At 67.4% G+C, this 57,671-nt stretch carries 47 protein-coding genes (2 of these 47 running past the window's edge); 23 read left to right on the top strand and 24 right to left on the bottom strand.

Annotated elements, in window-relative coordinates:
• Window positions 1-676 carry the 3' portion of a dihydrolipoamide acetyltransferase family protein gene (locus ACOABP_RS27065; RefSeq protein ID WP_474228812.1) on the top strand. Its footprint begins 458 nt before the window's first position, so 676 of the gene's 1,134 nt are visible here — the last part of the coding sequence; the start codon falls outside the window, past its left edge; the stop codon is at window positions 674-676.
• A 152-nt stretch (window positions 677-828) separates the two neighbouring features.
• Window positions 829-1,485, top strand: coding sequence for a peroxiredoxin (locus ACOABP_RS27060; protein ID WP_474228811.1), 657 nt, complete (start codon window positions 829-831; stop codon window positions 1,483-1,485).
• A gap of 387 nt (window positions 1,486-1,872) precedes the next feature.
• Here the strand turns inward: ACOABP_RS27060 and ACOABP_RS27055 are convergent, their stop codons facing one another.
• On the bottom strand, window positions 1,873-2,835 hold the full coding sequence (locus tag ACOABP_RS27055; protein ID WP_066741359.1) for a chemotaxis protein: 963 nt from the start codon (window positions 2,833-2,835) through the stop codon (window positions 1,873-1,875).
• A gap of 478 nt (window positions 2,836-3,313) precedes the next feature.
• Between ACOABP_RS27055 and ACOABP_RS27050 the strand changes: the two genes are divergently transcribed.
• Window positions 3,314-4,696 (top strand): NCS2 family permease, encoded by a 1,383-nt coding sequence (locus tag ACOABP_RS27050; protein ID WP_474228809.1) that lies wholly within the window; start codon window positions 3,314-3,316, stop codon window positions 4,694-4,696.
• A 144-nt stretch (window positions 4,697-4,840) separates the two neighbouring features.
• Here ACOABP_RS27050 and ACOABP_RS27045 read toward each other — a convergent pair whose 3' ends face one another.
• Window positions 4,841-5,305 carry a hypothetical protein gene (locus tag ACOABP_RS27045; protein WP_474228808.1) on the bottom strand — a complete coding sequence of 155 codons (465 nt, stop codon included), beginning with the start codon at window positions 5,303-5,305 and terminating at the stop codon, window positions 4,841-4,843.
• Window positions 5,306-5,419: 114 nt separating this feature from the next.
• On the opposite strand from ACOABP_RS27045, the gene ACOABP_RS27040 reads away from it, so the two are divergent.
• A complete protein-coding gene (locus tag ACOABP_RS27040) occupies window positions 5,420-5,737 on the top strand; it encodes an H-NS histone family protein (RefSeq protein WP_474228807.1) in 318 nt (105 codons plus the stop codon).
• A 28-nt stretch (window positions 5,738-5,765) separates the two neighbouring features.
• On the opposite strand, the gene ACOABP_RS27035 is transcribed toward ACOABP_RS27040, so the two are convergent.
• Window positions 5,766-6,353, bottom strand: a complete 588-nt coding sequence (locus ACOABP_RS27035; protein WP_474228806.1) for a hypothetical protein — start codon at window positions 6,351-6,353, stop codon at window positions 5,766-5,768.
• Between the two features lie 259 nt (window positions 6,354-6,612).
• On the bottom strand, window positions 6,613-7,542 hold the full coding sequence (locus ACOABP_RS27030) for a LysR family transcriptional regulator (protein ID WP_474228805.1): 930 nt from the start codon (window positions 7,540-7,542) through the stop codon (window positions 6,613-6,615).
• Window positions 7,543-7,672: 130 nt separating this feature from the next.
• Here ACOABP_RS27030 and ACOABP_RS27025 point away from each other — a divergent pair, with 130 nt between their 5' ends.
• Both ACOABP_RS27025 and ahbB read left to right on the top strand, forming a co-directional pair.
• Window positions 7,673-8,905, top strand: coding sequence for an MFS transporter (locus ACOABP_RS27025; protein WP_474228803.1), 1,233 nt, complete (start codon window positions 7,673-7,675; stop codon window positions 8,903-8,905).
• A 157-nt stretch (window positions 8,906-9,062) separates the two neighbouring features.
• Complete coding sequence (ahbB, locus tag ACOABP_RS27020) at window positions 9,063-10,061, top strand: siroheme decarboxylase subunit beta (protein ID WP_474230574.1); 999 nt, start codon at window positions 9,063-9,065, stop codon at window positions 10,059-10,061.
• 6 nt (window positions 10,062-10,067) lie between these two features.
• On the opposite strand, the gene ubiT is transcribed toward ahbB, so the two are convergent.
• From ubiT to ACOABP_RS27000, 4 genes are all read right to left on the bottom strand, one after another.
• Window positions 10,068-10,520: a ubiquinone anaerobic biosynthesis accessory factor UbiT gene (gene ubiT, locus ACOABP_RS27015; RefSeq protein ID WP_474228801.1), complete on the bottom strand. Its 453-nt coding sequence runs from the start codon at window positions 10,518-10,520 to the stop codon at window positions 10,068-10,070.
• Window positions 10,517-11,443, bottom strand: coding sequence for a U32 family peptidase (locus tag ACOABP_RS27010; protein ID WP_474228799.1), 927 nt, complete (start codon window positions 11,441-11,443; stop codon window positions 10,517-10,519). Before ACOABP_RS27010 ends, ubiT begins: the two co-directional genes overlap by 4 nt.
• 69 nt (window positions 11,444-11,512) lie before the next feature.
• The gene (gene ubiU / locus ACOABP_RS27005; protein ID WP_474228798.1) at window positions 11,513-12,541 is read right to left on the bottom strand and encodes a ubiquinone anaerobic biosynthesis protein UbiU; all 1,029 of its coding nucleotides are present in this window, start codon (window positions 12,539-12,541) and stop codon (window positions 11,513-11,515) included.
• 86 nt (window positions 12,542-12,627) lie between these two features.
• The gene (locus tag ACOABP_RS27000) at window positions 12,628-13,476 is read right to left on the bottom strand and encodes an IclR family transcriptional regulator (protein ID WP_474228797.1); all 849 of its coding nucleotides are present in this window, start codon (window positions 13,474-13,476) and stop codon (window positions 12,628-12,630) included.
• A 212-nt stretch (window positions 13,477-13,688) separates the two neighbouring features.
• On the opposite strand from ACOABP_RS27000, the gene ACOABP_RS26995 reads away from it, so the two are divergent.
• From ACOABP_RS26995 to ACOABP_RS26980, 4 genes are all read left to right on the top strand, one after another.
• The gene (locus ACOABP_RS26995; RefSeq protein ID WP_474228796.1) at window positions 13,689-15,137 is read left to right on the top strand and encodes an NAD-dependent succinate-semialdehyde dehydrogenase; all 1,449 of its coding nucleotides are present in this window, start codon (window positions 13,689-13,691) and stop codon (window positions 15,135-15,137) included.
• An 81-nt stretch (window positions 15,138-15,218) separates the two neighbouring features.
• Window positions 15,219-16,376: an iron-containing alcohol dehydrogenase gene (locus ACOABP_RS26990; RefSeq protein ID WP_474228795.1), complete on the top strand. Its 1,158-nt coding sequence runs from the start codon at window positions 15,219-15,221 to the stop codon at window positions 16,374-16,376.
• A gap of 186 nt (window positions 16,377-16,562) precedes the next feature.
• Window positions 16,563-16,721 (top strand): DUF3309 family protein, encoded by a 159-nt coding sequence (locus tag ACOABP_RS26985; protein ID WP_082926650.1) that lies wholly within the window; start codon window positions 16,563-16,565, stop codon window positions 16,719-16,721.
• A gap of 54 nt (window positions 16,722-16,775) precedes the next feature.
• Window positions 16,776-16,964, top strand: a complete 189-nt coding sequence (locus ACOABP_RS26980) for a DUF3008 family protein (protein ID WP_474228794.1) — start codon at window positions 16,776-16,778, stop codon at window positions 16,962-16,964.
• A gap of 147 nt (window positions 16,965-17,111) precedes the next feature.
• Here ACOABP_RS26980 and ACOABP_RS26975 read toward each other — a convergent pair whose 3' ends face one another.
• The 3 genes from ACOABP_RS26975 to ACOABP_RS26965 are packed head-to-tail and all read right to left on the bottom strand — an operon-like array spanning window position 17,112 to window position 19,119.
• A complete protein-coding gene (locus ACOABP_RS26975; protein ID WP_474228793.1) occupies window positions 17,112-17,738 on the bottom strand; it encodes a ParB-like protein in 627 nt (208 codons plus the stop codon).
• A 17-nt stretch (window positions 17,739-17,755) separates the two neighbouring features.
• Window positions 17,756-18,244 (bottom strand): hypothetical protein, encoded by a 489-nt coding sequence (locus ACOABP_RS26970; protein ID WP_474228791.1) that lies wholly within the window; start codon window positions 18,242-18,244, stop codon window positions 17,756-17,758.
• A gap of 17 nt (window positions 18,245-18,261) precedes the next feature.
• A complete protein-coding gene (locus ACOABP_RS26965) occupies window positions 18,262-19,119 on the bottom strand; it encodes an SDR family oxidoreductase (RefSeq protein ID WP_474228789.1) in 858 nt (285 codons plus the stop codon).
• Window positions 19,120-19,352: 233 nt separating this feature from the next.
• On the opposite strand from ACOABP_RS26965, the gene ACOABP_RS26960 reads away from it, so the two are divergent.
• Entirely contained in the window at window positions 19,353-20,003 is a 651-nt protein-coding gene (locus tag ACOABP_RS26960; protein WP_474228787.1) for a ParB-like protein, read from the top strand.
• Window positions 20,004-20,009: 6 nt separating this feature from the next.
• Here the strand turns inward: ACOABP_RS26960 and ACOABP_RS26955 are convergent, their stop codons facing one another.
• From ACOABP_RS26955 to ACOABP_RS26935, 5 genes are all read right to left on the bottom strand, one after another.
• Window positions 20,010-20,579: a hypothetical protein gene (locus tag ACOABP_RS26955; protein ID WP_474228785.1), complete on the bottom strand. Its 570-nt coding sequence runs from the start codon at window positions 20,577-20,579 to the stop codon at window positions 20,010-20,012.
• A gap of 106 nt (window positions 20,580-20,685) precedes the next feature.
• Complete coding sequence (locus ACOABP_RS26950; RefSeq protein WP_474230573.1) at window positions 20,686-21,771, bottom strand: DNA topoisomerase IB; 1,086 nt, start codon at window positions 21,769-21,771, stop codon at window positions 20,686-20,688.
• 275 nt (window positions 21,772-22,046) lie between these two features.
• A complete protein-coding gene (locus tag ACOABP_RS26945; protein ID WP_474228784.1) occupies window positions 22,047-22,982 on the bottom strand; it encodes an alpha/beta hydrolase family protein in 936 nt (311 codons plus the stop codon).
• Window positions 22,969-24,162: a DUF3182 family protein gene (locus tag ACOABP_RS26940; protein WP_474228782.1), complete on the bottom strand. Its 1,194-nt coding sequence runs from the start codon at window positions 24,160-24,162 to the stop codon at window positions 22,969-22,971. The genes ACOABP_RS26945 and ACOABP_RS26940 overlap by 14 nt, the downstream gene beginning before the upstream one ends.
• Before the next feature lie 72 nt (window positions 24,163-24,234).
• On the bottom strand, window positions 24,235-24,744 hold the full coding sequence (locus ACOABP_RS26935; RefSeq protein ID WP_474228780.1) for a low affinity iron permease family protein: 510 nt from the start codon (window positions 24,742-24,744) through the stop codon (window positions 24,235-24,237).
• A gap of 225 nt (window positions 24,745-24,969) precedes the next feature.
• Here ACOABP_RS26935 and ACOABP_RS26930 point away from each other — a divergent pair, with 225 nt between their 5' ends.
• On the top strand, window positions 24,970-25,326 hold the full coding sequence (locus tag ACOABP_RS26930; protein ID WP_474228779.1) for a BON domain-containing protein: 357 nt from the start codon (window positions 24,970-24,972) through the stop codon (window positions 25,324-25,326).
• Window positions 25,327-25,399: 73 nt separating this feature from the next.
• Here the strand turns inward: ACOABP_RS26930 and ACOABP_RS26925 are convergent, their stop codons facing one another.
• The 5 genes from ACOABP_RS26925 to ACOABP_RS26905 all read right to left on the bottom strand — a co-directional run bounded on the left by ACOABP_RS26925 (window position 25,400) and on the right by ACOABP_RS26905 (window position 29,503).
• Window positions 25,400-25,864 (bottom strand): PRC-barrel domain-containing protein, encoded by a 465-nt coding sequence (locus ACOABP_RS26925; RefSeq protein ID WP_474228778.1) that lies wholly within the window; start codon window positions 25,862-25,864, stop codon window positions 25,400-25,402.
• A 79-nt stretch (window positions 25,865-25,943) separates the two neighbouring features.
• The gene (locus ACOABP_RS26920; RefSeq protein ID WP_474228777.1) at window positions 25,944-26,513 is read right to left on the bottom strand and encodes a hypothetical protein; all 570 of its coding nucleotides are present in this window, start codon (window positions 26,511-26,513) and stop codon (window positions 25,944-25,946) included.
• 81 nt (window positions 26,514-26,594) lie between these two features.
• Window positions 26,595-26,942, bottom strand: coding sequence for a hypothetical protein (locus ACOABP_RS26915; protein ID WP_474228775.1), 348 nt, complete (start codon window positions 26,940-26,942; stop codon window positions 26,595-26,597).
• Between the two features lie 200 nt (window positions 26,943-27,142).
• Window positions 27,143-27,970 carry a sensor histidine kinase gene (locus ACOABP_RS26910; protein ID WP_474228774.1) on the bottom strand — a complete coding sequence of 276 codons (828 nt, stop codon included), beginning with the start codon at window positions 27,968-27,970 and terminating at the stop codon, window positions 27,143-27,145.
• Window positions 27,971-28,102: 132 nt separating this feature from the next.
• Window positions 28,103-29,503, bottom strand: a complete 1,401-nt coding sequence (locus tag ACOABP_RS26905) for a sigma-54-dependent transcriptional regulator (RefSeq protein ID WP_474228772.1) — start codon at window positions 29,501-29,503, stop codon at window positions 28,103-28,105.
• Window positions 29,504-29,815: 312 nt separating this feature from the next.
• Between ACOABP_RS26905 and ACOABP_RS26900 the strand changes: the two genes are divergently transcribed.
• The 6 genes from ACOABP_RS26900 to malQ all read left to right on the top strand — a co-directional run bounded on the left by ACOABP_RS26900 (window position 29,816) and on the right by malQ (window position 44,635).
• Window positions 29,816-30,832, top strand: a complete 1,017-nt coding sequence (locus ACOABP_RS26900) for a sigma-54 interaction domain-containing protein (protein ID WP_474228771.1) — start codon at window positions 29,816-29,818, stop codon at window positions 30,830-30,832.
• A 337-nt stretch (window positions 30,833-31,169) separates the two neighbouring features.
• Window positions 31,170-34,481, top strand: coding sequence for an alpha-1,4-glucan--maltose-1-phosphate maltosyltransferase (locus tag ACOABP_RS26895; RefSeq protein WP_474228770.1), 3,312 nt, complete (start codon window positions 31,170-31,172; stop codon window positions 34,479-34,481).
• Window positions 34,478-37,879, top strand: coding sequence for a maltose alpha-D-glucosyltransferase (treS, locus tag ACOABP_RS26890; RefSeq protein ID WP_474228769.1), 3,402 nt, complete (start codon window positions 34,478-34,480; stop codon window positions 37,877-37,879). The genes ACOABP_RS26895 and treS overlap by 4 nt, the downstream gene beginning before the upstream one ends.
• On the top strand, window positions 37,872-40,139 hold the full coding sequence (glgB, locus tag ACOABP_RS26885; RefSeq protein WP_474230572.1) for a 1,4-alpha-glucan branching protein GlgB: 2,268 nt from the start codon (window positions 37,872-37,874) through the stop codon (window positions 40,137-40,139). The genes treS and glgB overlap by 8 nt, the downstream gene beginning before the upstream one ends.
• 75 nt (window positions 40,140-40,214) lie before the next feature.
• The gene (gene glgX, locus ACOABP_RS26880; protein WP_474228768.1) at window positions 40,215-42,362 is read left to right on the top strand and encodes a glycogen debranching protein GlgX; all 2,148 of its coding nucleotides are present in this window, start codon (window positions 40,215-40,217) and stop codon (window positions 42,360-42,362) included.
• Window positions 42,359-44,635 (top strand): 4-alpha-glucanotransferase, encoded by a 2,277-nt coding sequence (gene malQ, locus ACOABP_RS26875; RefSeq protein WP_474228766.1) that lies wholly within the window; start codon window positions 42,359-42,361, stop codon window positions 44,633-44,635. Before glgX ends, malQ begins: the two co-directional genes overlap by 4 nt.
• 4 nt (window positions 44,636-44,639) lie before the next feature.
• Here the strand turns inward: malQ and ACOABP_RS26870 are convergent, their stop codons facing one another.
• Both ACOABP_RS26870 and ACOABP_RS26865 read right to left on the bottom strand, forming a co-directional pair.
• A complete protein-coding gene (locus ACOABP_RS26870; RefSeq protein WP_474228765.1) occupies window positions 44,640-46,550 on the bottom strand; it encodes a hybrid sensor histidine kinase/response regulator in 1,911 nt (636 codons plus the stop codon).
• A gap of 183 nt (window positions 46,551-46,733) precedes the next feature.
• Entirely contained in the window at window positions 46,734-46,895 is a 162-nt protein-coding gene (locus ACOABP_RS26865; RefSeq protein WP_474228763.1) for a hypothetical protein, read from the bottom strand.
• 264 nt (window positions 46,896-47,159) lie between these two features.
• Between ACOABP_RS26865 and ACOABP_RS26860 the strand changes: the two genes are divergently transcribed.
• The 4 genes from ACOABP_RS26860 to treY all read left to right on the top strand — a co-directional run bounded on the left by ACOABP_RS26860 (window position 47,160) and on the right by treY (window position 56,274).
• A complete protein-coding gene (locus tag ACOABP_RS26860) occupies window positions 47,160-49,670 on the top strand; it encodes a glycogen/starch/alpha-glucan phosphorylase (protein ID WP_474230570.1) in 2,511 nt (836 codons plus the stop codon).
• 304 nt (window positions 49,671-49,974) lie between these two features.
• Window positions 49,975-51,588 (top strand): glycogen synthase GlgA, encoded by a 1,614-nt coding sequence (glgA, locus tag ACOABP_RS26855; RefSeq protein ID WP_474228761.1) that lies wholly within the window; start codon window positions 49,975-49,977, stop codon window positions 51,586-51,588.
• Window positions 51,589-51,650: 62 nt separating this feature from the next.
• Window positions 51,651-53,606: a malto-oligosyltrehalose trehalohydrolase gene (gene treZ / locus ACOABP_RS26850; protein ID WP_474230568.1), complete on the top strand. Its 1,956-nt coding sequence runs from the start codon at window positions 51,651-51,653 to the stop codon at window positions 53,604-53,606.
• A 7-nt stretch (window positions 53,607-53,613) separates the two neighbouring features.
• Entirely contained in the window at window positions 53,614-56,274 is a 2,661-nt protein-coding gene (treY, locus tag ACOABP_RS26845; protein ID WP_474228760.1) for a malto-oligosyltrehalose synthase, read from the top strand.
• A 15-nt stretch (window positions 56,275-56,289) separates the two neighbouring features.
• On the opposite strand, the gene surE is transcribed toward treY, so the two are convergent.
• On the bottom strand, window positions 56,290-57,078 hold the full coding sequence (gene surE, locus ACOABP_RS26840; protein WP_474228759.1) for a 5'/3'-nucleotidase SurE: 789 nt from the start codon (window positions 57,076-57,078) through the stop codon (window positions 56,290-56,292).
• A gap of 227 nt (window positions 57,079-57,305) precedes the next feature.
• On the opposite strand from surE, the gene ACOABP_RS26835 reads away from it, so the two are divergent.
• A protein-coding gene (locus ACOABP_RS26835) for an MFS transporter (RefSeq protein WP_474228758.1) crosses the window boundary here: on the top strand, window positions 57,306-57,671 show its 5' portion. Its footprint extends 822 nt past the window's final position; 366 of the gene's 1,188 nt are visible here — the first part of the coding sequence; the start codon lies at window positions 57,306-57,308; its stop codon lies beyond the right edge, outside the window.

Raw genomic sequence — 57,671 nt, 5'->3', positions numbered from 1 at the left:
CGCCACGACGCTGGCCGAGATCGGCCCCGCCGAAGTGGTGCGCGGCGTGCGGCGTGCCATGGCCCAGAACATGGCGCGGGCGCAAAGCGAGGTTGCGGCGGCCACGGTCATGGACGACGCCGACCTGCACGCCTGGCAAACCGTGGGCAGCACGGCCAGCGGGCATGACATCACGATCCGCCTGGTGCGGGCACTGGTGGCCGGGGTGCGGGCCGAGCCCGCGCTGAATGCCTGGTACGAAGGCCGCACCGGCCGGCGCCACCTGCTCGAACGCATCGATGTGGGCATTGCTGCGGACCTGCCCGAAGGGCTGTTCGTGCCGGTGCTGCGCAACGTGGGCAAGCGCGATGCCGCCGATTTGCGCAACGGGCTGGACCGCATGCGGGCCGACATCAAGGCGCGCACCATCGCCCCGGAGGAAATGCGCGGCAATACCATCACGCTGTCTAACTTCGGCATGATTGCCGGCCGCTATGCCGCACCGATCGTGGTGCCGCCCACGGTAGCCATCCTGGGCGCCGGCCGCATCCGTGACGAAGTGGTGGCCGCCGGCGGCCAGCCCGCCGTGCATCGCGTGATGCCGCTGTCGCTGACGTTCGACCACCGCGTGGTCACTGGCGGCGAGGCGGCGCGCTTCCTGCGGGCGGTCATCGTCGACCTTGAGCGTCCGGACTAGGGAGTGACGCACGCGATACCGGGCACCTTCCGCCATCGGCAGGAGCGCATTCGTCACCGGCTGTTCCTATACTGGATAGCCCCGGCGCGACGGCCACCGCGCGTGCCGGACCTCCCATCCATCACTGCATTCCACCCTGAAGGAGCCAGACCATGGCCATCCGCATTGGCGAGACCGCCCCGGATTTCACCGCAGAGACCACCGAGGGCAAGATCAACTTCCACGAATGGATCGGCGACAGCTGGGCCATCCTGTTCTCGCATCCGAAGGATTTCACGCCGGTCTGCACCACCGAACTGGGCTACATGGCCAAGCTGAAGCCCGAGTTCGACAAGCGCAATACCAAGATCATCGGCCTGTCGATCGACCCCGTGGGCGACCATTCGCGCTGGGCCAAGGACATCGAGGAAACGCAGGGCACCGCCGTGAACTACCCGATGATCGGCGACCACGACCTGGCGGTAGCCAAGCTCTACGACATGATCCACCCCGAGGCCAGCGGCAGCGGCCCGCGCACCGCCGTGGACAACGCCACGATCCGCTCGGTGTTCTGGATCGGCCCTGACAAGAAGATCAAGGCCATGCTGGTCTATCCCATGAGCGCCGGCCGCAATTTCGACGAGGTACTGCGCCTGCTCGATTCGCTGCAGCTCAACGCCAGGCACGCGGTGGCCACGCCCGTGAACTGGAAACCCGGCGACGACGTGATTATCCCCACCTCGGTTTCCGATGAAGATGCCAAGAAAAAATATCCGGACGGATTCAAGACGCTGAAGCCGTATCTGCGTACGGTGGCGCAACCGAAGTAAATCACGCCGACTAACTCATCCGGATGAGTACCCGGTGCGGTATACCTGTTTGAGTTAGTCCATCTGGCCTGTGGAACTATCCACAGGTTGCGTGGATAATCGCCCTCTTGACAGCCCGCAAACCCGCGCCAGCATTGAGGGGAGCTGGACTGCCTTTTTTTTGGGCAAACGTCGTTGCGGGGGATTTATTGCCTTCGGCGGCGATTTATGCAGGGCGCCGCAGGACATGAAGAAGAGGCTCCCCTCTCCTACTTGAGAGAGAGCGGTTGGGGCAGAAGGGATGGCCGCTCAAGATGCGGCCTGTTGCAATTCGAATTGCTGCGCCCGCTTCCCCGGCCCCTCTCCCGTTTCGCGGGAGAGGGGAGAATCAAGCATGCGCCGGCGTGCTTACGGATGCCGCGCCAGCACGCCGCGGATCGTATCGGCCAGGTCCTTTGCCAGGAACTTCGACACGTAGGCGTCTGCGCCCACCTTGCGGACGTGTTCCTCGCTGGCCTCGCCCGACAGCGACGAGTGGATGATCACGGGCAGCGACTTCAGCCGTGCATCGGCCTTGATCTTGCGCGTCAGCGTGAAGCCGTCCATCTCGGGCATTTCCAGGTCGGTCAGCACCAGCGCCACTTCGTCGCGGATCGGCCGGCCCTGGCTGGCCGTCAGTTCGGCGATCTGTCCCAGCATCTCCCAGGCTTCCTGCCCGGTCTTGGTCATCACCACCTGCACGCCCATCGCCTTCAGGCCATTTTCGATCAGGCCGCGCGCCAGCGCCGAGTCGTCGGCACACAGGATCTTGCTGCCCGGACGCAGGTTCAGTTGCGGGCCCACCGTGGCGGGGTCGACGTCCGGCTGGCGGGTCGGCAGTACGTCGCGCAGGATCTGCTCGACATCCAGCACCTGCACCAGGCGCGGGTTGTCGCCGCCGACATCGAGCTTGGCGATGCTGGTCACCAGCCCGCCCTTGACGCTGTTCTCGGCCGAGATCACCTGGCTCCAGTCCAGTCGTACGATCTCCTCGACGGCCTCGACCGCAAAGCCCTGGGTCGAACGTGCATACTCGGTCACCAGCATGATGTTCAGGCCCGACTTCGGCGAGCATTCCAGCAGGCGCGGCAGGTCGATGACCGGAATCACCTGGCCGCGGATATCGGCCATGCCCAGGATCGATGGCTCGGCCCCCACCACCGTGGTGACCGGCGGCATGACCAGGATTTCCCGGACCTTGAAAACGTTGATGCCGAACAGTTCGGACTGTCCGCTATGCGTCGCATCGCCAAGTCGGAACAACAGCAACTCGAACTGGTTGTTGTTGGTCAGGTTGGTGCGCTCGTCGATGTCTCTCATCGCGCTGGTCATGCTCTGGCTCCGCTTCGGCTCGGTATGTGTGGATATGGGTGTTGCCATGGGGCTATCGGCGCCCCTGCCGTGACCTTTAGCCCGACATGCGCCACCGGCGCCCGTTGTGACGCATTGGTGGCCTCCGTGGCTGCACTTTTGGGCCGATACAGTGTGCCGGCAGGCCATTGAGGGAAATCCCTGAGCCGTTCCAGGCACCGGCCAGCCGTGGTTATTCGGTCGCCGGCATGTTCCGCATGTCGCACCAATGATGAACATGGCGGATGGCTCGCCTACCTTTGAGCCTCGCCGGATCCCGCCCGTCAGAGGCAGCGGACCGGCACCCGGCCAGAGTGGCCGGACACCGAGGAACGAGACACCCGCACCCCTTGCCGATGCCAACGGGAACTCCGCCCTCGCACACCCGGAACCACGTGAGACAAGGCTGACGCCCGATCCGTACGCGGACGCGCGCAGCGCCCCAGCAAGGAGACAGACCATGATCGAACAGCCGTATCCGTCCGTAACGGACGTGGACGCTGCGCCGCCGCAGGCCAGCGGCAAGCTCGACCAGTATTTCGAGATCAGTTCACGCGGCAGCACGCAGCGCCGCGAGGTGCTGGCTGGCGTCACCACCTTCATGGCGATGGTCTATGCCGTGTTTGTCGTGCCCGGCATGCTGGGCAAGGCCGGCTTCGACACCAGCGCCGTGTTCGTGGCCGTCTGCCTGACCACGGCATTCGGCTCGCTGCTGATGGGTCTGTGGGCCAAGCTGCCGATTGCCATCGGCTGTGCCATTTCGCTGACGGCCTTCATGGCCTTCGGCCTGGTGCTGGGCCAGAAGCTGTCGCCCGCGGTGGCGCTTGGCGCGGTATTCCTGATGGGCGTGGTGTTCACGGCCATCTCGGTTACCGGCGTGCGCTCGTGGATCCTGCGCAACCTGCCCGCTGGCGTGGCACACGGCGCGGGCATCGGCATCGGCCTGTTCCTGCTGCTGATCGCATCCAATGACGTGGGCCTGGTGGTGAAGAACCCTGGCCCCGGACTGCCGGTAGCGCTGGGCCACATCACGGCGTTCCCGGTGATGATGTCCGTGCTGGGCCTGGCCGCGATCTTCGGCCTGGAGCGCCGCCGCGTGCCGGGCGGCATCCTGCTGGTGATCGTCGCGATCTCCGCACTGGGCCTGTTGTTCGACCCGGCCGTGAAGTACACCGGCGTGTTCGCGCTGCCGTCGCTGTCCGCACCGGGCCACGCGTCGCTGATCGGCGCCATGGACATTCGCGGCGCGCTGTCGGCCGCCGTGCTGCCCAGCGTGCTGGCACTGGTGATGACCGCGGTCTTCGACGCCACCGGCACGATCCGCGCCGTGGCCGGCCAGGCCAACCAGCTAGACGCCACGGGTCGCATTCACAACGGTGGCCGCGCACTGACCGCCGACTCGGTCAGTTCGATCTTCTCGGCATTCTTTGGCGGCGCACCGGCTGCGGCGTATATCGAATCCACCGTTGGCGTCGCCGCTGGCGCACGCACCGGCCTGGCTGCCGTGACCGTCGGCCTGCTGTTCCTGGCTGTGATGTTCTTCTCGCCGCTGGCCGGACTGGTGCCGTCGTATGCCACGGCGCCCGCGCTGATGTACGTGGGCCTGCTGATGCTGTCCAGCGTGTCGCGCCTGCACATGGATGACATGGTCGACTCGCTGTCCGGCCTGGTCTGCGCCGTGTTCATCGTGCTGACCTGCAATATCGTCACCGGCATCATGCTCGGCTTCTGCACGCTGGTTATCGGCCGCATCGTCGCGGGCGAATGGCGCAAGCTCAATGTCGGCACGGTGGCCATTGCAGTGGCGCTGGCCGCTTTCTATGCAGGAGGCTGGGCCATCTGACAGAAGGCCACGCGCCGATTACCCGATAGCATGCCGTCGACGGTCGATTGCCATCGATTGCCACGACGGCAGCAACGAAGTCTCCTCCACCTGGGATAACCGGTGGATTTCCTGGCCCCCGGGACTTTCCCCCGGGGGCTTTTTTTAATGGCGCGGCGCGCGTGCCATGCCTGTCCCATCGGCGCGCAAATCCAGGCTGCGGTTAATCGGCCTGCATTTCGGGAATCGAGTTTTGCTTTCCTGTTGTCGGCCCCACTTGGTCAGGCCCATTTGGCAGAAAGGTCCCGATTCCGGCTCCCGAAAGCATGACAAAAATATCAATGCTGACAACAATGAAAGTTGCCGGCCGCGCCACGCACGAATTCGGAACGGTTGCCACAGTCTTCGCCAGGTAAAAATCGCCTTCGATTTTTCAAGACGGCATATCGGCGGATTTACGAATATCCGGCGCCACAAGGTTGCTTCCGATTGCCGATTCTGGTTAGGATGCGGACCTGCGCCACTGGCAAAACACCGAGCCGGTGCCAAAGCAATCAGGAACAATCCGATAAAAAGCGGGATGGCATGCTGACATGGCGCCAACCCGGTCACGATTTTGTCGCGCTTCACGTTTGAATTCGCGTTTGAATCGTGCTTTTTCGGATAATTCTTGTAATATTTTTGTTATGCGGATCGCATTGCAGCCGTACGCAACGCGCCGCCAATCTGAACGGGGATCCAGAAATGCCAACTTACAAGCAACTGCTGGCTGAAAAAGAAGCACTGGAAGCAAAGCTCAGCGAAGTGCGCGCCAATGAGGTGGCCAGCGTGGTCGAGCAGATTCGCCAACTGATGGCCGATTATGATCTGACCGTCGAAGATATCGCCCCGAAACGCCGTCGCGGTCGTCCGGCCGGTAGTGGCGCGGCACGCAAGCCGGCGGCGGCGGCACTGCCGCCCAAGTATCGCGACCCGAAGACCGGCAAGACCTGGTCGGGCCGCGGCCGCGCACCGGCATGGCTGGGCAAGCGCCCCGAGCGCTTCCTGATCGAACAGGCCTGATCCCGGATCGATTCGCGGGGCGCGCCGCCTAGCGCGTCCCCGTTCCTGCCCCGACCCCTGCCTTTGATACTCCCCCTGCTCCGGCGTCGCACAGGTATTCCGGCCTCAGCGCCCTGAACCCCTGCTGCGTGGGCTCCTGCACCACCGTTGCACCCCCTTCCGCATCCGGCTGCAGCCGCAGCACGCGCGCCGTGCATTGCGTCGCGGCGTCGTCGCGCATATACCGGATTTCATATTGCCCGCTGGCCTGCGGGACGAACGACACCCCTGCCGCACAGCGCGCATCGTCGGCCGGCGGCGCGGCGTACGACGTCACCGCGACATAGATTCGCTTGCCCGGCAGGACCTTGCGCTCGCGCGTGCGCGACGGCGGCTCCGGCGGAATGCCGACCATGTCCAGCGTCGAGTCGCGCCCCATCGATGCCAGCTGCTTGCCCATGCCGGCCAGCACCTGCGGACGCGGCGACGGACACTTCGCCGGGTCCAGCACGTTGAACGTCGTCCGGTCGTCGGTGCTGGTCATCAGGCGTACGCTGGCATAGGGCACGCCTGACGGAACGCGGTAATATGACACGCAGCCCCCCAGCGGCAAGGCCAGGGCGACGGCAACAGGCACGGCGGCAAGCGGAATCCTGCACATAGCGGACGCGAAGCTGACAGTTAACCGAGGTTGGTGCCAGAGCATAGCCTTTCAACGGCCGCGCGGACGTGGGCTGGACCACGCTGGGGATATCCACAGTTTCTGTGGATATCCTGCCATTCCAACCCGCCGAGGCCCAGTCTGTGCGGCATCGCACCGGACTGCCCAAGAATTAGGCAACCGCCCCGCCGCACAAACCGCTCCCTGACACACGGCCGCAACAAAGGACTCTAGGTCAGGTTCGCGCCGAACCCAAGTCCGGCATGCCGGGCGGCGCCACGCTCCAGTGCTCGGCCAGGAAATCCACGAACGCCCGCACACGCGGCGGCACCAGCCGGCGCTGCGGCATCACCGCGTAGATGCCCGTGACGGCAATGGGATGGTCGGGCAGTACCTGCACCAGCCGGCCCGCCCGCAGGTCATCGCAGACATGCCAGGTGGAATGCATGGCGATCCCGAATCCCGCCAGCGCCGCATCGGCCAGCAGCTCGCCGGTATTGGCCTCGACCCTGCCGCGCACCCGGACCGCGATCTCGCCGCCCTTGCCATCGTCGAAACGCCAGACATCCGACCGCCCCTGCGCACCGACCAGGACCAGGCACTGATGCCGGGCCAGGTCCTGCGGGGTCGTGGGCCAGCCGTGCTCGCGCAGGTAGCCGGGCGACGCGCATAGCAGACGCTGGTTGTCCGCCAGCTTGCGGGCCACCAGCGTGGAATCCTCGAGCGATCCGATGCGGATGGCGAGGTCGAAGCCGCTGCTGACCAGATCGAGCACGTGGTCGGTCAGGTGGACGCTGACGTTGACCCCGGGATAGCGGCGCAGGAATTCCGTCAGCAGCGGCGATACGTACTGGCGCCCGAACGACGCCGAGGTGGTCACGCGCAGCGTGCCCGTGATGCCGGACCCGGACTGCCGCAACGAGCCCGACAGCGCCTCCAGGTCTTCCACCAGCGCCCGCCCCTGCTCGGCCAGCACTGCGCCTTCCGGCGTAGCGTGCAGGCGGCGCGTGGTGCGATGCAGCAACCGGACCCCCAGATCGCGCTCCAGCCGCTGCAGGCGCTGGCTGGCCACCGCCACCGAGATGTCCAGGCTGCGCGCTGCCGCGCTGATCGACCCTTGGTCCAGCACCCGCAGAAATAGTCCGATGTCTGCAATGCGATCCATGATTCTCAACAAAGTCTTGAAACTGATTATGGATATTGCCCGTTTTTCAGAAGATGGAAAAGGCCGACACTGCGGCCTTTCCCGCCATCCAACCGTCGGCCATGAGCCGGCTCCCACTGGAGAAATTGCCATGGCTGCGCCCCCTTCCACCCCCAACGCCGGCCCGCGCACGCGGATGCCCGCGGCCCTGTATGCCCTGACCGCCGGATCCTTCGGCATCGGTTGCGCGGAATTCGTCATCATGGGTCTGCTGCTGCAGGTGTCGGCCGACCTTGGCGTGACCATCGCCTCGGCCGGCATGCTGGTGTCGGGCTATGCGCTTGGCGTCTTTGCCGGCGCGCCCGTGCTGACGCTGCTGACCCGCCGCATGCCCCGCAAGGCGGTACTGATGGCGCTGATGATCATCTACACCGTCGGCAATGCCGCCTGCGCGCTGGCGCCCGACTACACCACGCTGATGATTGCCCGCGTGGTGACGTCGCTCACGCACGGCACGTTCTTTGGCGTCGGCGCCGTGGTCGCCACGGGCCTGGTGCCGGCCAACCGTCGTGCTTCGGCCATTTCGGTGATGTTCTCGGGGCTGACGCTGGCGACGCTGCTCGGCATGCCGGCCGGTGCGTGGCTGGGCCTGCAGTTCGGCTGGCGTTCGACGTTCTGGGCCATGACGGCAATCGGGCTGGTGTCGCTGACGGTGATCGCGCTGCTGGTGAAGACCAGCCGTGACGACACCGCACCCGTGCGGCTGGTCGACGAACTGAAGACCATCGGCCGCCCGCAGGTCCTGCTGGGACTGCTGATGACCGTGCTGCAGGCGCTTGGCACTTTCGCCGTCATCACCTATATCCAGCCGCTGCTGACGCGCGTCACGGGCTTTGCCGAAAGCGCGGTATCGCCGATTCTGCTGCTGTTTGGCGGCGGCATGATCATCGGCAATATCCTCGGCGGACGCATGGCCGACCGCCGGCCCACCGGCGCCCTGCTTGGCGCGCTGCTGGCGCTGACGGTGGTGCTGGCGAGCATGACGCTGTCGGTGCACAACCATACGGCAGTCGTGGTCTTTGTCGGCGTGCTGGGCATCGCGGCCTTCTCGACGGTGTCGCCGCTGCAGTTGCGCGTGCTGCGCCACGCCCAGGGCGCGGGCCAGAACCTGGCGTCGAGCTTCAACATCGCGGCCTTCAATCTGGGCAACGGACTCGGCGCATGGCTGGGTGGCACGGTGGTGGACCACGGGCCCGGCCTGCAGGCCCTGCCATGGATCGCGGCCATCGCCCCGTTGGCGGCGCTGGGCATCGCCCTGCTGGCCGTGCGCATGGAGCGCAGCGCATCGGGCAAACCCGGGGCGTACCATCTCGATCCGGCTTGATAACCGTCAACAAGGTCGCGACCGAACTTCACGATCATGCCCGCATGCTGCGGGCGTGCTCCGGTTCGTCGCAATACATGGCGCCTGCGCATCGACCCTGTGCACCCCTTTCGCACAGTTCCGATAGCAAAACACCCCGCTCGCCATGTACGACGCCATGTTCGACGAAAACGACCTCTACAACCGCATCCAGGACGACTTCCCGCTTCACATGCGGCCCTACCAGGCCGCTGGCGAAGCCTTCGATCTTTCGGAGCACGCCCTGCTCAGCCTGCTGGCCCGCGACGTCGGCAACGGGCGCATCAGCCGCATCGGCGCCGTCTTTGCGCCCAACACCATCGGCGCCAGCACCGTGGCCGCGTTGTCGATACCGCTGGCACGCATCGACCGCGTGGTCGAGCGCATCAACGGTGATCCCGATATCAGCCAGAGCCATGCACGCGAGGGCCATCGCTACAACCTCTGGTTCGTGGCCGGCGCGCGAGACCGTCCCACGCTCGACGGCGTGCTGGCCCGCCTTGCCAACGATATCGGCCAGCGGCCCATCGACCTGCCCCTGGAACGCGAATACCGCACCGACCTGGGCCTGCCGCTGGGCGTGACCCGCAGCGCGCGCCGCGCACCGCTGCAGCCGTTACAGGTGTTGAATACCCCGGTACGGCCCGATCTCGATGAAGCAGACTGGCGGCTGGCCGCCGCGCTGGAGTCCGGCCTGACGCTGACACCGCAGCCGTATCACGCGCTGGCGCGGCGTACCGGACTGGCACTGTCGGAAACGCTGGCACGGCTGGCAAGATGGCGCAGCGCGGGCGTGATCCGCCGCTTTGGCGCCATCCTGCGGCATCGCCCCTTTGGCTATACCCACAATGTGATGTGTGTCTGGAACGTGCCCGATGCACGTGTGGATGCGGTCGGCCTGCGGCTCGCCCATGTGCCGCAGGTCACCATGTGTTTCCGGCGCACGCGCCGGCTACCCGCGTGGCAGTACAACCTGTTTGCGATGATCCACGCCCGCAGCGCCAATGAACTGCACAACACGCTGGCGCGCTTCGACTCCGTGGGCGGGCTGGCCGACGCGCCGTGCGCGGTGCTGCAGGCCAACCAGTGCTACAAGCAGCGCGGCACCCGCTTCGGGGGCGCCATGCCCGAGTTCTGATTCGGTTCAGGCGCCGCGCGGCTCGGGGAACAGCAGCGACAGCCGCTGCGCGAGTGCGCCCAGCCACTCGGGCCGCGGCGCTGCATCGAGCCAATACTTGACTTCAAGCCCCAGCGCCGTGTCGCCGCGAATCGACAGACGGCGCTGGAAAAACAGCGTATCGGTGTCGGCATCGCCGCTGATCAGCCGCAGATAGCTCAGCGCCGCCGCGTGCAGCGTCAGGTCGGTTTCCCGGCCATCGAACGGGCCCGGCAGGAAGCGGCCATTGGCACACTGGAAGCGCACCTCCAGCCCCACATCGTCAACCGTCAGCGAAAACGTGCGGCCATCCAGCGCGGCCGGCGGCTCCATCCAGCCTGCGCGACGCATGGCCTCCAGTGCCACGACCAGCGGTGCGGCGCGCATCGGCGCGGGCATATGCCGATGCACGCGCGTCATCATCGATTTCAGTATCGTCATGCGGCAGCCCCTTCCTGCGACAGCCAGTGAATGCCCGGCTTGCCGCTCCAGTAACCATTGCTCGGTGCCGCACCAGCCGGCATCACGGCACCTGGCGAAGCCGCGCGTTCTCCGCGTCGGATCGCATCGAGATGGGCAATCACTTCGAACGTACCCGTGGCATGCGGACTGATACGGGCGTATTCGATGCCGGCCGCGGCCATCTGCGGCACCTGCGCGCACAGATCAAGGCAGGTGGCCGACTGCGTCTGGATGCCGTTGAGCGTAAAGAAGTCCTGGCCTTCGCCGGTCGTGGCCACAAGGCCGTCGGGATACTCGATGCAGCGGAATTCGCAGGCGTCCTTGCGCAGCCGGTGATGCCGCGCCGTAAAGCAGCGCGCCGAAAACGCCAGCGGCATGCGCCCCCAGACCATCGCCTCCAGCGCCAGCCCCGCCGGGCGGGCCGCAGCCAGTGCCGCCATCGTCGTGCCATCCATCTCCACCGGCACCACGCAGCCCTGCGCGCCCAGTCCGGCCAGCCAGGCCAGCGTGTCGGCGTGATAGACATTCAGGTGCGGGCCACCGATAAAGGGGCGCCCGGCCATGCCATGCACGGCGCCCAGGTCGTTGGCCTCCACGAGAAAGTCCTCCTGTGCGCAGACCCGGCGCATCACCGCGATATCGCTGTCCGACTCGACCAGCACCGGCGTGGACAGCACCACCTGCTTGCCGGCATCGCGCAGCATCTGCGCCACCTCGATCCAGTCGGCCAGGCGCATCTCGTGCCGGCGTGTGCAGACGGCCTCGCCCAGATAGACGCGCTCGACCGCCGTATCGGCGATCGATGCATAGAACTCCAGCACCGTCGCGCGCGGCCAGTAGTACAACAGCGGACCGAGCGCGATGCGGATCGGCCCGGGATTCAGTGAGGTAGTTGTTGCCATGTTGGAACTGGAATTGGGCAGGTATTCGGTGAGAGCGGAAAGGCGGTGCCAGTCCGCCGGAACAAGGGATTACCGCCAGGGACGGTCGTAGGCGCCCTGCGTCACCTGGTCGCCCTCGGCATGGCGGCCGAGCGTGGCCTGCCAGTCCTGGCGCGGGACAAACCGTTTAGGGTCGCGGCAGGCGTCGTCGATGGCGGCGCGCAGCACGCCCACCACGTCGGCCACATAGCGCGGGCTGCGCTGGCGCCCTTCGATCTTGATGGCCGCGATGCCGATATCGATCAACGACGGCAGCAGCGACACCGCATTGAGGCTGGTGGGCTCCTCCAGCACGTAGCCGCGTTCGTCCTCCACCGTGAACCGGCCCTTGCACAGCGTGGGATAGCCGGCCGGCTCGCCCGGGGCATAGCTGTCGATCAGGATGCCCGACAGCCGCGCGTGCATCGTGCCCTCCTGCTCGTCCCAACGCACGGCATGGGCCGGCGAGCAGACGCCCTTGTTATTGGGCGAATCGCCCGTGGCGTACGACGACAGCAGGCAGCGGCCCTCGGCCATCACACACAGGCTGCCAAAACCGAAGACCTCCAGTTCGACGTCGGTCTGTTTGGCCAGCCGCGCGATCTGGGGCACGGACAGCACCCGGGGCAGCACCACGCGGCGGATGCCGAACTGTTCGCGCATCAGTTCGATGGCGTCGGCATGCGTGGCGGAACCCTGTACGGAAAGATGGATGCGCAGCGACGGGTGCCGCCTGGCGGCGTAGGCGATCAACCCGGCATCGGCCATGATCACCGCGTCGGCACCCAGGGCGGCAGCGGCATCCACGGCGTGGTGCCAGCGCTCGACATGGCCCATCTGGGCAAACGTGTTGATGGCAAACAGCACCTCGGCGCCGCGCGCGTGCGCTTCGGCCACGCCGGTGCGGATATCGTCCTCGCTGAAGTTCAGGCCACCAAAGTTGCGTGCGTTGGTGGCATCGCGCAGGCCCAGGTAGACCGCGTCGGCGCCATGCTGGAGCGCCATGCGCAGCGCCGCCAGCGATCCGGCCGGCGCTACCAGTTGGGGGCGGCGAACGGGGTTCGCCGTAGATTGTGTCATCGCGTGATGATCCGGGAAGGGGAACTCCCGGATGCTAGCGATTCAACGAGAATGGGCCTTTGACCCTACGCAAACGTTGAGAGGGATCAACGCGCCGCCGACGCAATCTGCGTTGCCGATGCCGGCGCGCCCAGCCTGGCCGACAGCCGGTCGGCCAGCGCGCGTACCTGCTGGCCGATGCGCTCGCCAGTGGCGGCGTCGATCTCGCTGGTCAGGTAGCTGACTGCAATGGCACCGGTCGCACGGGCCGACTGGGCATCGAACACAGGCGCGCCGAAGCAGGTCATGCCTTCGCGCATCTGGCCGTTGTCGACCGAATAGCCCACCGCGCGCACCTGCTGCAATTCGTCGGTCAGCGCCGCTGCCGAAGCCACGCTCGCGCGCGTGAGCGGCGGCGGCAGGCCATCGGCAAACAGCCGCTGCACATCGGCCGCAGCCATCGTGCTGAGCATGGCCTTGCCCGTGGCCGTGTAGGGCGCCGGCAGGCGCATGCCGATACGGAAGGTCACGCCCAGCGGACGGTCGCCGTTCTGGCAGGCCAGATAGACCACTTCGTCACCTTCGAGCATCGACAACGTGACCGTGGCGTCGTGGAACGCGTCGGTCTCGTCCCACAGCGCGCGAAATTCCTCGGTGATCTGTGTCTGGGCCAGGAATGCGCTGGCCCAGGTCATGACGTGCGGCCCGAGCGCCATCGCCCCGCCGGGCGTCCGCTTGACCAGCTGCAGCTGGACAAGCGTGTCGCACATGCCATGCAGCGAACTCTTGGGTGCCCCGGTCAGCCGGGTCAGGTCGGCCAGCGTCAGCGGATCGGGCGACGCGGCGATGGCATCCAGCACCTGCACGGCCCGCACCACGGCGGGCGACGTGGGCCGGTTCCCGGCACTGCCGGGGGCGTCGGGGTCGGCAGAAGTGGCGTAGGCGGATTTCGGCATGGGCAGTTTTCAACTGTGACGGGCGAGGCAAACGGCGCGAACCTGAGCCGTACGGCCCACCGCCAGCGGAACACCGGCCACTACTGGCGGTCTCCCCGGCATGGGCGTATGATCTGAACATCGTTCGACATACGGAATATAGTTCAATCTATTGAACACAAGCAAGCCCTTTGATGGGTGCGCCTGTATTCGTGACTTCGGGGAAATTTGCCATGCAACTCAAGGATGCTTCACTGTTTCGCCAACAGGCTTATGTGGATGGCCAATGGTTGTCCGCCGATTCGGGCGCCACGTTCGACGTGACCGACCCGGCCACGGGCGAGGTTATCGCCAGGGTGGCCGACCTGGGCGCGGCCGAGACCGAGCGTGCGGTAGCCGCCGCCGAAGTGGCCCAGAAAAGCTGGGCCGCACTGACCGGCAAGGCGCGCGCCAATATCCTGCGCCGCTGGTTTGACCTGATGGTGGCCAATACCGACGATCTGGCCTATCTGATGACCCGCGAGCAAGGCAAGCCGCTGGCCGAAGCCAAGGGCGAGATCGCCTACGCGGCCAGCTTTATCGAATGGTTCGCCGAGGAAGCCAAGCGCGTGGACGGCGAGGTGCTAGCCACCCCCGCCGCCGACAAGCGCCTGGTCACGCTGCGCCAGCCGGTGGGCGTCTGCGCCGCCATCACGCCCTGGAACTTCCCGGCCGCGATGATTACCCGCAAGGTGGCGCCGGCACTGGCCGCCGGCTGCGCCATCGTCATCAAGCCCGCCGAACTGACGCCGTTGTCCGCGTTCGCCCTGGCCGAACTGGCCCACCGTGCCGGCGTGCCGGCCGGCGTGCTGCAGGTGGTGACAGGCGACGCCAGGACCATTGGCGCCGTGCTGACGGGCAGCCCCATCGTGCGCAAGCTGTCGTTCACGGGATCGACCGAAGTGGGCCGCATCCTGATGGCGCAGTCGGCGCCCACGGTGAAGCGCCTGTCGCTGGAACTGGGCGGCAACGCGCCATTCATCGTCTTTGACGACGCCGACGTGGATGCCGCCGTGGAAGGCGCCATCGCGGCCAAGTACCGCAATGGCGGACAGACCTGCGTCTGCGCCAACCGCTTCTATATCCAGGACGGCATCTACGATGCCTTCGCCGCCAAGTTCGCCGAACGCACCAGCCAGCTGCGCGTGGGCAATGGCCTGGAAGATGGCGTCGTGATCGGGCCACTGATCGAGGACGCGGCCATCGACAAGGTGGTGTCGCTGATGGACGACGCCACATCGAAGGGTGCCCGCGTACTGACCGGCGGCGGCAGGCACAAGCTGGGCGGCACGTTCTACACGCCTACCGTGATCACGGGCGCCACGGCCGAGATGCGCGTGGCGCGCGAGGAAATCTTCGGGCCGGTGGCCCCGTTGTTCCGCTTCAAGACCGACGAAGAGGCCGTGGCCGCCGCCAACGACACCGAATTCGGCCTGGCCGCCTATCTCTACACCCGCGATATCGCCCGCGCGTGGCGTACCGGCGAGGCGCTGGAATACGGCATGGTCGGCCTCAACACCGGCCTGATCTCGAACGAGGTGGCGCCGTTCGGCGGCATCAAGCAATCTGGCGTGGGCCGCGAAGGCTCGCGCCATGGCATCGAGGAATACCTCGAGATCAAGTATCTTTGCCTGCAGATGTAGGATTGCTTCTGGCTTGACGCCCCCTCTCCCCCGCGCGGGAGAGGGCGGAACACCTGACAAGACACATATACCGGAGACACCATGAACCCGTTCCGCTTCCAGACCGTGCCGACGGTCATCGTCGAATCCGGCGCGGCGCGCCGCCTGGGCGTGCTGCTGCGCGAAGCGTTTCCGCAGGCGCGGCGCCTGTGCGTCGTCACCGATGGCTTCCTGGCAAAGAGCGGGCTGCTGGCACCGGCGCTGGAAGACCTGGGCAAGCACGACTGGCAGGTGACCGTGATCGACGATGTCGTGGCCGATCCGCCCGAGCATATCGTGCTGGAAGCCACCGAACGCGCCCGCCAGGCCGATGCCGAAGTCGTGCTGGGCCTGGGCGGCGGATCGTCGATGGATGTTGCCAAGCTGATCGCCGTGCTGCTGCCGGCCACGCAGTCCATCAAGGACATGTACGGCGTGAAGAAGGTCACCGGCACGCGCCTGCCGCTGGTGCAGATGCCCACCACGGCGGGCACCGGCTCCGAAGTCACGGCCGTATCGATCGTGACCACGGGCGAGACCACCAAGATGGGCGTGGTGGCGCCGCAGCTGTTTGCCGACCTGGCCATCCTCGACGCGGAACTGACACTGGGCCTGCCGCGTGGCGCCACGGCCGCAACCGGTATCGATGCGATGGTCCATGCCATCGAGGCCTACACCAGCGCGCATCTGAAGAACCCGGTGTCCGACATGCTGGCCGTGCGGGCGCTGCAACTGCTGTCGCAGAACCTGATGCGCGCGTGCGACAACGGCCACGACCTGGCCGCACGCGAGGCCATGCTGCTCGGCGCGATGTTCGCGGGCCAGTCGTTCGCCAACTCGCCGGTGGCCGCGGTGCACGCGCTGGCCTATCCGATTGGCGGCATTTTCCACGTAGCGCACGGCCTGTCCAACGCGCTGGTGCTGCCGCACGTGATGAAGTTCAACGCGCCGGCCGCCTGCAAGCGGTACGCCGAGCTGTGTGACGTGGTGCTGCCCGGCACCACCGGCAGCGACGAGACCAAGACCGCCGCGCTGATCGCGCATATCGAGGGCCTGGTCGAAGCCACCGGCATTCCGCGCACGCTGCGCGACGTGGGCGTCAAGGAGCCGGACCTGAGCCGGCTGGCCAGCGATGCAATGCTGCAGACGCGCCTGCTCGTCAACAATCCGCGCGAGGTCACCGAGGCCGACGCCTTCGCCGTCTACAGCGCCGCGTTCTGATGACGCATGCCCGGCGCCGCCGGGCCCTGGCGTCGTCTACGTTGGCGTCGTCTAATTCCTACACCGATATCAGCCCCTGCCCGCCTCAGGTCGGAGTGGTGCTGTCCTAACCTGCAATAACAGGGACAGCCGCGCGGCAACGTCAATCGTCGCCGCGCAGCCAGCACCACAACAAAGGAGCGCACCATGGGTATCGGCACCATTCTTCTGATCGTCCTCATCCTGCTGCTGGTTGGCGCACTGCCAACGTGGCCGTACAGTTCCGGCTGGGGCTACGGGCCAAGCGGCGGTCTGGGGCTGATCGTCATCATTGTCGTGCTCCTGGTTGTGTTGGGCCGGATCTAGTACCGATCCGGAGCCGTTCACCGCGAACCGAATCGCGAACCGAAGGAGATCGACATGCCAGCCAAATCCAAGGCCCAGCAGATGGCGGCCGGAGCCGCCTTGTCAGCGAAGCGCGGCGAGCGCAACGCCAGTTCGCTCAAGGGCGCATCGAAGTCGATGGCCAGGTCGATGAGTGAAGGCGAACTCAAGAAGATGGCCAGCACCAAACAGAAGGGCAAGCCCATGCACAAGTCGAAGAGCTAGGGAGCAAGGAAGCTCCCGGTAATTCGCCTGTCAATTGCTTTCGCGATATACGCCGCGGGCGGGGTCCATCGAAGATTGACGATGGCGCCAGTTTCGCGGCGTTTCTGCGTCCTGCGCAGCCCCCTTCCGCTTCCGCCTCCGCTTCTCTCAGCCGACACCTCCCTCCCGCTCGCACTTGCCCACGAAGCCCGGCAAGCGCTTCGCCTTGCTGCTGCGCGCAAGCTGTATGGCCTGCGTCATCGCCAGCGCAAAGCCGGGAATGCTCTCCATGTCCTCCGCCACGTGCCGGCGGAAGAATGCCGCCCAGCGGAAGTCCCCATACGCGTTGCCCGGCTTGCGATAAGCGCCCGAGTTGCGGGTAAAGGCGGCGAGGCTGCGGTAGGGATCGTCCCGCATGCCCATGACCGTAGCCGGCAAGTCCTGCTCCGACAGGTGCTCGCCGTGTTCGTCATACGGATGCACATGACCCAGCGTGCGCATCCGCTTCCAGAACTTGCCCGGTGCCAGGTGACTCAGGTCGTCGACGATGGCGACCGGTGCTTCCTGCCAGCCCAGTTCCAGCCAGGCGCGGGCCCAGTGATGATGATCGGCGATATACAACGCACCGCCCGGCCCGGCGATGGTCTGGATACGGTGAGCTTCGAGAAACCGCTCCAGCGCTGCGCGGCTGCGCGGTCTGGCAGAGACGTCCATCTTCTCGTGTACCTGGTACATCCCCAGCGTGATCTGGGTGGGCCGAAGCGTGTCGAGTTCGGCAGTGGCATGCGTGACCATCGGCGCGTCGTCCGTCTTCAGTTATGGCCGGCGACCTGGCGGTCGACATAGTGTTCGAGTTCGCTGCCGGGATCCTCGTTGCCGGTAGTGTCCTCGGCCACCGCTTCCTGCGCCACCGGTGCGGCATGCGCGGGTCGCGCAGTGCCTTCCGCGCCTTCGTCACCCTTGCCGGTGCCCTGGCCGGGGATTGGCCAGCATTCGCCCTCGGCCGCATCGACCAGGGCAGGCGTGTGTGCGGGATCGAAATCGGTCCACTGCCCGCCTTCCCATTTGCCCTTGGCCTCTTCGCAATCGCAGGCACCGCCTTCGCGCAGCACGTCCAGCACCTCGTCACGGCGCTCGCCCTTGGCGCGCGCGGCAAGCAAGACGCCCGGCGGCCGCGCCCCACCCGGGTCTACCGACATGATCGATACATCCCACACGGAAAACCCGCGCGCATACAGCTTCTGCGCCGCGTGTTCTGCTTCGGGAATGGACGCGAAGCGCCCGGCAACAATCGAAGACATGATGTTTCTCCCTGTGTTCAGGCGTTGACCACTTCGCCACCGTTGATATGGAGAATCTGACCGGTGATATAGCTTGCGGCCTCGGACGCCAGGAACACGTAGCCCGCAGCCACTTCAAAAGGCTGCCCGGGGCGGCCCATTGGCGTCTTTTTGCCAAACTCGGCCACTTCCCTGGCCGTAAATGTCGACGGAATCAGTGGCGTCCAGATCGGGCCCGGCGCCACGCCGTTGACGCGGATGCCGCGATCCACCACCTGCAGCGCCAGAGACCGCGTGAACGCCACGACGGCCCCCTTGGTAGCAGAGTAGTCCAGCAGATGCGCGCTGCCGCGATAGGCCGTTACCGAGGTCGTGTTGAGGATCACCCCGCCCTGCCCCAGATGCGGCAGGGCCGCGCGTGTCACATGGAACATCGCGAAAACGTTGGTCTGGAACGTGCGCTCCAGCTGGGCGGCGCTGACGTCTTCGAGCGACTCCTGTGGATGCTGCTCTGCCGCATTGTTCACCAGTACGTCGAGCCGGCCGAACAATTTCAGCGTATCGGCCACGATCTTGTCCGCGTGGGTTACGTCGGCAATGTCACCGGCAATCGCCAGCGCCTTCTGGCCCGCCTCGGACACCAGCCTTTCCGTTTCCCGCGCGTCTTCGTGCTCATCCAGGTAGGCGAACGCAACGTCGGCGCCCTCCCGGGCAAAGGCCACGGCAATCGCGCGGCCAATGCCGCTGTCGCCGCCTGTCACCAGCGCCACCTTGCCGCGCAGCCGGCCGCTGCCAACATAGGCTTCGGCGCCGCTGTCGGGTTTCGGCTCCATTTCGCTTTCCAGGCCCGGCTGGCGGTCCTGATGCTGTGGCGGGAGTTTGCCTTGGGTGGACATTTGCGCTTCCGATAGCATCGTCATTGCAGACGTGGGGCGCAAATTCCGTGCCGCGCGGTTGCCCTTGTGCTGCCTTGCGCCCTGCGGCGCGCCGGGCATTTCCCGCCCCGGAGATGCGTAACGGTTACAAGCGGTGGCAACGATTGCCGAAGCGGGCCGGTGGCATGCGCAGCCACGCCACGGCACAAACCTTGCTCCTTCGTGACCATTGCTGTCCTGGAGATCAGACACCCATGGCAAAGCGCGCGCGGCGGCTTGGCAAGGACGCGGCACTGATGGTGCCCATCGGGCTCCTGCGTCCCACGCAGATCACCGTGGGCGCGTACCACGTCGCGCAGAAGATGCATGTCACGCGGCGGCTGGCCCATGCCGACATTCCGGCATTTCTTGACCAGCATCGCGTGCACATCGTCATCGGTCCCGAGCAAGCGATGTATATCGTCGATCATCACCACTGGGTGCGGGCGTGGCAAGACATGGGCATCGACATGGTGCCGGCGCTGGTTCGCAACGACTTCAGCCATCTGTCGGTACGCAAGTTCTGGAAGCGCATGACCGACGAACATATGGTCCATCCGTACGACGAGCGCGGACGGCGCCGGCCAATCAGTGAATTGCCGGCGGACGTCCACAGCATGCGCGACGACCCCTACCGCAGCCTGGAGGCGTTTGTGCAACTGGCCGGCGGGTATCGCAAGGTGAAGACCGCATACTCGGATTTTCGCTGGGCCGACTTTTTCCGCAAGCACATCAAGGGGCCGCTGGATACGCACCACACTTTCGCGGCCGCACTGGCCAGGGGCCTGCAGCTTGCCATGAGCCCGAAGGCGCGCGACCTGCCCGGCTACCTCGGGCCGTGCAAGGACGCGCGTCGAAATCGATAGCGTGGATCAGGCGGCGGCCTTGCGCCGGGCGCCAGCCCGGGCATTGTCGCGAGCCTGCGTCAGCACGCAGCACAGCAGCAGATAGGCGCGCTTGAACTCGCCGGCAGCCTCGCGCGCACTGCCGCTGCGCGCGTGGCGGAAGCCCGCATCCAGCCGGGCCTCGATGCCGCGTTCCACATCTGGTTGCGTGTACAGCGATCGGGTACGGTTCTGCCACAGGGCCATGGTGGCCATATGCTGGCTGTCCAGCGCAGCAGGTGACATCACCTCGTCCGGCTTGCTCAGTGCCAGGCGCATCTCGCACAGCGCCTGCATCAGCACGCGTGCCTGGCGCAGATCGCTGCCACGCGGCGCACGCGCCGTGGCGCCCTTGCCATGCTGCGCCTTGGCGGCCAGCCGTGCGGGCGATACAAGCCGCGCTATCCGGGCAGCATTGGCTGCGCCGTCGCCGCCATCGTCTCCGATCTCGGAAGTTGAGGGATTGCCAGCAGTGGGGAGCGATTGATGCGCTTCCGTAAGCAAGGTTGCCGGGCTGCTGCTGTCAGCCTCCAGCCAACCGATAACTGCGTATTCCACCTTGGACCTCGATTGCTATGCGTGTTCTGCTTGTTGTTGGTACAAGCATCGATGCAATTGCCGTGCCGGTTGGTATGTTGCGGCTGCCTGATGCCTGCCTGACACCTCAGGCAGCCCTGCGCGCGGGCCGCGCCAGCGCGGCGGTACTTTCCAGCAGCGCCAGCAGCCGTGCCTCGTCGGTACGCAGGCGCATGCCTGCACGCGGTGCCGGTAAAGCCTGCAATGCATCCGCCATGAACGCGGCCAGCACATCCGGATGCACATAGCACTTGCGGCAGACAGCCACGGTGTTGCGCAGCCGTTGCGCCACGCTGCGAATCACGTCGACCATCGCCCGCTTGCGTGCCGCCTCGGTATCGGCGGGAGTCTTTCGCAGCAGCGCCAGCGCATGCACGCTGCCGGCCCATGTGCGGAAGTCCTTGGCCGTGAACTCGCCGCCCGTCACCTCCTGCAAGTAGGCATTGACGTCGGCCGAGCCAATCTCGCGCACCTCGCCGTCGCTGTCCTTGTACTTGAACAACTGCTGGCCAGGCAGGTCTGCGCAATTGCGCACTACCCGCGCCAGCCGTGCATCGTTGACCGAAACATCATGTGTGACGCCGGACTTGCCGGTGAACTGGAAGCGCAGGCGGCTGCCCTGCACCGCCACGTGCTTGCGTTTCAGCGTGGTCAGCCCGTACGTGCGGTTTTGCTCCGCATAGCGCGGCGTGCCCACGCGCACCAGCGTGGCATCGAGCAGCGTTACCACGGCGGCCAGGACCTTCTCGCGCGGCATGCCATTGCGCGCCAGGTCGCGTGTGACGCGCCCCCGCAGATGCGGCAGCGCATGCCCGAACGCCATCAGCCGCGCGTACTTGTCGGCGTCGCGAAGCGCGGCCCAGTCGGCGTGATAAACGTATTGCTTGCGGCCGCGCGCATCGCGGCCCGTGGCCTGCAGGTGGCCGTCGGGATCCAGGCATATCCAGACCGACTCGTACGCGGGCGGAATCGCCAGGGCGTCGATACGGGCCTGCGTGGCAGCATCGACGCGCTTGCCGTCGGGCCGGAAATAGGCAAAGCCCTTGCCGGCACGGCGCCGGGCGATGCCGGGCTCGCTGTCGTCGACATGATGCAGCCCCACCTTGCGCAGGGCCGCGTCTAGGTTCGCGGTCTGGATGTCCGGGTCGGCAGCGTTTTTCTGGGTCATGTGCATGCGCGTACGCATGAGCCATGCCATCGGCTTCGGCCCGGCAATTACGGGGTGACGCCTCGCGCGCTTGCAGTTTTTACCGGCTCAGAGCGGCGGCGGCAGGCGCTAGTTGCAAATTCTGCCGCCTGGAGGGAACGCTTCTTGCGCGATCCGCCTCGTATCCATTGCGCGACTTTGCCGTCCGCATGCTGTCGGCGCCGCGCGAGCGTTTGAAGCTGGCCCGCGCGATGGATCGGCGCGTGACGGCGCGCCGCAGATCCACATCGGCAAGCCACGCACTACACCGCCCCGCGCTCCGGGCGCGGTCGCGCGGCAATGACCTGTGGATCGTTCTCGTCGTCGCCGTCGGCCAGCACCGCCTCGCGCGCCTTGTCCTCGCCGCCGTTATCCTTGCGTTCCGGCTCCAGCCCGTCGTCGTGATGCGGCGTCTTCGGCGCGGTCGATGCCTTGGACGGCCGGGCCGGCACGGCGGGCCCCGTACGGGCCTCGGTGACCATCTCGCGCAGCCAGCCCAGCAGCAGCCTGGTGTACGCGCGCTGGCTGTCCTCGCTGTCAAGCCCGTGGTCGGCGCCCTTGAGCACCCGATACGTGATCGAACTGGCCTGGATGCAGGCATCGACGTAGCTCAGCACCGCCGTGTGCGGCACGATATTGTCGTGCTGCGATTCCACCACAAGCACATCGCCCTTGAAGTTCGTGCAGGCGCGCAGTGCGCGATTGGTATCGGCGGCCACCACCTTGCGGCGGTAGGCCACCAGGTCCTGGTCGCGGTGCAGTTGCCGCTTGGGCGATTCCCAGCCTTCGTCCATGTACAGCGCCGGGGCGCGAAACGCGAGCCAGCGTACGGGCCTGAGTTCGCACAGCACGGCGGCCAGATAGCCACCGTAGCTGCTGCCCACTACCGCGACGGCATTGCGGTCCACCTCGGGATGGCGCACCAGCATGTCGTAGGCAGCCAGCACGTCGGCCAGGTTGCGCATGCGGCTGACGGTCTCGTACTGTGCCGACGTGCCAGCATGGCCGGTCAGGTCGAAGGTCATGCAGACCGCGCCCAGCCCCGCCACTTCGCGGGCACGGGCCAGGTACTGCTGCTGGCTGCCGCCCCAGCCATGCACGAACAGCACGCCGGGCAGCTTGGTGGCGGGCGAGATCACGGTGCCCGCGATCATCCCGCCTTCGGTATGGATCTGTATCGATTCTTCATGAGTGGCCATCGGAAACGGACTCCAGTCTTGCGTATTTGGTCAGTGCGCCGACACTGCGGTCTTCTCCCTGGAAATAGACGTCCGCATCCTCCGGAACGGTTGCGTCCTCGCCATAGATCTCGCGCGTGCTCGCCGTGGCACGCACGCAATGCGGATCGTCGCGAAATGCAGCCAGTGCGGCCAGCTCCGCGCCCGTGGCGCCACCGACGCGCCACGACTGCTCCAGTACGCCCAGCCGTGGCAGGCCGTTGTCGCTGCCGAACGCCACGTCGTAGTTGCAGCGCGACATCAGGGCCCCCGGGAAACAGTCGATGGCCGCCGCGTGATAGGCCATCGCCGCAGTGACCGCGTCGTGCAGGTGCACCTCCAGCGGATGCGCCAGCAGGTCTTCCAGCGTGCCACGCACCACACGCAGCTTGGACCCGCCGTAGACCTTGCGGCCGGTGTTGTCGGGCGTCAGGTCCTGCGTGCCGCAATAGCTGGCGCACAGGTCGCCAACTTGGATCTGCCCCACGCTGAAGGTAACCACGTCGTCGAGATTGCGCTCCAGCACCAGCCCCTCGCGTTTCACGCGCGCTGCGTCCAGCCCCTGCAGCGCCCGGTCCAGCTCCGCGTCGTTTGCCACCACCTGCTGACCGAGCCCGCCGATTCCGCATGGCTCCTTGACCCGTACCTTGCCGCCGCGCAGCATCGCCCGGCCGGCGCGGCTGGCATCATCGAGCGAGAATGCGGTATAGCCTGGCAGCACATGCCCAAGTATGCGCGCGGCAAACGCCTCGCTCCAGCCGTCAGGCGCTGCAGCATCAGGCGTCACCAGCCCGTGCGAGATCGCCTTGGTGGCGATAAACGCGTGCGACACCACGCCGCCGAGCAGGTCGTCCAGCCCGGCGATGCCAAGCTGGCGCGCACTGTCGACGCCGGTCAGCGTATCGGCCGGCACGAAATAAAGCCGGCCTTCCTGCGGCCGGTGCGTGGCCGCGTCGTAGCTGCCGGCGAATGTGAAGCCGGCCAGCTTCGCCACGCGCTGGGCGATACCCTTGAGCGTGGCGCCCTGGTGGCTGTCCGGGTCATCGCAATCGGCGCGGCCATATACCACCACGCGTACATCGCGTTGCCGCGGATCGGGGGCCGGGGCGGCTTCCACGGCCACCGCGGTAGCTGCTGCATCGGGAGTCACTGGGGTTGCCAAGTCGGGCTCCTCTGCGGCCAGGCCGCGTCGTTTCAGCGTGTCAGGTCCAGTCGTCGCCTGTCATGGTCGAGGCTACGCCGTGGCTGGCGCCTGACGGTCATCCCGCGGCTTGCGGCGCGCGTGCTGCACACGGGTCTTTTCGGCGTGGTTCTCGTTGGCTTCGTCTATCGAATGGCTGCACTTGACGTCGCCTTCCTCGTCCGCCAGCTCGGCCAGATGCCGGTAGAACGTCACAAGCTGGCGCAATTCTTCTTCGTCGAGATCCTCGATCGACACCAGGTGGTTGCTGGCCTCCCTGTGCGACGCCAGCAGTTCGTTGAGCTTCAGGTGAACCGCCATGGCGTCCTTGTTCTGGCTTTGCTGGATCAGGAACACCATCAGGAACGTGACGATGGTGGTGCCGGTGTTGATCACTAGCTGCCACGTCTCCGAATAGCCGAACAGCGGCCCGGTGATGGCCCAGGCGAGCACGACAAAGACGGCCAGGGCAAAGGCCACCGGCGAGCCGGCCTGCCGCGTCGCGGCGCCCGCAAAGTGGTCGAACAGGTGAAAAAGACGGCGATACGTAGGCTGGCGTTGCATGAATCGCTCCCCTGGCAAGCAGGACTGTCTACATTGTAGGGAGCGCCCTAATGCAGTTTCAGTCGGTGGCGTCCTACAAGGACGTCATCCGGCACCGTGACATGTCGTTTTTACAAGCAACGATCCGGAGCCCTGGGCGCCCGGTGGGCATGGCGATTGCGTCTCACCGGCATTCCGGGCGCGGCTTTTCCGCCGCGCGCCATCACTTACCAGACGAGGACTGCCATGATGCAAACGGATAGCGAAGCCCCAAGCCGTACCAGCCCCGATTACGAAGACGAACTGCTGCGCGAGCGCGTGGGCACCTGTATTGCGGAATTCTGCGGTGGCGACATGCCCGACGGCGTGGCAGTGCACGTGGTGGCGCGCCGCGTGACGATCACGGGCCAGGTGGAGGACATCGATATCGCCCAGCGCATCGAAAAGGCCGCCTCGACGCCGCCCGGCATTCTGGGCGTGTCCAACCAGCTGACCACGCGCGTTCCGCCGCCGCGCGAGGCCCCCGGCCAGCCGCCGCAGGCCACCGGAATGCGCGCCGATCCGGCGGAAAAGCCGCCGGGCCAGATCAATCACAAGGTGTAACGACGGATACGGCCCCTGCCCCGTGCAAAGGGGCGGGGCCGCGCAAGCCTGTGAAACGCCGGGGCCGAGCCCGTCAGGCCCAGGGATCGTACCGATCCTTTTCCCAGTACGGCGAAATGCCGTAGTACTCGTGGATGCTGGTGGCCCATTGCGAATTCGCCATGGTGGGCCATTGCTCCTTGTCGAAGCCGGGCGCGGCCTTGATGCGTTCCTTTTCCACCCCCAGCACGAAGCACTTGCGGCGCGTGTCCAGCGTCAGGGCCGACCACGGCAGCGCATGCAGCTTCTCGCCAATACCCAGGAAGCCACCCATCGCCAGTACGGCATAGGCGATACGGCCGCCCAGCACGTCGAGCATGATGTGGTCGATGGTCCCGATCTCCTCGCCGGACGGGTCTACCACCTTGTTGCCTTCCAGCGTATCGGACGCCATCACGAACGGCCCGCATCCGGCCGTGGTCTGGTCGACGTCGCCAATGATTGATGCACCGCGCGGCGGCGTACCGGCGGGCGGGCTCTGCGGGTCCATGGGCTTCATGAGCGGTTCCTCCAAGGGTGACAAGTTGAACTGCAAAGTCAAAGGTAGCCGAACCTGGCGACCGAAGTTCGTCGATACATCATCTTCCCGCCGGCACCGGCGGCGCCAGCGGATCGAAATCCTCCCAACGGCCGTCGCGCCACTCGCCGTCGGCACGTTCCACATCGCGCGCACCGCCACGGCGCAGTTCGGTAGCGACCAGCGCCGTATTGGCATCGCTGACATGCGCCGCCAGCAGTACGCCGGCATGCCGCATCGGCCCCGTGCCACGAGCAGTGCCGGCCAGCGCGCCCATCAGCGAACCGGCATAGGCGCCCACCCCGGTGGCAAAGGCCATCACCAGCACCAGCACCCACGGCTGTAGCGACGCGGCAGCAACCCAGGCGCGCGCGGCGGCCACCAGGCAAACCCCGACCGCAAATCCGGCCGCCGCGCCGATCAGGATGCCCCGTCCGGCGCCGGGCCCCGCATTACGCGCGCCGGGGTCCACGGCCTCGTCGCCGCCTATCGGAAAAGTGGCGTGCTGGCCTGGCGGATTCACATAGAACATGGTTAGATCGTCCTGCCTGACGCCCTGGGCCATCAAACGTGATGCAGCAGTCTCGGCGCGGGCAAACGTTTCGAATCGTCCTGCGATGATCGTAGACATCCTGAGGCTCCGTTCAAGGCATGTTGCAGTGCACTGGTGTGGAAGCGATCACATTGCGGTCGCCGGGCCGGGGAACTGCCCCTAGCGCTTCTTGTCGCTGCGGTCGCTCACGCCGGTACGATGGGCGGCGGCCTTTTCGCCAGCCGGCTGGTGTTCGCTGCCTTTCTTCAGCTTCCAGTCCACGTCGTCGCGGCGGGTGGCGGTCTGGCGCTCGGCATGCTCGGCGGCGCCCGGCGAGATTGGGTCACTGGCCGGGAAAGTCATGTCGAGCGATTCGTCCACCGCCGCCTGGTAAGTCTTGCCGGCCTTGTCGGACTTGTCGGACTTGTCGGACTTGTCGGACTTGTCCTTGCTGGTCTTGTCCACCGAGTGAGTCGACGGCTTGGCCGATGGCTTGTGTGAACCCTTCGAAGCATGAGCGTGTGACATGGCGTCTCTCCTGATCGGAATCGAGTTCGGGTCCCCTGTATGCGGGGCTCCGTTCGTCAACGATGCAAACGCCGGGCCAGCACGGCAACACCGCGCGCAAGACCGCTGCAGGGTGCGCGCAGCGGCGCGTCATGTCGGGTACAGCCGGGAGATGGGCTCGCGGTGGCGCTGCAGATTGTGCGCCACGCGGTAAAAAGTGCTCAGGCGGGATGTGCGGCACTCTTGCGTGGAAAGCGCACGGCAATGCAGACGGTGACGTTCTCGGTATCGCCGCAGTTCTCGTTCTCGGCTGTCAGCGCGGCACCTTGCAGTTCCACCATGCGGCGGGTCAGCAGCAGCGCGGTGCTCTGCCGCGGCGAATGGCCGCCACTGGCAGGCACCCGGCGGCCAAAGAAGTCACTCAGCGCGACCAGCCGGCCCTCGCCTCGCGTTCGCTCCACAGGCGGGCTTTCGGTAATGCGGAACTTGACATAGTCGGGCTCGGCGCTCAGGTACACCCGCACCGAGCCGCCTGCTGCGGCGCGCCAGATGCAGTGAACCAGCAGATGCCTGAGCAATGGACCGATGCGCAATGCATCGCCGGGCACCTGGAAGCCGGTGGCGGCGTTGTCCTGAATGTCCAGGGTTGCCAGGATAACGCCGCGCGCTTCGGCGGCGGCCCGCTTGTCCTCGATTGCCACCCCGGCCAGCACGCGCAGGTCGGTTTCTTCCCACGAGGGGCCGCGTTCGTCGGCCAGCAGACGCACGCCTTCTTCCATTTCCTCGATCAGCGCCAGTTGCTGCTGCATGCCCGAGCGCATGCCGTCCAGCGCGCGTTGCGCCGGCGCCGCCAGCGAATCGATCGAGCGGTCCAGCACATAACTCCAGCTCTGGATGGCATTGAGCGACGACCGCAAGTCATGTGCGGCCTGCTCGATCAACGCGCCAACCTCGCCAATGCTGCGCACGGCGAGCGGAGCGTCGTCTGGGGCACCCCCACCGGCAGAAGGCGGCACGGCAGAGGGAGGAATGCGCGGAGCGTCAGTCATGTTCAGCCATCGGATCGGCAATCTGTTCGGAAGCCATCATTGGTTTCCACCACGCAAGAACCATGCACTGGCATCGCCAGGCCGTCTTGCGCGCCACGCCGCATGCTTCGGAGCCCGTGCCCGCCACCCTCATCAGGCGGCAGGCGGGCTGGCGTCGCCGCCACGTGATGCCCGCAGCCACTCCGGCAGTTCGCCCTTGGCTGCATAGTCCTCCAGCCGGTTGTACAAAGTCTTCAAACTGATACCCAGAATTTCCGCTGCATGCTTCTTCACACCGGCGCATTGCTCCAGCGTGGCAAAAATCAGCTGGCGGTCGGCCTCGGCCAGCGACATGCCCACCGGCACCGACACCACGGCCGTGCCGGTGCTAGGCGCGGCGGCCACCTGCAGCGGGATCTGTACTTCGGTGATGACGTCCTGGTCGGCCATGATGTACGCGCGCTGCACGAAATTGCGCAACTCGCGCACGTTGCCGGGCCACGAATGCATGCGCAGGCTTTCCAGCACGGCGGCCGAGAACCGGCGCTGCGTGCCCTGCTCGGCGTTCAGTTGCTCCAGCATCGTATTGCCGATCTGCACCACGTCGTCACCGCGCGCGCGCAGCGGCGGCAGTTCGATCGGGAACACATTGAGCCGGTGATACAGGTCGGCGCGCAGCTTGCCTTCGGCCACGGCTTCCTCGGGGTTGCGGTTGGTGGCGGCCAGCACGCGCACGTCGGCATGGGTCTCGCGGTTGGTCCCTACGCGCATGAACGTGCCGGTCTCCAGCACGCGCAGCAGCTTCACCTGCAATTCCAGCGGCATCTCGGTGATTTCATCGAGGAACAGCGTGCCTCCGTCGGCGCGTTCGAAATACCCCTTGTGCTGGCGATCCGCACCCGTAAAGCTGCCACGTTCGTGCCCGAACATCTCGGTCTCGATCAGCGTGGGCGAAATCGCCCCGCAGTTGACGGCCAGGAACGGCTGCCGACGGCGCGCCGACAGTTCATGCACGGTCTGTGCGGCCAGTTCCTTGCCGGTGCCGCTTTCACCGATCAGCAGCACGGTGGCCTCGGTGGGCCCCACCTTGCTGAGCTGGTCGTAGACGACCTGCATGGCCTCCGAACTGCCCAGCAGCCGGCCAAAGCGTCCATAGCGGCGCAGTTCACCGCGCAGCGAATGCACTTCGGCACGCAGTTCGCTGGTAGTGGCGATGCGCTTGAGTACGGTCTGCAGCCGCGTGACATTGATCGGCTTGACCAGGTAGTCGGTGGCGCCCAGGCGCAGTGCCTCGACAGCCGATTCCACGCTGGCATAGCCCGTGGTCAGGATCACCTCGACCCCGGCGGAGCCAACCTCGTCGAACAGCTCCATGCCGTTTCCGTCCGGCAGCCGCAGGTCGGCCAGGATGGCATCGGGCATGCGCCAGCCGATCTGCAGGCGCGCCTCGCGCAGGCTGTTGGCGCTGGCCGAGGAAAAGCCTTCGATCGCGACAATCTCCGCCAGCGCCGCGCAGGCGTTTTCGTCGTCGTCAACGATCAGGATATGTGGCATAGGAGAGTCGGGTGGCGTCGTAAGACCGGCGTCTGGTTGTCTGGGCCCGCAGGTGGCGGCTGGTTCGCCAGGGCGCATGCGGACGGCACACGCCTGAGGATAGGCTGAAGTGTAACGACAGTCCCCTGACCGTTATGCCGGTGTCCGTCTGACACGCCTGTAGGGCCATGCCGCGACAGCGTTTCAGGCTGTAGCCACCCGGCGCCTGAACAGATAGCATGATAGACATCTTCCACCATTCCGACGCGCCTGCGCGTACCGGCCGCCCCCGATTTCTGTCAACGCGCCGGACAGCAGGCCCCATCGCCACCCGTGTCAACCACTGCCACGCTCCCTTCCGGACGCCCCGCCGCGCCGCCGCGCCCCGCGGGACGCCGCGCCGCACCTGCGCAGGTCTCGCTGCTCTGGGAAAGCACTTCGCCCGCCATGCAGCGCCTGCTCGGCCAGTTGAACCGCGTGGCGGCCACTGACGTCACCATGCTTGCCGTGGGGGAAAGCGGCAGCGGCAAGGAAGTGGTGGCGCGCGCGGTGCATGAGCGCAGCAGCCGCCGGAGCGGGCCCTTTGTCGCGGTCAACTGCGGCGCCATCGCACCCACGCTGATCGAGTCGGAGCTGTTCGGCCACGAGAAAGGCGGCTTCACCGGCGCACTGGAACAGAAGGCCGGCTATTTCGAGCAGGCCCAGGGCGGCACGCTGTTCCTGGACGAAGTCACGGAAATGCCGCTGGAGATGCAGATCAAGCTGCTGCGCGTGCTGGAAAGCCGGTCTTTCCATCGCCTAGGCGGCGACGCCCCGATGATCAGCGATGTCCGCATCCTGGCCGCCACCAACCGCGATCCGATGGATGCCGTGCGCGGCGGCCAGTTGCGCGAAGACCTGCTGTACCGGCTGGCCGTCTTCCCGCTGCATATCCCGCCGCTGCGCGAGCGCCCCGAAGACATCATTCCGCTGGCGCGCCATTTCCTGGACGAGTTCAACGCGATGGAACAGACCGAAAAGTCTTTCTCGCCCGGCTCGCTCGAACGGCTGGTGCGCTACGACTGGCCCGGCAACGTGCGCGAGCTGAAGAACTCCATCTACCGCGCCTACATCCTGGCCGACCGTCAGGTGGAGATCGGCAACCCGGGCCTTGCCAGCCAGCCGCCCCGCCCCACCACCGTCGATGGCGTGGTCAGCGTGCGCGTGGGCACCACGCTGGCCGATACGCAGCGCGAGATCATCCTGGCAACGCTGGCGAAGTACGACGGCGACAAACGCCAGGCCGCCAAGGCGCTCGGCATCAGCCTCAAGACGCTGTACAACCGCCTCGACGTCTATCGGGCCAGCTGAACGGGCCCGCCCAGCCGCGCTCATACCCGCGCAGCACCGGCAAGATCCTTCCCCGCATCATCGCCCGAGTCGCCCGAACCCCTTTCGGGTGTCCTGAATGCATGCATTCCGACCAGCGGGCATTCCTACGCCTGCGTCGTTCTGACCCTGTATTTCTTACATAGCTGACTGGGCAGACGCGTGGTCAGGCCTGCGCGACATCCCTTGCTGCACCGCACTTCCGGCCCGATGCCCGGACCCGTGCCGGCGCTGGCATGCCGTCTGCATGTCCGTATGGAATTGACATGACGCGCGCCCGCCTGCCCAACGGGCGCCCCACGGCCAGAGGACGTGTGACGTGCGCATTTGCCAAATCAACCTGACGGAATCGCGGGCACTGGACAACGACGCGCTGGTGCGCGCTGCCAGGCTCGGATTCGACCATATCCTGCTGGCCGGCTGGTCGGCCTCACACTCGCGGCCCGACGCCCTGAAAGCAGCGTTTGATGCCTGCCGCAAGCACGGTCTGGCACCACTGCTGGACCTGGCGCTCGACCGCCTGCCCAGTGACACTGCAGCCATGCACGACGGCTGGGTCGATCACGCGCGGCCCGCCGGCAGCCCCGACGCCACCGACAACCACCTGCCTGGCGTACGCGTGCGCTGGTTCGACGACGCCACGGCAAGCCAGTTGCTGGCCTGGTGGGCGGCCCAGTTGAGCGATGCCCTGGCCGCAGGCGCGGCAGGCTTTTGCTGCAGGGCACCATCGCGCGTGGCCGGACGGCATTGGGCCGAGCTGATCGAGACGCTGCAGCGCAATAGCGGCGCCGGTCCCGCAGGCAGGCCGCTGTTCCTGGCGTGGACGCCCGGCACCACGCCGCAGCAACTCGACGACCTGTCCACCGCACCGTTCGACGGCGCCTTCTCGTCACTGCCGTGGTGGGACTACCGCAGCGCCTGGCTGACCGAGGAAATCGCCCGCCTGCGCCGCTTCGGCCGCGTACTGGCCGCGCCCGCGCTGGCACCGGACGGCGTCGACGTGCTGGCCGCACGGCGGGCGCTGTGGACGGCGGCCGCCATCGGCGATGGCTGGATGGTGCCGGCGGGGTACGAGACGGGCGCCGCCGCCGCGCATGGCGCCGTGCCCGATACCTCGCCCGGCGCGCAGCCCGAAGGTCATCCAGACGATATCGTCGACGCACCTTACGACCTGACCCATGAGCTGATGCAGGCCAACGCCTGGCTGGCTGCCCGCGACGACGAGCCCGCCGTGGCCGTCCGCCAGGTCAGCGGCCCGGATGCCCCGCTGACCGTGCTGGCACGCGTGCCGCGCCATCTTGCCAACGGCGCGGCCGGCGAGCCGGCGCTGACCGTGGTGTTGAACCCGTGCCCCATGCAGCCGGCGTCGTTCGGCGTCGACCGGGTGCTGAGCGGACTGCCGCAGCCATCGGCCACGCTGACGCCCGTGGACGGCGGCCCGGGCGGCACGCTCGAAGACGGCCTCGACAACCTGAGCCCCTGCAGCACCATCACGCTGCCGCCGGCCGATATCCGCCTGTTCGAAGCGGTGCCGGCACCCGTCGTCACCACCACCGGGCGCAAGGATGCCCGCAAGGCGGCAGATCGCGCGGCCGACCGTGCGCTGGCCGCCGCCATGGAAGCACCGCGGGTAGCCATCGAGAACCTCGCGCCCAGCACCGACAACGGCCGCTTTGCGGTGCGCCGCACCGTGGGCGAACGCGTGGAAGTCAGCGCCGATATCTGGATGGACGGTCATGACAAGCTGGCCGCCGTCGTCCTGTGGCGCGGCCCCGGAGAGCAGGCGTGGCACGCCGCGCCGATGGTCCATATCGTCAACGACCGCTGGCGCGGCAGTTTCCCGATCGTGGCCCTGGGCCGTCATGAATTCACCGTCGAGGCCTGGCGCGATACGTTCGCCAGCTGGCTGGACGAGGTGGGCAAGAAACGCAAGGCCGGCGTCGACATCAAGCTGGAGATCGAGGAAGGCGCGCGACTGGTGGCAGCCACGCTCGATACGCCGGACGGCGCGGCCATTGCCGACACCAGCGCGATCCTGGCCGATCTGTCGGCCGCAGCCGACGACGCGTTGCGCCTGGAAATCCTGCTTTCGCCGCGCACCGAGACGGCCATGCGCGCGGCCATGGAAACGCCGGCCGGCCGCCCGTTCGCGAGCCGCTATCCGACCACCATGCCAATCGAGGCAGACCGCCTGGCCGGGCGCTTTGCCAGCTGGTACGAACTGTTCCCGCGCTCCGAGAGCGGCGATGCGAACCGCCACGGTACCTTCGATGACGTGATCCGCCGCCTGCCCGCCATTCGCGCGATGGGCTTCGACGTGCTGTACTTCCCGCCGATCCATCCCATCGGCCAGGCGCACCGCAAGGGCAAGAACAACAGCCTGAAGGCCGAGCCCGGCGACGTGGGCAGCCCATACGCCATCGGCAGCCCCGAGGGCGGGCACGACGCGATCCATCCGCAACTGGGCACGCTGGAGGACTTCCAGCGCCTGCGCCGGGCCGCCGCCGACATGGGGATCGAACTGGCGCTGGACTTCGCCATCCAGTGTTCGCCCGACCACCCCTGGCTGCGCGAGCACCCCGAATGGTTCTCGCACCGTCCGGACGGCACGCTGCGCTATGCCGAAAATCCGCCAAAGAAGTACGAGGATATCGTCAACGTCGACTTCTACGCGGCGCCACCGGGCGGCGAGCAGCTCTGGCAGGCGCTGCGCGACGTGGTCATGTTCTGGGCCGACCAGGGCGTACGCATTTTCCGCGTGGACAACCCGCATACCAAGCCCCTGCCGTTCTGGGAATGGATGATCGCGGACGTGCGCGCGAAGCATCCGGACACACTGTTCCTGGCCGAGGCCTTCACCCGGCCCAAGATGATGGCGCGGCTGGCAAAGCTGGGCTTCTCGCAGTCGTACACGTACTTCACCTGGCGCAACACCAAGGCCGAGCTGATCGAGTACATGACCGAGCTGACACAGAGCCCGCTGCGCGAGTTCTATCGCCCGCATTTCTTCGTCAACACGCCGGACATCAACCCGTTCTTCCTGCACGAAGGCGGGCGCCCGGCGTTCCTGATCCGCGCCGCGCTGGCGACGCTGCTGTCGGGCCTCTGGGGCATGTACAACGGTTTCGAGGTCTGCGAAAGCGCGCCGCTGATCCTGAATGGCGTGGAACGCGAGGAATACCTCGACTCCGAGAAATATGAACTGCGCGTGCGCGACTGGCATGCGCCGGGCAACATCGTGGCCGAGATCTCGCGGTTGAACCAGATCCGCGCGAACCACCCGGCGCTGCAGAGCCACCTGGGCCTGCGCTTCTATCACGCCAGCGACGACGCCGTGCTGTATTTCGCGCGCTTTGTGCCCACCGGGGCCGAGCAGGCCGGCGCGTTTGGCGACGACGTACTGCTGGCCGCCATCAGCCTGGACCCGCGCGCGCCGCGCGAGACCGAGATCGAACTGCCGCTCTGGGAATGGGGCCTGCCTGACAACGCCGCGCTGGACGCCGAAGACCAGATGTTCGGCACCCGCTTCACCTGGCACGGCAAGCGCCAGCGCATCCGCCTGAACCCGCGCGAACTGCCATTCTCGCTCTGGCATGTCAGGCCCCAACAACAACCTGGAGACACGGCATGAAGCGACTCTCCGAGCGCGCCAACGCCGCACTGCTCAACGCCGATCCGCTCTGGTACAAGGACGCGGTGATCTACCAGCTGCACATCAAGTCGTTCTACGACGCCAACGGCGACGGTGTGGGCGATTTCGCCGGCCTGCACGCCAAGCTCGACTATCTGGTCAGTCTGGGCGTCGACACGGTCTGGCTGCTGCCGTTCTACCCGTCGCCACGCCGCGACGACGGCTATGACATTGCCGACTACCGCAATGTCCATCCCGACTACGGCTCGCTGGCCGAGGCCAGGCGCTTCGTGTCGGCGGCACACGCCCGGGGCCTGCGCGTGATCACCGAACTGGTCATCAACCATACGTCCGACCAGCACCCGTGGTTCCAGCGCGCGCGCCGCGCCAAGCCCGGGTCCGCCGCCCGCAACTACTACGTATGGTCCGACAACGACCAGAAATACACCGGCACCCGCGTCATCTTCTGCGATACGGAGAAATCCAACTGGAGCTGGGACGCCGAGGCCGGCGCGTATTTCTGGCACCGCTTCTACTCGCACCAGCCGGACCTCAACTTCGACAATCCGCAGGTGCTCAATGAAGTGCTGTCGGTCATGCGCTTCTGGCTCGACATCGGTATCGATGGCCTGCGGCTCGACGCCGTGCCCTATCTGGTGGAACGCGAAGGTACCAGCAACGAGAACCTGCCCGAGACGCATGAGGTGATCCGCAAGATCCGTCGCCACCTGGACGAACGGTATCCGGGCCGGATGCTGCTGGCCGAGGCCAACATGTGGCCCGAAGACGCCCAGCAGTACTTTGGCGGCGCCAGTGGCGGCGGCACGGCCGACACCACGGGTGCGGCCAGCCCCGACGGCGGCATCGAGGGCGACGAATGCCACATGTCGTTCCACTTCCCGCTGATGCCGCGCATGTACATGGCCATCGCCCGCGAGGACCGCTTCCCGATCACCGACATCATGCGGCAGACCCCCGAGGTGCCGCCGAACTGCCAGTGGGCGATCTTCCTGCGCAACCACGACGAACTGACGCTGGAAATGGTGACCAGCAGCGAGCGCGACTACCTGTGGGAAGTCTACGCATCGGATCGCCGCGCCCGCATCAACCTCGGCATCCGCCGCCGGCTGGCCCCGCTGATGGAACGCGACCGCCGCCGCATCGAACTGATGAACAGCCTGCTGTTCTCGATGCCGGGCACGCCCGTGATCTACTACGGCGACGAAATCGGCATGGGCGACAACATCCACCTGGGCGACCGCGACGGCGTGCGCACGCCGATGCAGTGGTCACCCGACCGCAACGGCGGTTTCTCGCACGCCGACCCGGAACGGCTGGTGCTGCCGCCGTTGCAGGGCCCGCTGTACGGGTTCGAGGCCGTCAACGTCGAAGCACAGACGCGCGACCCGCATTCGCTGCTGAACTGGATGCGCCGCATGCTGGCGCTGCGCCGTCAGCACCGCGCCTTCGGCCGGGGCACGCTGCGTTTCCTGTTTCCGGGGAACCGCAAGATCCTGGCGTACCTGCGCGAGTACGACGGCGAACACATCCTGTGCGTGGCCAACCTGTCACGCGCGCCGCAGGCCGTGGAACTGGACCTGTCCCAGTTCAACGGCCGCGTGCCCGTGGAAATGCTCGGCGCCACGCCGTTCCCGGCCATCGGCCAGCTGACGTACCTGCTGACGCTGCCGCCGTATGGCTTCTACTGGTTCGTGCTCAGCGAGGACGCGCAGCCGCCGTCGTGGCACGTCAACGCGCCGGAGCAGATGGTGGACCAGGTCACGCTGGTGTTGCAGAACATTGGCGGCCGCTCCGAGCTGACCGACTCCGCCCGCCGCGCACTGACCACCGAAGTCCTGCCCAACTACCTGGCGCGGCGCCGCTGGTTTGCCTCCAAGGGCGAACGCATCGAACGCGTGACCGTGGCCTACGCCTGGCCCGTGGCCCGCGTGGGCACCAGCGAGGAGGTCTGGCACTGCGAGGTGGAGGTATCGCTACCCGGCCGCACCGAGTGCTACCAGCTGCCGGTGGCCCTGCTATGGGACCGCGAAAGCACCGACGGCATGTCGCAGTTGATGACTGGCCTGTCGATGGCCCGCATCCGGCGCGGCTCCCGCGTGGGCGTGGCGACCGACGGCTTCGTGGTCGAGTCCTATGCCCGCGCCGTGGTGCGGTCGCTGCGCGACGATGTCAGCGCCGAGACGTCGCACGGGACCATCCGCTACCTGGCCGAGCCCGGCCTGGCCGGAGCCCCGCTCGAAGACGAGCCGGTGCAGTGGATGTCGGCCGAACAGTCGAACAGTTCGCTCGCCTTCGGCAACACGGGCGTGCTGAAACTGGTGCGGCGCGTGGCCGGCGGCATCCACCCCGAAGCCGAGATGACGCGCTACCTGACCAGCCATGCCTACACGCATTCGGCACCGCTGCTGGGCGAAGTCGTGCGCACCGGCACCGATGGCACGCCGCACACGCTGATGCTGCTGCAGGGCTACATCCTGAACCAGGGCGATGGCTGGGACTGGACCCTCGATTACCTGGGGCGGTCGATCGACGACGCCCTGCCCGCCACCGAGACCGACAACGAGGACGAGTTCGGCGAAGCCATGGCCGGCTACGCCACGATGGTCGGCACGCTGGGCCGGCGCCTGGCCGAACTGCACGCGGTACTGGCGCAGCCGACCGATGAGGACGCGTTTGCCCCGGTAGCCGCCACCGGGGCGCAGGCCACGGAATGGGCCGAAGAGGCACTGCGGTCGCTCGAAGAAGCGCTGGGCCTGCTTGAAGCGCGCCGGGGCAATGCCTCGGGCGCCTTCGCACGCGACATCGACACGCTGCTGGCCGCGCGTGACAAGCTGCCGCATCTGGTGGCACGGCTGGCCGCTGCCGCACCCGACAGCCTGCAGACGCGCATTCACGGCGACTTCCACCTGGGCCAGGTGCTGATCGCGCAGAACGACACCTACCTGGTGGACTTCGAAGGCGAGCCGCGTCAGCCACTGGCCTTCCGCCGGCGCAAGACGTCGCCACTGCGCGACGTGGCCGGGCTTTTGCGATCGATCGACTATGCCGCCGCCACGGTAGGCACCGACCGGCAGGAGCGCACGCACGCCACGCTGCCGCCCGCCCAGGCCGAACGTCGCGCCGCGCTGCTGGACCGCTTCCGCACCACGGCCGGTGACGCGTTCCTGAACTGCTATCAGCAGGCCATGACGGCTGCGCCGCAGGCCTGGGCCGATGCCGGCCAGTTGCAACCGCTGCTTGACCTGTTCCTGCTGGAGCGTGCGGCGTATGAAGTGGGCTACGAGGCGGCCAACCGCGTGGCATGGATCGACCTGCCGGCCAGTGGCCTGGCACGCCTGGTCCGCAAGCTGCTGGGAGACGACGATGTCCATGAATGATGCCGCCACGCTTGATGCGCCCGCGCCGACATTGCCAGGACCGGTCATCGACGCACTGCGCGAGGCCCGTCTGGCCGATCCGTTCGGCGTACTCGGCCCACAGCGAGACGAACACGGCGCCGTGGTGCGTGCGCTCGTGCCTGGCGCGGCTGCCATCCAGCTGACCAGCGCCGATGGCGAGTTTCTGGCCGACATGACGCGGCTGCACGCCGACGGCGTGTTTGCCGGGCGCCTGCCTGGCTTCGAAGACCGGCAACCCACGGCCCCCGACTACCGCCTGCGCATCCGCTGGCCCGACGGCAGCGAGCAGATCGCCGCCGACCCGTATGCGTTCGGCCTGCTGCTGGGCGAACTGGACCTGCACCTGTTCAACGAAGGCCGCCACCTGGAACTGGGCAAATGCCTGGGCGCGCAATGCCTGACCATCGACGGTGAACTGGGGGTCCGGTTTGCCGTGTGGGCGCCCAACGCGCGCCGCGTGTCCGTGATTGGCGATTTCAATGGCTGGAACCCCGCACGCCACCCCATGCGGCTGCGCCACGGCGCGGGCGTCTGGGAACTGTTCGTGCCGCAGGGCATGGGCGTCGGGCCCGGCAGCCGCTACAAGTACGACATGACAGGCCCGCATGGCGAGGCGCTGCCCGACAAGGCCGATCCGGTGGCGCAGGCCACCGAGCTGCCGCCGGCCACGGCGTCGGTGGTGGCCTGCGCGGGGCATGCCGCGCCGCCGTTCCGCTGGAACGATGCCGCGTGGATGGAGCAGCGCGCGAAGACCGATCCCTACGCCGCACCGATGTCGGTCTACGAACTGCATGTGATGTCCTGGCAGCGCGCCGCCAACGACAGCGGGCGCGGCTGGGACATCCTGGCCGAGCGGCTGGTGCCCTATATCCGCGACCTTGGCTTTACGCATATCGAACTGCTGCCCATCACGGAACACCCGTTCGGGGGATCGTGGGGCTACCAGCCGTTGTCGCTGTTCGCTCCCACGGCCCGGCTGGGGTCGCCGGAACAGTTCGCATCGTTTGTCGACCGCTGCCACCAGGCCGGCATCGGCGTGATCCTGGACTGGGTGCCCGCGCACTTTCCGACCGATCCACACGGACTGGCGATGTTCGACGGCACCGCGCTGTACGAACACCAGGACCCGCGCGAGGGCTATCACCAGGACTGGAACACGCTGATCTACAACCTGGGCCGCAACGAGGTGCGTGGCTTCCTGCTGGCCAATGCCGTGCACTGGCTCGAACATTTCCATGCCGACGCGCTGCGCGTGGACGCGGTGGCGTCGATGCTCTATCGCGACTACAGCCGCGAAGCGGGCCAGTGGGTGCCCAACCGCTTTGGCGGCCGCGAGAACCTGGAGTCGGTGGCATTCCTGCGCGAGATGAACACGGTGGTGCACGAGCGCTGCCCGGGCGCGCTGACCATCGCCGAGGAATCCACGGCCTGGCCCGGCGTCACCGCCAGCGTGGAGTCGGGCGGACTGGGCTTCAGCTTCAAATGGAACATGGGCTGGATGCACGACACCCTGCGCTATCTTGGCCACGAGCCGATCCACCGCCCCTGGCACCACGGCGACATGACATTCGGCATGGTCTACGCGTGGTCGGAGGCGTTCGTGCTGCCGCTGTCGCACGACGAGGTAGTACATGGCAAGGGATCGATGATCGCCAAGGCGCCCGGCGACGACTGGCAACGCCTTGCCAACCTGCGCGCGTACTACGGCTTCATGTGGACGCATCCGGGCAAGAAGCTGCTGTTCATGGGCGGCGAATTTGCGCAATGGCGCGAATGGAACCACGACGACGAACTGGACTGGGCGCTGCTCGACCAGCCCGCCCACCGGGGCGTGCATTCGCTGGTGCGCGACCTGAACCGCCTGTACCGCGACCTGCCGGCGCTGCACGCGATGGATCACCGGCCCGAGGGCTTCCAGTGGATCGTTGGCGACGACCACCAGAACAGCGTGTTTGCGTACCTGCGGCGCGCCGGGCCCGATAGCCAGGACGTGGTGCTGGCCGTCGTCAACATGACGCCGGTGCCGCGCATCGGCTACCGCCTGGGCGTGCCGTTCGCCGGGGCATGGAAAGAGTGCCTGAATACCGATGCCGAAATCTATGGCGGCAGCAACATGGGCAACTGCGGCGGCGTGCAGGCCGACGCGACGCCATCGCACGGCCAGCCCGCGTCGTTCTCGCTGACCCTGCCGCCGCTTGCCACGCTGATCCTGCGGTACGCACCGGAGCACGCTGCCTGACGCCTGAAGCCGGGACACTGCCGGCAGGACGCGCCATCACGACACACATAACCAGAACAACGAGGAGCTTCACGCATGGCGAGCCTTACCGTTGATCGCCTGCTGCCCGGCAAGCCGTATCCGCTTGGCGCCCACTGGGACGGACTCGGCGTCAACTTCGCGGTGTTTTCCGCGAACGCCAGCCGCATCGACCTGTGCCTGTTCTCGCCGAACGGGCGCAAGGAGGTGCAGCGGCTGGCGCTGCCCGAGTGCACCGATGAAATCTGGCATGGCTACCTGCCGCACGCCCAGCCCGGCCAGCAATACGGCTTTCGTGCATTCGGCCCGTACGAACCCACGCGCGGGCACCGCTTCAACCCGCACAAGCTGCTGCTGGACCCGTACGCCCGTGCGTTGAGCGGGCCCGTGCGCTGGTCCGACGCGCTGTTCGGCTACCGTCTCAACAGCCCGCGCGCCGACCTCACGCCCGATCGCCGCGACAGCGCGCCGACCATGCCGAAGGCCGTGGTCATCGACGAGAGCTTCAACTGGGGCGACGACCGGCCGCCGCGCCAGCCATGGACCACAACGTCAATCTACGAGGTGCATGTCCGTGGAGTATCGATGTTGCGCGAAGACCTGCTGCCGCAGTACCGGGGCACCTTTGCCGCACTGGCGGACCCGCGCCTTGTCGAGCATCTGCTCCAGATGGGCGTCACGGCGATCGAACTGCTGCCCATCCACGCGTTCCTGCAGGACCGCTTCCTGGTGGAGCGCGGGCTGCGCAACTACTGGGGCTACAACACGCTCGCGTTCTTTGCCCCGGAGCCGTTGTACCTGTCCGGCCGCCAGCACCACGAGATGAAGATCGCGGTCCGGCGCCTGCATGCGGCCGGCATCGAGGTGATCCTGGACGTGGTCTACAACCACACGTGCGAAGGCAACGAGCTGGGGCCCACGATGTCGTGGCGCGGGCTGGACAACGCCAGCTACTACCGCCTGATGCCCGGCGACGAGCGCCACTACATCAACGACACCGGCTGCGGCAACACGCTGAACCTGTCGCACCCGCGCGTGCTGCAGATGGTGATGGACTCGCTGCGCTACTGGGTAGAGGTGTTCCATGTCGACGGGTTCCGCTTCGACCTTGGCAGCACGCTGGGCCGCGAAAGCAACGGCTTCGACCCGGGATCGGGCTTTTTCGACGCGATCCTGCAAGACCCGGTGCTGTCGCGCGTCAAGCTGATTTCCGAACCCTGGGACCTGGGCCCCGGCGGCTACCAGGTGGGCAACCATCCGCCGGGATTTGCCGAATGGAACGACAAGTTCCGCGACAACGTGCGCCGCTTCTGGCGCGGCGACGCCGGCCAGCGTGGCGAACTGGCCGCGCGGCTGACCGGCTCGGCCGACCTGTTCGACCACCGCCATCGCAAGCCGTGGGCCAGCGTCAACTTCATCACCGCGCACGACGGCTTCACGCTGGCCGATGTGGTCAGCTATGCGCACAAGCACAACGAGGCCAATCACGAAGACAACCGCGACGGCAACGACGACAACGCCAGCGCCAACTGGAGCCCGGACGGCAGCGTCGAAGGCCCGACCGACGACGAGGCCGTGCTGGAAACGCGCTGCCGCGTGGCACGCGCCATGATGGCGACGCTGCTGCTGTCGCAAGGCACGCCGATGATCACCGCCGGCGACGAATGGGGCCGCAGCCAGCAAGGCAACAACAACGCCTATTGCCAGGACAACGAGCTGTCATGGCTGAACTGGGACGATGCCGCGCATTCCTCCAACGCGCCGATGCGCCGCGTGGTCAGCCGCCTGCTGGCGCTGCGCAAGCAGTTGCCGGTGCTGACCGAGAACCGCTTTGTCCATGGCCGCTCGCAGCCGGCCCCGGGCCTGGCCGATATCGCCTGGTTCGGGCCCGACGGCAACGAACTGACCAGCGAGCAGTGGAGCAATCCCGAAGACCGTACGCTGGCGCTGCGCCGTGCCACGCACTGTCCGCAGGAAGAAGTGGAGGTAATCGTGCTGTGCCTGAACGCCGGCCACGAGGACGTGGTCTTCCGCATGCCGGCGCCGGGCGAGGACTGGCACCTCCTGTTCGACAGCACCGCGCCTGACCTGGAAGACGAACCCGTGGCGCTCGATGACGAGGGCCGCCCGGCGTACAAGGTGGCCGCGCACGGGCTGGCCTTGCTGGCCGCCGCGGTACCCAAGGACGAGGACCCGTCGCGATGAGCGAAGACCATCCGCTCCGGTTGCTGGCCGCAAGTGCAGGGCTGCAAGTGCGCTGGCGCGATGCATGGAACCAGCCGCGGACGCTCTCCCCGGACGCCCTGCGCACGGTGCTGACTGCGCTGGACCTGTCCTGCGGTACGTCCGGCGAGTGCGAGGCATCGCGCGCCCGGCTCGCGGCCGACGATGGCGCGCACCCGTTGCCGCCGCTGATCACCGCCGACCAGGGCAAGCCCGTGGTCGTGCCATGGGCGCATGCGCTGGCCCAGCGCCCCTATCGCCTGGAATGCGAGGACGGTTCGCTTGTAGAGGGCATCGCCCGGCGTACCGGCGACGGCACGATGGAAATCGGACCGGTATCGCAATGGGGCTACCACCATCTGCTGCTGGGCGATGTGGAGACCACGCTCGCGGTAGCGCCGCCACGCTGTTTCAGCGTGGCCGACGCGCTGGCGGCATCGCCGCGCCCGGTACTGGCAAGCAGGCCGTGGGGGCTGTCGGTGCAGTTGTACGGACTGCGGCGCGGCGCCGACACGGGACTGGGCGACCTGACCACACTGGCGCTGACCGCGGAAGCGGCGGCACATGCCGGCGCCGATGCCATCGCCATCAATCCGCTGCACGCGGGGTTTCCGGCGCTGCCAGAGCGCTTCAGCCCGTACTCGCCGTCCAGCCGCATCTTCTTCAACCCGCTCTATGCGGACCCGGCGCGCATATTCGGCCAGGCCACCGTGGACCACGCCGTGGCCACGCTCGGCATTGGCACGGCGCTGGCCGAAGCCGAGCGCCGCACCGAGATCGACTGGCCGGCCATCGCCACCGTGCGGCTGCAACTGCTGCACTGGCTCTGGCAGCATCACGACACCCTGCTGCCGGCCGCGCAGAAACAGGCGTTCGCCGCGTTCCGCGCGCGCGGCGGCAAGGCCCTGCTGGCGCATGCGACCTTCGAAGCCATCCAGGCGGAGCGGCTGGCCGCCGCCACCGACAACGACGCCGCCCGCGATGCGGCCGACTGGCGGCGCTGGCCCGACACACTGCGCAGCCCCGATGGGGCGGCGGCCATGGGCATGGCGACGACCGCAGCCGATGCCATCGGCTATCACGCATTCCTGCAATGGCTGGCGGCCGACGGCCTGGAAGATGCCCAGCAGCGGGCCCGTGCCGCCGGCATGGCCGTTGGCGTGATTGCCGACCTTGCGGTGGGTACCGACCCCGGCGGCAGCCACGCATGGACGCGCCAGGCCGAGATCCTGAACGGCTTCCACGCGGGCGCGCCGCCCGACCTGTACAACCCGCGGGGACAGGACTGGGGCGTGGCCGTATTCTCGCCGCGCGGCCTGCGCCGCCACGGCTACACCGCCTTTATCGAGATGCTTCGTGCCAACCTGGCCCATGCCGGCGGCCTGCGCATCGACCACGTGCTGGGGCTGGCGCGCATGTGGCTGGTGCCCGAAGGGGCGCCAGCCAGCGCTGGCGCCTACCTGACCTATCCGCTCGACGACCTGTTGCGCCTGGTGGCGATCGAATCGTGGCGGCACCGCGCGATCATCATTGGTGAAAACCTCGGCACGGTGCCCGAAACGCTCGATACCGCGCTGGCCGCGCGCGGTGTGCTGGGCATCGACGTGCTGTGGTTCGTGCGCGAGCAAGAGCAACAGGGAGCGCAGGCGGAAGCGCAAGACGATGAAGTGGCCGTCGCCCCTGGGGCCGGCACGCCAGCCTTGCCACCCGCGCAGGCACCCAGCGAAACGCCCACGGCAGCCGAGCCAATCAGCGCCGCGTTCCTGCCGCCCGAGCACTGGCCGGCGCTGGCCGTTGCCACCACGACCACGCACGACCTGCCGACCATTGCGGGCTGGTGGGCGGGCCGCGACATTGCCTGGCGCGCGCGGCTGCATCAGCTGGGCGCCAACGAAACCGAGGCTGGATTGATGGCGCTGCGTGCCGCCGAGCGCAGCGCACTGTGGCAAGCCATGTACGAAGGGGGGGTCGCTCACGGTGCCGAGCCGGCGGCTGACGCGGCACCGGTGGAAACCGTGCTGCGCTGGCTGCACCGCGCCTCGACCCCGTTGCGGCTGGTGCCCGTGGAAGACCTGCTGGCGCTGCACGAGCAGCCGAACCTGCCTGGCACGATTTCCGGCCATCCGAACTGGCAACGCCGGCTGGACGCCGATCCACGCGACCTGTTCGCGCATCCCGACGTAGCGCGGCGGGTCGCTGCCCTGCGCGATGGCGGGAACCAGTCCGACGATGACGACGGAGATGGCGATGCGTGACGCTTCAGGGCGCCTGCAGATCCGCCAGCGCCCGGCAGAGCGCTTCCACGGTCAGCGGCTTGACCAGGTGCGCGTCGAAGCCGGCCGCCTCGGTGCGCCGCCGGTCGTCGGGCGAACTGCGTCCAGTCAGCGCAAAGACGCGAATGCCCAGGCCGGTCTGGCGCAGTGCGTCGAGCACCTCGTAGCCGCTCATGTCGGGCATCTCCAGATCCAGCAGCACCACGTCCGGCGCGAAGCTGCGCACCGCTTCCACGGCGCGCATGCCCGTATAGACCGGCTGCGCATGGTGGCCCAGCACGGTCAGCAACTCGGCCATGCTGTCCGCCGAATCGGCGCTGTCGTCGACGATCAGGATGCGCTGGCCCGCGCACTGTGCCGTGCCCGGACGCGGCACGCTGGCACCGTCCATCTGCACCTCTGGCAGCATGATCGTGAAAGTGCTGCCGTGGCCTTCGCCCGCGCTGCTGGCCTGGATGGCACCGCCATGCGCCTCGATCACGGCTCTTGCCAGGGCCAGGCCCACGCCCAGCCCGGAACGGGCAATCTCGTCGCCCTCCTGCGCAAACAGGTTGAAGATGCGGTCCAGCGCCTCCGGTGCAATGCCGCGCCCGGTATCGCCAATCGTGGTGACCACGTTGCCGGCGTCCGCGCGCACGCGTACTGTCACCGTGCCGCCTCGCGGCGTGTACTTGGTAGCGTTGCTGAGCAGGTTCGACAGCACCTGTTCCAGCCGCGCCGCATCGCCGTTGACGAAGACCGGGTCGGCCGGCAGCGCCACCTCGAACTTCTGGCTGGCACCGTCCAGCGCGGGCCGCATCGCCTCGATGGCGGTGGTGACCACCTCGTTGTAGAGGATCGGCACGGGCTGCACCTTGAGCTTGCCGGATGTCACGCGGCCCACATCCATCAGGTCGGTGACCAGCCGCGTCAGCAACTGCAGTTGCCGGCCGATGATCTCCGCGCAATGGCGGATGCGGACGTCGGCCACCGGCGTGAGCCGGATCACATCCACGGCATTGCGGATCGGGGCCAGCGGATTGCGCAGTTCATGGGCCAGGATGGCCAGGAACGACTGCACGCGCCGCCCCGCGTCCTCCAGGTCGGCCAGGCGGGCCGCGTCGGTGACATCGCGGGCGATCCACAGCACGCCCGATACGCCCTGGTCGGCATCGCGCAGCAGCACCTGCCGCACGTGGCATCGCACCAGCGTGCCGTCATGACGCTGCAGCCGTTGTTCGCCGGACCACGCGCCGCTGGCCCGCACGGCCTCAAGCAAGCCAGGGGCCTCGACCGGGCCATTGCCGGGCGCCAGGCCGGAAACCGCGTCCTGCGCCATATCGGGCCGGGGATGCAGCAGCTCCAGCGGTTGCCCCACCGCCTCTTGCGCCGTGTATCCGAACAGCGCCTGTGCGCCGGCGTTCCAGCTGCGGATCTGCCCCTCGGCGCCAAGTTCGCAGATGGCGCTGTCGTCGAGCGTGTCGAGCAGTTCGCGCCAGCGCGCCTCGACCACCCTGGCGTGCTCCTCGGCGGCGTACTGGATGGTGATGTCGCGATACACCACGGCAAAGCCGCCGGGCCCGCCATCCCGGCTACCGTCGGGCCCGGGCAGCGCAACGATCACCACGCTGGCGTAGAACACGCTGCCGTCGCGCCGCACGCGCCAGCCCTTGTCCTCGGCCCGCCCGTGCATGCGCGCCGTCGCCAGCAACTGGGCGGCCGTGGCCGCGCCGTCGTCGGTCTCGGCGGGATGGAAACGCGACAGCGGGCAGCCATCCACCTCGTCGGCGGCATACAGCAGCACGCGCCGCGCGGCCTCGGTCCAGGCACTGACACGGCCATCCCCCGACAGCACGAAGATCGCGGTGTCGTCGACCGCATCGAGCGCATTGAGCAATGCGGCACCCGGCATGTCCATGGCTACGCTCCCTCCTTTCTTGTTGCAGCTGCCTTTCTTGGCGGCAGTCAAGGCACCCGGGACGCCCGGCGCGATGGCCGGGGCGGATGCGCGGTTTCCATCATAGGCGCGGCCTGTCACTCCACGCCCGGTACATGTCCACGAAGTGGTGTTTGCAAAAACTACAACGGAATGCCGAAAGCGCTAGCCGTGTTCGCGTGCCGACCTGCCGCCCGACGGCGGCGGCGGATGCTTGTCCGGCAGGTTGCGGGCGGGCTGGTCCCCTTTTTCCTTGTTGTGATCGGGGCTCTGGTCGGGCCGACGGTCCGGCCGGCGCACGGGATCATGGGGGATATGGGTAGCCATGGCGCGTCTCGCAGTGATTTGCAGGATGGGAAGTCCCTCTGCGCAGCAGTTTTCATACCAGCACCGGGACTAGTGCTTCCCGCGTGCCGCCTGATTTCTTTTCTAGCCTGAAACGAGCACGAAGTCTCTATTCATGATGATCTGTCCAGGAGTCAAGTGATGACCGATGCATCCCGGCTGCGGCCAGCCTCTGCCGATGCAACCCGCGGCACCCAGACCGCCACGACCAGCGCCCCCGAGCAGGCCGACGATACACGTACCGCCATGTCCAGCGCTACCATCCGGCGCGCGTTTCTGGACCACGTGTTCTACACCCAGGGCAAGCTCCCCGGCCATGCCAGCGGCAACGATCTCTACCAGGCGCTGGCGCACACGGTGCGCGACCGTCTGGTACAGCGCTGGATCAGCACCGCCGAGACCTACCAGACCCAGCCGTCGCGCACAGTCGCCTACCTTTCCGCCGAATTCCTGATGGGGCCGCACCTGGGCAACAACCTCGTCAACCTGGGCATCGTCGACGAGGTGCGCGCGGCCATGACCACGCTGGACCTCGACCTGGACGACATCCTGTCGCATGAAGAGGAACCGGGCCTGGGCAACGGCGGCCTTGGCCGGCTGGCCGCCTGCTTCATGGATTCCCTGGCGACGCTGGAAATTCCCGCGCTGGGCTACGGCATCCGCTACGAGTATGGCATCTTCCACCAGAACATCATCGACGGCCAGCAGGTGGAAACCACCGACACCTGGCTGCGCCACGGCAACCCGTGGGAGATCCAGCGCTCCGAGTGGGCGGTACAGGTGCGGCTGGGCGGCCACACCGAGCACTACACCGACGACCGGGGCCGCTACCGCGTGCGCTGGGTACCCGACAAGACGGTGGTGGGCGTGCCGTTCGATTCGCCGATCCTGGGCTACCGGGTCAACACTGTTAACACGCTGCGCCTGTGGCGTGCCGAGGCCACCGAGGCGTTCGACTTCCACACCTTCAACCGGGGCGACTACCTGGGCGCGGTCAGCAAGAAGGTGACCTCCGAAAACCTGACCAAGGTGCTGTATCCGAACGACGAAACCCAGCAAGGCAAGGAACTGCGGCTGGAGCAGCAGTATTTCTTCGTGGCGTGCTCGCTGCAGGACATGCTGCGGCTGCTGGCGTCGCACGGCATCCCGGTGTCCCGCTTCCACGAGAAGTTTGCCGTGCAGCTCAACGACACGCATCCCGCCGTGGGCATCGCCGAACTGATGCGGCTGCTGGTGGACGACCACGACCTGAACTGGGACGATGCCTGGCACATCACCCGCAACGCCTTTGCCTACACCAACCACACGCTGCTGCCCGAAGCACTGGAACAGTGGCCGCTGGAACTGTTCCGGCGCGTTCTGCCGCGTCACCTGGAGATCATCTACGAGATCAACGCGCGCTTTCTGGACGAGGTACGGATCCGTTTCTACGGCGACGAGTCGCGGCTGGCGCGGCTGTCGCTGGTCAACGAGCAAGGCGGGCGCTACGTGCGCATGGCCGGCCTGGCCTGCGTGGGCAGCCATGCCATCAACGGCGTGGCCGATCTGCATTCGCGCCTGATGCGCGAGGACGTGCTGCAGGACTTCCATGCCATGTGGCCCGAGAAGTTCACCAGCATCACCAATGGCGTCACGCCCCGGCGCTGGCTGGCGCTGTCCAACCCACGCCTGACCCGCCTTGTCTGCAACGCCATCGGCGATGGCTGGATCAAGGACCTGGACCAGCTGCAGGCGCTGGAGCCGTATGCCGACGACGCCGGCTTCCGGGCCCAGTGGCAGGCCGTGCGGCGCGACAACAAGCGCGACCTGGCGCAGCTGATCCGCGACACCACGGGCGTGGTGGTCGACCCTGCGTCGATGTTCGACGTGATGGTCAAGCGCATCCACGAATACAAGCGCCAGCACCTGGCGGTGCTGCACATCATCGCGCTGTACCATCAGATCAAGTCCGATTCGCGCGCCGAGATCCCGCCGCGCACCTTCCTGTTCGCGGGCAAGGCCGCGCCGGGCTACCACTACGCCAAGCTGATGATCCGCTTCATCACGTCGGTGGCGGAAGTGGTCAACCGCGACCCGCACGTGCGCGACCGCCTCAAGGTGGTCTTCCTGCCGAACTTCAACGTGACCTACGGCCAGAAGATCTACCCGGCGGCCGACCTGTCCGAGCAGATCTCGCTGGCCGGCAAGGAGGCCTCGGGCACCGGCAACATGAAGTTCGTCATGAACGGCGCCATCACCATCGGCACCATGGACGGCGCCAACATCGAACTGCGCGACGCCATCGGCGCGGACAACTTCTTCCCGTTCGGACTCAATGCGTCCGAGGTCTATGCGTTGCGGGCGGCCGGCTACCATCCGTCCACGTACTACGAGTCGAGCCCCGAACTGCGCGCGGTGGTGGACCTGATCCAGCACGGCTTCTTTTCCAAGGGCGATGCGGCCGTGTTCCGCCCGCTGTTCGACGGGCTGCTGCAGCACGACCCATACATGCTGATGGCCGACTTCGCGTCGTACCTGCAGTGCCAGCGCGATGTCTCGGCCGCCTATGCCGACCAGGCCCGCTGGCAGCGCATGTCGGTGCTGTCCACCGCGCGTTCGGGCCGCTTTTCGTCGGATCGGGCCATCCGCGAATACTGCGAGCGCGTCTGGCACGTGGACCCCGTACCCGTGTGCCTGCTGCGGCGGTCGAGCGGCCAGATCCAGGGACCGCGCCGGGCCGGCGACGCCATCGGCGGCTTCAGCGAGCGCTGCCAGTAGTCCACCGGCAGTAGCGCTGCCGCCACATGGCGAACGGGCCAGGCCCATCGCTTGCAGATTGGTGGATGTCCGGCCCGCGCGCGGCAGTTTCTACAACGGCAGCGGCACCTTATACATCGGCGTTGCCAGCGCGATGCCCTGCAGGGGCAGCCGCCTCAGGCGTCACGCGGCGCGCCGCGCGTTGCCCGGGCTGGCACAAAGTTCGCATTGCAGTTCCTCTGCGCCCTGCGGTGCCCCGATGTGCGGCGCCACACGGACAGTCCAGTACATCCCACCGGAACGGCAAATCAGCGGGAGTCTCTCCTTGAACGCGAACACCTTGTTTGTGGCGGCAGAAGCCCAGCCCCTGGCCAAGACAGGCGGGCTGGCCGACGTGGTAGGCGGCCTGGCGCAGGCGCTGCTGCAGCGCGGCGCCGATGTCACGATCCTGATGCCCGGTTACCCGCGCGCCGTGGCGGCCGCACGCAATGTGCGCAGCCTTGGCGCCATTCATTTGCCGATGGCCCTGCCGCCCGGCCACAGCCCGGCGCGGCTGCTGCAAGGCCTGATGCCGGACAGCGGCGTGCGCGTGGTCTTCCTGGACTGTCCGTCGCTCTACGACCGCCCGGGATCGCTGTACGTTGACGCCACCGGCCGTGACTTCTGCGACAACGCCCAGCGCTTTGCCGCGCTGGCGCATGCGGCCACGGCCATCGCGGCAGGCGAGACGCCGCTGCCCGTGCCAGGCCTGGTGCATGCGCACGACTGGCACACCGCGCTGACACCGCTGCTGATGCGCGCGCGCGGCCTGGACATCCCCACCGTCTGCACGATTCACAACCTCGCCTTCCAGGGCGTATTTCCGATGGCCGCGGCCGGGCCGCTGGGGTTGCCCGCGCAATCGCTGACGCCGGACGGCATCGAGTTCTGGGGCAAGATCAATTTCCTGAAGGCCGGCATCCGCTATGCCGACCGCGTCACCACGGTCAGCCATACCTATGCGCGCGAAATCCTGACGCCGCACTTCGGTCACGGGCTGGACGGCCTGCTGGTGCATCGGGCCGCCGTGCTGGGCGCGATCCCGAACGGTGTCGATACCGACGCCTGGTCGCCCCGCACCGACCGCCTGCTGCCGCAGCGCTACGACGCCCGCAACCTGACCGGCAAGCGCGCCTGCAAGGCCGCGCTGCAGGCACGCCATGGGCTGCCCGTGGACGCCGACCGTCCGGTGATCGCCATGGGCAGCCGCCTGACCCACCAGAAGATGGCCGACGTGGCACTCGACGCCATCGCCCACGCACTTGCCACGCACGCCGACGCGCAGTTCGTGGTGCTGGGCTGCGGCGATCCGACGCTGGAGGCCGCGTACAACGCACTGGCGCAGCGGCATCCGCAGCGCGTGGGCGTGGCGATCGGCTATCGGGAGGAAGATGCGCACCTGCTGCATGCGGGTGCCGACATGCTGCTGCACGGCAGCCGCTTCGAGCCGTTTGGCCTGACACCGGTCTATGCCATGCGCTATGGCACCGTGCCGATCGTGTCGCGCGTGGGTGGCCTGGCCGACACCGTGCGCGATGTGGGCAATGACGACGCGCCGGCCGCGCGCGCCAACGGCATCGTTTTCGACGGTGAATCCGCCGAGGCGATGTGCGCCGCCATGGCCCGTGGACTAGGATGGTATGGCCGCCAGCGCCACTGGCGCAGCCTGCAGCGTACCGGCATGCAGACCGACTTTGGCTGGGAAGGCCCGGCGCGCCAGTACCTGGCCTTGTACGGCGCGCTGGCGCCGGCCCTGGCGCACGTGCCTGCGGTGGCTGCCGAGCCTGTGACAGTAGCGCCCGCGGTACAGCCGGCACGCGCTGGCCGCCGCCCGGCAGTGGTCCCCGAAGCACCGGCGCTGTCGCCCGCCGATGCCGGCGTGGCCGCGACGCCCGCCTGACCGGCGCCGCCCCTGCCGCCAGACTGGATGTGCGATTGCCTGCACGAAGGTAGCCTCCGATGATGACTGCTTCGCCTGCCCTGCCGCCCGGTGACAGCCGGCCAATCCGTCCGAACTGGCAGACGCTCGGTGCCGATGCCCGCCTGCTGCCCTGCGGCGACGAAGCCGAAAAATCATGGTTCGGCCCGGTTCGCCTGGCAGACGGCCGCGTGCGCTTTCGCCTGTGGGCACCCGACGCCGCCGGGCAGGGTCATGCGGTACGGCTCGAAGTGGCCGGCATGGCGCCAGTCGTGATGATGGAAGGCAAGGACGGCTGGTTCGAGACCGTGGTGCCCTGCTGCCACGGCGTGCGCTACTGGTTCCGGCTGGACGACGGCACCATCGTGCCCGACCCGGCTTCGCGGCTGCAGGCCGACGACGTGCACGGCGCCAGCGTGCTGTGCCTGCCCGAAAACGGCGCCGCCTACACCTGGCAGCACACGGAATGGCGCGGCCGGCCCTGGCACGAAGCCGTGATCTACGAACTTCATGTGGGCCTGTCCGGCGGCTACACGGGGGTGATGTCCGAACTGCGCCGCCTGGCGGCGCTGGGCTTCACGGCCATCGAACTGATGCCGCTGTCCGAGTTTCCCGGCGCCCGCAACTGGGGCTACGACGGCGTGCTGCCGTTCGCGCCCGAGCGCAGCTACGGTTCGCCGGACGAACTGCGCGCGCTGATCGACGCCGCCCACGGGCTGGGCATGATGGTGTTGCTCGACGTGGTCTACAACCACTTCGGGCCCGAGGGCAACTGCCTCCATCACTACGCCAGCGCCTTCTTCCGCACCGACCGGCAAACCCCGTGGGGCCCGGCCATCGACTTCCGCCGCGCGGAAGTGCGCCGCTTCTTTGGCGAGAACGCGCGCTACTGGCTGGAATCGTTCCGCTTCGACGGCTTGCGGCTCGACGCCGTGCATGCCATCAACGACGAAGGGTGGCTGCCCCAGCTGGCCCACGAACTGCGCGCATGCCTGCCCGACCGGCATGTGCACCTGGTGCTCGAAAACGACCACAACGACGTGGCGCTGATCCAGGCCGGCTACGACGCGCAGTGGAATGACGACGCCCACCACGCGCTGCACGTGCTGCTGACGGACGAGGCCGACGGGTACTACCGCGAATATCACGCGGAGGTGCCCGGCCCCGCAGGCGCCACGCCGCCGCATGCCATCGGCACGCCCGCGCTGCATCACCTGGCGCGGGTGCTGGGCGAAGGCTTCGCGTGGCAGGGCGAGGTATCGCCGCACCGCAGCGGCGACGAAAACGGCCCGCTGCAGGGCCGCGAGGTGCGGCGCGGACAGCCAAGCGCGGCGCTGCCGCCCACGGCCTTCGTCATGTTCCTGCAGAACCACGACCAGACCGGCAACCGTGCATTCGGCGAACGCCTGACCACGCTGGCCGACCCCGACGCGCTGCGCGCGGCGGTGGCGCTGCAGTTGCTCTGCCCGCAGATCCCGCTGGTGTTCATGGGCGAGGAGCATGGGGCGCGCACGCCCTTCCTCTACTTCACCGATCATCCGCCCGAACTGGCGCAGGCGGTACGCGACGGCAGGCGGCGCGAATTCGCCGCATCGTCGGCCTTTCGCGACGACGCCCATGCCGCGCGCATCGCCGATCCGAATGCGCCCGAGACGTTCCATGCCTCGCGCCCGGTCTGCGACGATACCGAGGGCGATTGCCGTGCGTGGAACCACTACTACGGCGAACTGCTGTCGATCCGCCGCAACGAGATCATGCCAAGGCTGCACCATTGCCAGCCCGATGGCGTCACGCCGCTGGCCGACCGCGCACTGGTGGCGCGCTGGCGCCTGGGCGACGGCAGCCGGCTGTCGATCTGGCTAAATCTTGGCGCCGAGCCCGTGGAAGCAGACTGCGCCGGCGGCCGGATGCTGCATGCCAGCCAGTCCGGCGCCATTGCATCGCTCAACGCCGGGATCCTTACCGAACGCTGCTGCGTCGCCTGCCTGCATCCAGCCTGACACTGCCATGACGCCACCCGCCGACGTGAATCACGCCGACCTCGATCATGCCGGCGTGCCCCGCGCCACGGCGCGGCTGCAGTTGCATGCCGGCTTTACCTTTGCCGACGCCGCCGCGCTGGTACCGTATTACGCCGGCCTCGGTATCAGCCACCTGTATCTGTCGCCGATCACCGAAGCGCGCCCCGGGTCTACCCACGGCTACGACGTTACCGATTGCACGCAGGTCGGCATGGCGCTGGGCGGCGAGCCCGGCCTCGTGGCGCTTGCCACCCAGGCGCGCGACGCGGGCCTGGGCATCGTGCTCGATATCGTGCCCAACCACATGGCCGCCGATGCCACGCACAACGCATGGTGGCGCGACGTGCTGGCGCATGGCGAACGCAGCGCGTATGCGCACTACTTCGATATCGACTGGCAACCGCACGACCCCGTGCTGCGCGGCAAGGTGCTGCTGCCGATACTGGGCGACGCCTACTGGCAAACGCTGGAGTCGGGCGCGCTCACAGTGCAGCGCGGCGGCGACGGCCAGCCAACGCTGCGCTATGGCGACCACGAGTTGCCGCTGAATCTCCCGCCGGGCATGGCGCACGGGGCAGCCCTGCCGACCGCGCCCACCACGCCCACCGATATGCAGGCACTGCACACGCTGCTCGAACACCAGCATTACCGGCTGGCGTGGTGGCGCACCGGGGCCGCCATGCTGAACTGGCGCCGCTTCTTCGAGATCACGGAACTGGTGGGCGTGCGGCAGGAATGCGACGACGTATTCGAGGCCACGCACGCCCTGCCATTCCGGCTGTACCGCGAGGGATGGATCGACGGCCTGCGCATCGACCATGTGGATGGCCTAGCCGACCCGGCCGGCTATTGCCGCCGCGTGCGCGAACGGCTGGACGCCCTGCGGCCGGGCCGGCCCGCCGCGCTGGCGCTCGCGCATCCATGGCTGGTCATCGAGAAGATCCTGGGCGAACACGAGCCACTGCCGCGCGACTGGCAGGTCGACGGCACCACGGGCTACGACTTCATGGACCAGGCGGGCGCCGTGCTGCACGACCTGCACGGCGCGGACCGGCTGAACATGCTCTGGCTGCAGATCAGCGGCGACGACCGCACGTTTGCCGAACAGGTACATGCTGGACGGCATCGCGTGCTGGCCCGCCATCTGGTCACCGAGGTCGAAGCGCTTTGCGCGCGGCTGCTTGCGCGGGCACGCGGCGACGTCGCCACGCGAGACCTGTCACCGCACGCGCTGCACCACGCGCTCACGGCGTTCATGACGGCCATCCCCGTGTACCGCAGCTACTACGTGGCGGATGACGATGGGCGGGACGCCACCTTTGACAACGACATGGTGTCGGCCGCCGCCGATGCCGCGCGCCGCCACCTGGCACCCGACGAATCGGCCGCGCTGGATTTCATCGTGTCGGCCTTGCGCGCCGATGACCGGCTCGACAGCCCGGCCGGGCAACTTCGCACGAAGCTCCAGCAGTTGATGCCGGCGCTGGCCGCCAAATCCACCGAGGACACGGCGTTCTATCGCTATGGACGGCTGCTGTCCCGCAACGAGGTGGGCAGCGACCCCGGCACGCTTGCCATGGCAGCCGAACGCTTTCATGAACGGATGCAGGCGCGCGCCGAAGCGTGGCCTCATGCGATGCTGGCGGTGTCCACCCACGACCACAAGCGCGGCGAGGATGCGCGCATGCGGCTGGCGGTGCTGAGCGAGCTGCCCGAGGCATGGGCCGAGGCGGTGGCCGGCTGGGAACGGCAACTGGCGCCGCTGCTGGTGGCGTCGCCCAGGGGCCCCGATGGCGTCGACCGGCTGATGCTGTACCAGACGCTGGTGGGCGCATGGCCGGCCGATCCGCGCACGCTGGCGTCCGAGGACGGCCAGCGGGCATTTGTCGAACGGATCCTGGCCTGGCAACGCAAGGCCATTCGCGAGGCCAAGCGCTACGGCAGCTGGACCCATCCCGATACCGGATATGAAAATGCCTGCGAGGCGTTCCTGCCCGCCATGGGCATCGGTGGCGCCGACAGTGTGCTGGAGAGCATCGGCGCCTTTGCCGCGCGCATCGGCACGGCCGCGGCGCTGAACAGCCTGGCGCAGACGCTGCTGCAGCTGACCGCGCCCGGGGTGCCGGATCGCTACCAGGGCAATGAAACCTGGGATTTCAGCCTGGTCGATCCCGACAACCGGCGCGCGCCCGACTACGCGCGGCTGCAGGCACAACTGGAATGCCGCGCAGGCTGGCCGCACTGGCTCGCGCACTGGCGCGACGGCCGCATCAAGCAGCAGCTGATCCGCAGTGTGCTGATGGTACGGCGCGAGCACCCCGCGCTATTTGCGCAGGGCAGCTACCGGCCGGTGTCCGCCAGCGGCGATCTGGCCGGGTCCGTGCTGGCGTTCTCGCGCCAGTGCGGCCAGGCCGAAGCGGTCGTCGCCGTGACCCGGCTCGCGGCACGCCATGTGGATCCGTCCGAACCGCGCATTCCGCCGCATTGCTGGCACGATACCGGCCTGCATACCGGCGACGGTGACAGCCATGGCAATGGCGGCTGGGTCGACATGCTGACCGGCCATGCCGTGACATCGCACGCGGGATGGCTGCGCGCCAAGGACGTGTTTGCCACGCTGCCCGTGGCGCTGCTGATGCGCCGGTGATATGCCGGGTGATGCCTAGCCCTTCAACGCGGCCGCCAGCTGGGTGACCAGCTGCGTGGCGGCCTCGTCGTCGGTGCGCTCGAAGCGCAGCGGCGTGACCGACACCGCGCCACGCCCCACCACCATGGCTTCTGCGTCATCCACGTCGGGCCGCGGGCCGCGCGAGAACTGCAGCCAGTGGTAGGGAATGCCGCGCGGGTCCACGTGCGCGCGCACATTGATGGCCTTGACCAGCCCCATGCCCTGGCGCGACACCACCAGCGGGCCGGCCTGCTCCGGCTCGATATCGGGAAAATTCACGTTCAGGCAGGCCCCGTCGGTCCAGCCGGCCGCCAGCAGGCGACGGATCACATCGGGCGCCAGCGTCCGCGAGGTTTGCCACTTCACCGCGTTGCGGTCGGTGAAGACCTGGCTGAGCGCGATGGAACGGATACCGAGCAACATGCCGGTCATGGCGGCCCCAACCGTGCCGGAGAACACCGTTTCCAGCCCCAGGTTGCCACCCCGGTTGATGCCGGACAGCACCAGGTCGGGCGGCGCGTCGCGCATGAGATGGCGCGCGGCCATCACCACGCAGTCACCCGGGGTGCCGCTGATGCCAAACCGGCGCGGCCCATGCTCGGCCACGCGCAGCGGCGCATGCAGGCTGATCGAGTGCGACGTGCCGCTCTGGTCGTGATCGGGGGCCACGATCCAGACCTCGCGGGCCAGCGTGGCGGCTACCTGCTCCAGCACGGCAAGCCCTGGCGCCTCGATGCCATCGTCATTGGTCAGCAGCACGCGGTCGACTACGAAATCGGACATGAATGAAACCTTGGGTGGACGATTGAACGGGCCCTTACTGTATCCCAAGCCACAGGCATGCCGGTGACCTGCCGCCAGCCAGCCACGCGGGCATCACACGCCTGATTCGTCACAAAACCTGCAGACTTATTTTCAGTTGCGTCACGCAACTAACTTGCCTATAGTTTCGTCACGCAACTATCTGCGGCACCATCCCCCGCCCGTAGCCGACCCTGACGGAGAACATCTTGGATCGTCGACTTCTTATCCTGGCCCTGGGCATGTTTGCCCTGGGGACCGACAGTTTTGTTTTCGCGGGAATCCTTCCCGAGATCGCCCGGCACTTCGACGTCAGCATCGGCGCAGCCGGGCAGATGACTACCGTGTATGCCATCAGCTATGCGCTGCTGGCACCGGTACTGGCAGCGCTGGCCGCCAGCATGCCGCGCAAGCGTGTGCTGCTGGCCGGACTGGGCCTGTTCGTGGTGGCGAATATCGCAACCGCGCTGGCACCCACCCTGGGCTTTGCGTTGCTGACGCGCGTCGTGGCCGGCTTCGGCGCCGCGTTGTTCTCGCCGACTGCGAGCGGCGTTGGCACGATGCTGGTCAAGCCC

It is taken from the genome of Cupriavidus sp. HE11, assembly GCF_056097175.1.
This window is presented reverse-complemented; position numbering and strand designations above follow the sequence as displayed.

Bases quoted from the DNA above. Each gene is read 5' to 3' on its own strand.
- ACOABP_RS27060 (WP_474228811.1), top strand. From the start codon at position 829: ATGGCCATCCGCATTGGCGAGACCGCCCCGGATTTCACCGCAGAGACC.
- ACOABP_RS27055 (WP_066741359.1), bottom strand. From the start codon at position 2,835: ATGACCAGCGCGATGAGAGACATCGACGAGCGCACCAACCTGACCAAC.
- ACOABP_RS27050 (WP_474228809.1), top strand. From the start codon at position 3,314: ATGATCGAACAGCCGTATCCGTCCGTAACGGACGTGGACGCTGCGCCG.
- ACOABP_RS27040 (WP_474228807.1), top strand. From the start codon at position 5,420: ATGCCAACTTACAAGCAACTGCTGGCTGAAAAAGAAGCACTGGAAGCA.
- ACOABP_RS27030 (WP_474228805.1), bottom strand. From the start codon at position 7,542: ATGGATCGCATTGCAGACATCGGACTATTTCTGCGGGTGCTGGACCAA.
- ACOABP_RS27025 (WP_474228803.1), top strand. From the start codon at position 7,673: ATGGCTGCGCCCCCTTCCACCCCCAACGCCGGCCCGCGCACGCGGATG.
- ahbB (WP_474230574.1), top strand. From the start codon at position 9,063: ATGTTCGACGAAAACGACCTCTACAACCGCATCCAGGACGACTTCCCG.
- ubiT (WP_474228801.1), bottom strand. From the start codon at position 10,520: ATGACGATACTGAAATCGATGATGACGCGCGTGCATCGGCATATGCCC.
- ACOABP_RS27010 (WP_474228799.1), bottom strand. From the start codon at position 11,443: ATGGCAACAACTACCTCACTGAATCCCGGGCCGATCCGCATCGCGCTC.
- ubiU (WP_474228798.1), bottom strand. From the start codon at position 12,541: ATGACACAATCTACGGCGAACCCCGTTCGCCGCCCCCAACTGGTAGCG.
- ACOABP_RS27000 (WP_474228797.1), bottom strand. From the start codon at position 13,476: ATGCCGAAATCCGCCTACGCCACTTCTGCCGACCCCGACGCCCCCGGC.
- ACOABP_RS26995 (WP_474228796.1), top strand. From the start codon at position 13,689: ATGCAACTCAAGGATGCTTCACTGTTTCGCCAACAGGCTTATGTGGAT.
- ACOABP_RS26990 (WP_474228795.1), top strand. From the start codon at position 15,219: ATGAACCCGTTCCGCTTCCAGACCGTGCCGACGGTCATCGTCGAATCC.
- ACOABP_RS26985 (WP_082926650.1), top strand. From the start codon at position 16,563: ATGGGTATCGGCACCATTCTTCTGATCGTCCTCATCCTGCTGCTGGTT.
- ACOABP_RS26980 (WP_474228794.1), top strand. From the start codon at position 16,776: ATGCCAGCCAAATCCAAGGCCCAGCAGATGGCGGCCGGAGCCGCCTTG.
- ACOABP_RS26975 (WP_474228793.1), bottom strand. From the start codon at position 17,738: ATGGTCACGCATGCCACTGCCGAACTCGACACGCTTCGGCCCACCCAG.
- ACOABP_RS26970 (WP_474228791.1), bottom strand. From the start codon at position 18,244: ATGTCTTCGATTGTTGCCGGGCGCTTCGCGTCCATTCCCGAAGCAGAA.
- ACOABP_RS26965 (WP_474228789.1), bottom strand. From the start codon at position 19,119: ATGTCCACCCAAGGCAAACTCCCGCCACAGCATCAGGACCGCCAGCCG.
- ACOABP_RS26960 (WP_474228787.1), top strand. From the start codon at position 19,353: ATGGCAAAGCGCGCGCGGCGGCTTGGCAAGGACGCGGCACTGATGGTG.
- ACOABP_RS26950 (WP_474230573.1), bottom strand. From the start codon at position 21,771: ATGCACATGACCCAGAAAAACGCTGCCGACCCGGACATCCAGACCGCG.
- ACOABP_RS26945 (WP_474228784.1), bottom strand. From the start codon at position 22,982: ATGGCCACTCATGAAGAATCGATACAGATCCATACCGAAGGCGGGATG.
- ACOABP_RS26935 (WP_474228780.1), bottom strand. From the start codon at position 24,744: ATGCAACGCCAGCCTACGTATCGCCGTCTTTTTCACCTGTTCGACCAC.
- ACOABP_RS26930 (WP_474228779.1), top strand. From the start codon at position 24,970: ATGATGCAAACGGATAGCGAAGCCCCAAGCCGTACCAGCCCCGATTAC.
- ACOABP_RS26925 (WP_474228778.1), bottom strand. From the start codon at position 25,864: ATGAAGCCCATGGACCCGCAGAGCCCGCCCGCCGGTACGCCGCCGCGC.
- ACOABP_RS26920 (WP_474228777.1), bottom strand. From the start codon at position 26,513: ATGTCTACGATCATCGCAGGACGATTCGAAACGTTTGCCCGCGCCGAG.
- ACOABP_RS26915 (WP_474228775.1), bottom strand. From the start codon at position 26,942: ATGTCACACGCTCATGCTTCGAAGGGTTCACACAAGCCATCGGCCAAG.
- ACOABP_RS26910 (WP_474228774.1), bottom strand. From the start codon at position 27,970: ATGACTGACGCTCCGCGCATTCCTCCCTCTGCCGTGCCGCCTTCTGCC.
- ACOABP_RS26905 (WP_474228772.1), bottom strand. From the start codon at position 29,503: ATGCCACATATCCTGATCGTTGACGACGACGAAAACGCCTGCGCGGCG.
- treS (WP_474228769.1), top strand. From the start codon at position 34,478: ATGAAGCGACTCTCCGAGCGCGCCAACGCCGCACTGCTCAACGCCGAT.
- glgB (WP_474230572.1), top strand. From the start codon at position 37,872: ATGAATGATGCCGCCACGCTTGATGCGCCCGCGCCGACATTGCCAGGA.
- glgX (WP_474228768.1), top strand. From the start codon at position 40,215: ATGGCGAGCCTTACCGTTGATCGCCTGCTGCCCGGCAAGCCGTATCCG.
- malQ (WP_474228766.1), top strand. From the start codon at position 42,359: ATGAGCGAAGACCATCCGCTCCGGTTGCTGGCCGCAAGTGCAGGGCTG.
- ACOABP_RS26870 (WP_474228765.1), bottom strand. From the start codon at position 46,550: ATGGACATGCCGGGTGCCGCATTGCTCAATGCGCTCGATGCGGTCGAC.
- ACOABP_RS26865 (WP_474228763.1), bottom strand. From the start codon at position 46,895: ATGGCTACCCATATCCCCCATGATCCCGTGCGCCGGCCGGACCGTCGG.
- ACOABP_RS26860 (WP_474230570.1), top strand. From the start codon at position 47,160: ATGTCCAGCGCTACCATCCGGCGCGCGTTTCTGGACCACGTGTTCTAC.
- treZ (WP_474230568.1), top strand. From the start codon at position 51,651: ATGACTGCTTCGCCTGCCCTGCCGCCCGGTGACAGCCGGCCAATCCGT.
- treY (WP_474228760.1), top strand. From the start codon at position 53,614: ATGACGCCACCCGCCGACGTGAATCACGCCGACCTCGATCATGCCGGC.
- surE (WP_474228759.1), bottom strand. From the start codon at position 57,078: ATGTCCGATTTCGTAGTCGACCGCGTGCTGCTGACCAATGACGATGGC.